Consider the following 55,117-nt stretch of genomic DNA (forward strand, 5'->3'; position numbering starts at 1 on the left):
TGTGCCCTCAGTGTGGAACGTGATGATGGCGACGCCGGTGGCGAACCTGCTCAGGGAGCCGCGGAACAGATGAGTGGGAGGCCTGTAAAGCCGGGAGTCGGGCTTGAATGCCGGTTGAAGAGTCATGAGTGCGTCCTGATGAATGGTGGGTTGTGGCGGATCCAGGCAAGGTCATGCTCGCGTCATTTCCTGCCTATCGCCGTTCAGTAACTGATGACTTTCGGCCGCGATACGGCCTTAAGTCCGTCGATGCCGAATTCGAGGCCGTACCCGGATCCCTTGATACCGCCGAAAGGTACGAGAGGGTGGGGAGCTGCGTGCTGGTTAATCCACACTGTCCCGGCTTCGAGCCGGTTCGCCACGGCTTTGGCTGCGTCGAGATCGGCGCTCCATACGGATGCTGCCAGCCCCTGCGGGAGTGCGTTGGCCAGTTCGATGGCGTGGTTGAGATCGGCGTACTTGATGACCGGGAGTACAGGGCCGAATTGCTCCTCCTTGACGAGGGACATGTCGTCCGTGACGTCTGCGACGATGGTCGGTTCGAAGAAGAGTGGACCAAGGTCGGGAGCCGGGTGGCCTCCGGCGGCGATCCGCGCCCCCCGTTCACGGGCGTCCCTCACCAAATTCGCGACGATGTCGAATTGGCGATGGTTCTGAAGTGGTCCCAGAACGTTATTTTCTTCAAGGCCTGGCCCCATGGGCGTTGTTGAGGCGATGGAGGCCAATCGTTCGACCACTTCGTCGTAGATACGCTCATGCACGTACAGCCGTTTGATGGCTGCGCATGTTTGACCGGTATTGACAAAGGCGCCCCAGAACAGGACTTCTGCGATTTGCTCAGGATCCACGTCGGGGAGAACGATGGCAGGGTCGTTGCCTCCGAGTTCAAGTGTCATACGTGCGAGATTTCCTGCCGATGCCTCCACGATCCGTCGGCCCGTGGCCGTCGAACCTGTGAACATAATTTTGGCTAGACCTGGATCGGTGGCCAGTTCAGCTCCGAGCTCCGGACCACCCGCGACGGCGGTCAGCACGTCGCGGGGCAGGAACCGGTTCATCACCGAAACCAACGCAGCAACGCTCAGGGGGGTGTACTCCGAGGGTTTAATTACGACAGCATTGCCAGCCTTCAAAGCCGGCGCTATCTGCCAGACCGCAATCATCACAGGCCAGTTCCAGGGGGTGATGGCAGCAACTACACCAAGCGCGTCGTACTTCAGGTATGCCGCCTTGCCTCCGTCCTCGAATAGGAGCTCATCCTTAAGTTCCAGCGCGGCTGTCGCGCGAAGCCAGGCTGTCGCTGCACCGATTTCAAATCGGGCGTTTGGGCCGTTGAGTGGCTTTCCGGTCTCCCGGGAGAGCAACACGGCAAGGCGTTCGCTTTCGGCTTCGATGGCGTCCGCTATTTTGAGGATGATCGCGTTCCGATGCCCTGCCCCCGCAGCTTCCCACGCCCGCTGGGCCAGTGCGGCTGCGGCGACGGCCTCGCGTGCGTCGCCCGATTTGGCGGGGGTAATCCAGGCAATCGTCTCACGGGTCGCAGCGTCGGGGATGGGAATGGATCCGGGGTGCTCTGTGGGGCTGACTCCCCTGATTTCGGCAAGTATGTCTGTTACAGGGACGACGGTTGTCATGACTTATTCCTTTCGCTGTTGGGGTTTATCGCGACTCTTCTTTGGAGACTGACTGAAGCTGGGATTTGAGGTTTTCTTGGTCGTAGAGGGCGATCGTCCAATCAATCAGGCCCATCGCGTCGAACTGAAGTATGTCGGATCCGAAAAAGCGGAGCGCTCCTGCGCCGCCGGTCGCTTCCCAGAACGCAACTCCAGTGCGGCCGTTGCTTTGCACTGTGACCGGTTCGAGATGTAAGTCAGGGATCGCGCTGAACAGGGCAGACAAGTGCACCCGGAGCTCGTCCCCGCCTATCGCTGTGTTGGTTACCGGATCGCTGTAGCGGCCGCCAACAGCAAAGAAGGAAAGGATAGCGTCGATGTCGTGGGCGTTCCAGGCAGCCAGGTAGGCCTCGACCGCCGCAGAGGCTCGATCGAATTTTGCTGTTTCGCCGACCAAAACGACGGCACCGCCGGTCGCGTAATTGGCCACGTCCTGTGCCACGGCTGTCCCTTGGGGTGAGGCAAGGGCCGCGCCCAGGGCATCGGCGTCGTCGAAGTCTGCCCTGAAGTACGCAAAGGTTTCGCTTGGCGCCCCGCCCGGGGAGTGCAGTTCGAGTGCGAATTCGGAGGAGAGCATCTCCGGCAGATCTCGGGTCAGCGGAAGGTGTGTGTTCTTGTAGTAGCTGCTGAATGCCGTTGGATCCTTTGGCGCACCGTAGAGCACAAATAGTGATTTCATGGTGGCCTCCGGCTAAGTCAGCGAATTTGCGAATTGAGCGGTCATGGCGGTGCGAGATTTCGCTCGGTGCACAGCTGATTCAGTAAAGCGTCGGGCGCTCTCGGGATCGAAGAAGAAATTGGGCAGGTCCCTTGGATCGTTGAATGCGCCGGAGAATCGATGACCGATCTCTTCCAACTCGGCTGCTGCCCCGAGCAGTTGCACTGCGTGCTCCGGCCACTGCCCCATGAGGGCGTTGGTGAACAAAGTCGGCCATTGGGCGTACGCCCAGAACTTTTCGAACGTTTGCTCCATCCACTCGGCGTCAAAGGTCCCGTCGCTGTTTTCCCTGATGGCGCGGTGGATGATGTCGGCAGCCTCGCTGGCGCTGTTCGCTCCTTGACCGGTGCAGGGATCATTGAGCACGACGACGTCTGCGATGCCCATTAACTGCCGCCCCGAGGTGAGGGTGAGCACTGGCCTGCGAACCATTGGAGGCACTCCGCCCGTCAGCCAGGCGTTTGCATCGGCAATACGGGCCTGGGCGTGGCGCTCCACTTCCCACGGAAAGAAGTCCCGGAAGATGCCCATGGCCGTGTCAAAGGCGGCCTCCGAGGAATCGATACCGGAGAAGCGATCCATGGGCCCCCCGGGGACGGCCTCCAGAACCCAGGTGTATGCCACCCCATTTGCCATCAGCATGGGGATTCCGAATGCTTCGCCTACGCCCGGGAGAATGTTATACAACACCCCATCAGGAGACGGGTGCTCGGCGTCGAGGACCGATAACATGAGGATCCTTCGCTGCGGGGCTCGATAGGTAAGCCGCGTCTCATCTACCTCGAACAACCGAGTAATGTCCCCCTTGCCTGCAGCGATGACAGTGAGGTCATGGTCGCTGGCAATGTCCTCGAGATCGTCCGCCCCGACAGCTCCGTAAACGACGGTGCCCCCGCGGTTCTCAAATTCCTGGAGCCATGTTGCGAACTTTAGCCGTTGATCAATAGCCTGGCCGTGGCGGGCAAACCGGCCGTCGAAGGCCACCACGGTTGCCCCGCTGCCATCACCGATGCGCACGAAGGTGTGGTCGATGAGCGGTTTTTGTCCCTCCCAGAAATTGAGTCCCAGTTCGCGTTCCCGATCCAGACCGCGGCTAAAAACTGAATTACTTGAGGGCAGTCTCGAACCGGCAAAATCCTCTGGACGCTTGTCCGAGTAGATCGTGACTTTGTCGCCGTCCTGCAGGAGAGCGAATCCCAGCTGCAGGCCCGAGTGTCCTGCTCCGATGATCCCGACATTGACCATGAGTAACCTCCTTGTTACATCGCCCGTGTGGCTCAAACAAGGTTCCCAAGGACGGCGTGGAGGCGTCTCCCGTAGAACTACGGAAGTTTCGAAATTGTTCGCGTTTGGCGTGCGAGGACTGCTGCGACCTGCGCCCTTGAACGCAAGCCAAATTTCCGCAAGACTCCTTCGACGTGGCTTTCAACTGTCCGCGGTGAGAGCACCAGTTCCGCTGCGATTTCCTTGTTTGACTTACCTTCACCAAGAAGCTCAGCCACCTCCGCCTCGCGAGACGTCAGTTTCGCATTTTTGCGAGGATCCGTGAACGTCGGATGCGTCCCGTCCAACGAGATACATAGGTAGTCAATAGCCTCATCAAGGGTCAATTCATTGCCTTGGATGAATTCCGGAGTTTCTTCACCGGCAGGGTTCAGTGGTTTGACCACGGCTTCAATACGCTCCCCAAAAGCTGAGAGCGCAACTCCTGCCTCTGCCCATAAACGTGCCAGGATGCCGTCGGCAACCCGGCGGTGCGATGGATCGGCAATGAGGTTCCTCGCCACGGCAGCCACCAGGGCGGTACCTAACCGGTCGCTCAGAATTTGTTTCTGGCGCAACCCGGCCATGGCCAGTTCTGCAGCTGTTTTTTGGTCGTGGTCCTGAAGGGCGGCCACACTACCGGCCCAGATCGCGTACGACTGCCCCCAGAGGTCTCCCACTTCCGCACTGCGTTGGAGCGCCCTGGTCATGAGATCCTTGGCGTGGGCGCTCTCGCCCAGCAGCGCTGCCACCAGGATGGCCTGGAACAAGGTCATGAGTTGGCCTTCCGGATCGTTCCGGCGGTCATGCCGTTCCAAGGCGTCGCTAAAATGGTCCTTTGCTCTCGTTAGGTCGCTTGCGAAAAGGGCAACAGTGCCTGACCACGTGGCCCACCACGCCCGTGCGCGCGAGTTCCCACCGCAGATGCTTGCGCATTCCTGCAGATGTTTTTGTGCACTTTCTCGGTCTCCTGACAGGGCATCGATCCACGCCGCGGTCCACAGCAAATCCGCCCGTATTTTGCTCTCGTTGACAAGCCGTTCCAGCGTGGTGTTCAACCAGCGGCGCCCCGTGGCGATGGCCCCGCCCATTGTCCAGAGATATCGGAGACCGGTTACGAGCATAGCCGCTTCGGGTACAGTAACCTGCTGCCGGATGCATTCGTCCCAAGCGTCGGAAAAGTCGCTGAACTGTACACGCAACCGCTTGACAACTGCGCTCTGTTCACCGGCCCAGAACTTTTCTTCCAGCTGTTGTGCTTCCTGGATGAAGTGGCGCCGGTGCCGTTCGCGGAAGACAGCACGCTCGGACCCGTTCAGGAGGACACGGGCGAACTCAGCGGTGGTCAAAGGCATCCTGAACCATACGTTGTCGTCGCGGGTGACACCGATGACGGCTTTGCCCACCAGCCCGTCCAGGGCCAGTTCCAAGGCCGGAGAGCAAACGTCGGGCCCCACGACAGCCCGGACAGCCTCGATGCCAGTTGGTGCCGAGAAGACGGACATAGCATCCCACACGGATCGTTCCACGTCCGTGCACATTTGCCGGCTCCAGGCGATGACTTCATGAAGGCCCCGGTGCCTGTCGGGAGCCGAAGGATCTCCTTGGGCCAATACGTCAAATAGACCTGTGGCCCTGAGATGGCTGAGTATATGCCTCGCCGTCATTGTTCGTGCCCGCGCGGCGGCTAGTTCAATACTGAGGGGCAGCCCGTCCAACCGCCGGCAAAGCAGGCCGATGGCCTCAGCTTCGTGGTTGTCCACTGCGAAGCCAGGCGCGCACGCCGAGGCGCGTTCAATGAAGAGCTTCGCGGCCGCGTATCGATGGACCGTAACGGAATCAACGATCGCGTCTTCCGGGGGCACCTCCAGTGGGCTCAATGAGAAGGTGAGTTCGCTGGTCATGGTTAGTGGCGCCCTGCTCGTCACGAGGATCCGTGTCCGCGGTGCACCTTCGAGGATTTCACGGATGATGGAGGTTAAGGGTCTGGCATCCTGTTCGCAATTGTCGAGAACGAGCAGGCAGTCCCGATCACGCAGTGCGCTGAGGAGGTCGGACCGTGCGCTACGTCCTTGCCCCCCAGGCAGGCTCAGCGCCGCGACGATTTTCTCCGCAGGATCCTGCGAGGATGGTTGAGAGTAGAGATCCACGAAGTAGATATCATCGGCGAACTGCCGTGCATACTCGCGGGCCGACTCCACGGCTAGCCTGGTTTTCCCTACCCCGCCGTATCCGACTATTGATACGAGTCGGCTTCGACGCCCGATAGCCTCGAGAACCGCTGCCACCTCGGCATCACGGCCAATGAAGCTCGTGGAACTGCTAGGTAGGTCTTTCGGAACGCTCCCAGCGTTCAGTCCTAGATAGTTACGCCGTGCTTCTGCGTTGTCTTCTACCATTTTGCAACCCCAGCCAGGTGTTCCGTCCCACTCCGGCTCGAGATCTTTGGAACCGGAACTTCTCTAATTTAAGACCTTGACCACCCAGTGGCTCGCACGGCGAAGAATCCTGCCCCGATGCTGGTTGGCCAACCGCAGCCATTCTTCTCCATATCAACCATAGGTGGTCCAGCGGCCGGGTGCCGGGCAACAAGAGTCGGCGACGCAGCTTTTCGGTCTTGAGACCGGTTAGTGTCCCCATGAGGCAGCGGTCGTCTCAGGTTTGGTCGATGCCTCCTTATGAAAAATAGTGCTTCCTGTTTCCTGCTGGGTCTGGTTGCGGATGGAGAGGTCGATGCCGGACCGGTCCTTGACGACGGCGGTGGCCAGGATGGAGATTAGGGTCATGCCGATGAGGTAGAAGGATACGGCCTCTGTCCCGCCGGTTGCCTGGACCAGCGCGGTGGCGATGGTGGGAGCGAAGGCGCCGCCGAGGATCGCCCCCAGAGCGTAGGAGATGGAGACGCCGGAGAAGCGTACTGAGGCGGGGAACATTTCGGAGTAGAGGGCTGCTTGTGGTCCGTAAGCCAGGCCCAGGCCCAAGGTGAAGATGGTCAGCGCGATGTAGAGCATGGCGAGGGAGCCGGTGTTGATCAACCAGAAGAGCGGGAGGCAGGTGATCAGCTGTGCTCCGAACCCGATGAAGTAGGTGTTTTTGCGCCCGATGCGGTCGGCGAGGTAGCCGGCCAGGTAGGTGAAGAGGAGCCAGACCGCCGAGCCGTACGCTACAGCGACAAGCACGTCGGTGCGTTCCAAGCCAACAGCCTTGCTGGTGGCGTAGCTGGGGATGAATCCTCCGGTGGCCATGTATCCGGCCGCGTTGTTGCCTGCGAAGATCAGCGCCGCGATGATAACCAGCAGTCCATGCCGTCGGAAAAGCTCGACGACAGGAACCTTGGGCTGCTTTTTGGCCGCCGCGATTTCCTGGAATACGGGAGATTCATCTACGGCACGGCGCACGAAGTAACCCACTGCGATGAGCACAACGCTGAGCAGGAAAGGCACCCGCCATCCCCATTCCAGGAAGGCGGCCCCGGGGGAGATCCATCCGGTCATGACGGCGGTGACACCCGAGGCCAGCAGCAGGCCCAGGGGGACGCCGAGTTGGGGAAAAGCGCCGGCTCGGCCGCGCCGGTCGCGGGGAGCGTGTTCGACGGCCATGAGCACCGCACCTCCCCATTCACCCCCGGCAGAGATGCCTTGGAGGATGCGCAGTAGGAGCAGCAGAACCGGCGCTGCTGCCCCGGCTGCGGCATAGGTGGGCAGCACGCCGATAAGGGTCGTCGCGGCACCCATCATGATTAGGGTCAGGACCAGCATGGCCCTGCGGCCGATTTTGTCGCCGTAGTGGCCTGCAAGGAAGGCCCCCAGTGGACGGAAGAGGAAGCTAACGCCAACTGAGGCGAAGGCCAGGAGCAGGCCGATGGATTCTCCGGCCGGCTCGAAGAACAGCTTCGCGAAGACAAGGCCGGCTGCGGTGGCGTAGATGAAGAAGTCGTACCATTCGACGGTCGTGCCGATGATCGTTGCGAAGGCAACGCGCCGCTGGTTTACGGTGCTGGTGTGATTCTGACTGCTGCTCATGGTTCTCCAGGGTGAGCGGGTTGCCCTGCCGCGTCGTTGCGACAGGGGTACTTCCAGAAAAAGCGCGGTGTGGTGCTCAGGCGGCCAGCTGGCCGGCCGACGCGGCGGCCGACTTGAGCGAGAAGCCTTCGCTCTCTGCCTGGGCGCGGGTGATTCTGGCGCCGGCAGTGAGAAGCTTGCGGGCCGCTATGTGGTCGGCCGGCATGTTCACTGATTCCACAGCGGCCATCACGCCGTCGCGGAAGCAGAGGATCGAGAACTTTGCTGCGTCCTGGTCTCCCAGAACCAGGGTGTCGTCACCGGTTCCGGCGATGCCGGCCATCTGCAGCCTGTACGGTCCCTGGGTGGACCAGAACCAGGGCAGAGCAGTGTAGGTGTCGGAGCCGCCCAGAATGGTGCGGGCGGCGTGGCGTCCGTGATCCGTGGCGTTTTGTACGGATTCGAGTCGGGTTTGTGCCCCGGTGTGGATGTTAGGGAAGTTGGCGCAGTCACCGACTGCCAGGACGCGTGGATCGGAAGTTCTCAAGGTAGCGTCCACAAGAATCCCGTTATTGGTTTCGAGGCCGCTTTCCGCTGCCAAGGCGTCGTTGGGAAGTACTCCGACGCCCACAACGACCAGGTCGGCCGGGTAGTGTTGTCCGGTGGTCGAGACCGCGGCCATAACGTGCCCCTCGGGGTCTGATTCAAACCGGTCGATGCCTTCGGAAAGCCGGAGATTGACGCCCAACGCGGTGTGGGCACCGATAAACCATTCACTCATCCCGGGTGTCAGGGCCCGGCCCATGGGCCTGGGGGCGAACTCAAGGACTGTGACGGAACAGCCGTGGGTGCGCGCGGCCACGGCGAATTCCAGACCGATGAAGCCGGCGCCGATGACAACGACGTTCCGGGCCTGGCTCAAGGCACTGTTCAGGTGTTCGGCGTCGGAGAGTGTCCGTAGGCCGTGAATTCCCTGTAGCGCAGCCCCCGGGCAGCCCAGTTCCCGGTTGCGCGCCCCGGTAGCGAAAACGAGGTGCTCGTAAGGCACTTCCTGCTGGTCGTTCAGAACGACGCGGCGGCTGGTGCGGTCAACTGCACTCACTGAGACTCCTGAAAGAAGGCGGATGCCTTTCTCCGTGAAGAATGCTTCCCCGCGAAGGGGAAGCGGCAGGGGCTCTTTGCCCGGGGTGAGGTAGTCCTTGGATAGCGGAGGGCGCTGATAAGGCACGCCTTGTTCGTCTGCGACGAGGGTGATCGGCCCGTCGAAGCCTTCGCTGCGCAGCGAGTCAGCGACTTGCAGACCAGCCTGGCCCGCTCCAATGATGACGACATTCATGATGGTTCCCTTCGTCTAGAGCTGGTCTGCCGGTACGTCGACGACGATTCCGGACAGCTCATCTCCGAGCGTGATCTGGCAGCCCAATCGTGACCGCTCAGTTCTTTCGGCGGTGGTGCAGTCGAGCATTTCTTCTTCGTCATCGCCCATCTCGGGCAGTGCTGCGGCGAACTGGGGGCGGACGTATACGTGGCACGTGGCACACATCGCTTGGCCGCCGCATTCGCCGACGATTCCGTCGACGCCATTGCTTACGGCGGCCCGCATCAGGGTGGTACCGGCGCTGACGTCCAGGGTGCGGGCGGTCCCGTCTGGTTGGGTGAAAGTTACAGAGGCCATGGGAAGCTCCTTTGAAGTTGAAGAGGTTTAGTTCCAGGTCACGGGCAGGCTGGTGAGGCCGCGGAACACCCACCCGGACCATGCCTCCGCGCGTCGGGTGTCCGTACGCAGGCCGGGGAACCTTTCGTAGGCTTTCGGGACGGCGATCTGGCCGATGGAAGTTTTCGCGGCCCAGTGGCCGGCACACAGGTGGACGCCGCTCCCGAAGGCCAGGTGTGGCTTCTTGGCGCGGTTGATGTCGAAAGCGTCGGCTGTGCTCCCGAACTGGCTTTCGTCACGGTTGGCCGAGCCAACGACAACGCCGATGCCGGCCCCGGCGGGAAGCGGCACTCCCTCGAGCACGGTTGCCTGGGTTGTTTCGCGGGGATACATGCCGATCGGTGAGACGAAGCGGACGGCTTCATCGAACACGGCAGCCCAGCCCGCCGGCTCAGCCAGCACTTGCTCGCGTTGATCCGGATGGTTGCTCAAAGCCCACACCATGTTGGTCACCATGTGCTGTGGCTCGTTCATGCCTCCGGAGATGGTCAGCTTGACGTTGGCGGCTACGTTAGCCGCAGGCAGGCCGCTGTTGGCCAAGGCAGAGATCATGGAGGCGTCAGGATTTTGCCTGTAGTACGGGATAAGCTCCGCCAACAGCGCGTCGCTTTCCTGGATCGCACTGTCGCAGCGTGCCCAGATCTCCGGGTCGTCCAGTACGTTGCCCATTCCGGCGATGAAGTCATGGGACCACCGGCGGACCTGTTCAACGGTGACGTCTTTCAAGCCCAACAAGTCGCTGAGGTTCTTCGAAGCCAGCGGAGCCGCATAATCCCGGTTCAAGTCCGCCAGATCCGGGCCCATGTCTTCCAACGCATCAAGGTAGGTGTCGGCGTTACGGGCAAAAACTGCCCCCCAAGCGTCCTTGATATTCTTAGGCCGCAGGACCGGGTTGATCGGCGCCCGGTCAGCGGCATGGTCCGGGTCGTCCTTGCGAAGCATGGGCTGCGCCCCGATGGCCCGGTTCATGGTGGCGCCCGAGACGTTGGCGCTGAAGACGGTCTGGTCCTGCTCAACTTCGTGGCAGCCCGCGTAGCCAGTCACCAGGAACTTATTCAGCCGGGGAACCCATGCGACCGGTGATTCCCGCCGGAGCCGCTCATAGGTGGGATACGGATCCACCATCATCGCGTCCACGTCTATCCAATCCGCCACGGGGACTCCACCGGGCAGGGCGTGAACGGAAGTGGCACCGATTGCTGTGGTGGGGCGTGGGTTGTCGCTGTCAGCGTGGTGGTACGGGCACTGTCCGGCTTCAGACATCGTCGTCATGGCTTTCTCCTACTGCATTGGTGTAACCAGTGTCACCGCCCGCCTTTTCCTAGTAAAGTGCGAATAATTGCACAACTTCATCGAAAAGATAGGAGAATGATGCCGAGGTTTACCTTGCGGCAGTTGGAACTGTTCGCCGTCCTTCCCGATCATGCGACCCTCGGATCGGCAGCGAAGGAACTCCACATCTCGGAATCCGCCCTCTCCCACGCCCTCACGGAGCTGGAGACAGCCGTCGGAGAGCAGCTTTGCGTCCGCCGCAAGGCGCGAGGTCTTCACGTGACCCCCACCGGAAGGCACTTCGCCGCCAGGGCCAGGGAAATCCTGAAAGCTGCCGACACCCTCGTAGCCGACCTTGCCGAGTTCAGTGGCGAACTCAAGGGCCCCTTGGCCCTGGGCTGCTACACGGGACTGGCCAGCAACGTACTTCCCGCCGTGCTGGAGGGCATGAACAGACTCCATCCTGGAGTGGAAATCAGCATCAGCGTCGGAGACCATTCCGACCTGCTCCCCGCGCTGGAAAAGGGAGCGCTGGACACCGCCATCGTCTACGACATCGGGTTACCACCGGGCCTTCAGCGACGGGTGATCTACGAAACAGAGGTCATGGCAGTCCTGGCCGAAACAGACCCCTTGGCAGGGGGCCAGGATGTGGACTTGGCCGACCTTGCAGCCCAACCACTCATAATGTTGGACACCGCCCCCAGTACCGGCTACACACAGCTGATGTTTGCCCAGCGCGGGCTGACGCCCCAGCTCAAAGCCGTAGTTCCGCAAATTGACTTGGTCAGGGCAATGGTCGGCCGCGGACTCGGCTACAGCCTTCTGATGTCCCGACCCAACCAGATTCCCATCTCCAGCGAAGGCATCAACATAGCGACCAGACGCCTTCGCCCCCGCGCAGGCCTCACCTCAGTCGTAGCCGTCTGGCCCTCAGACATCAAACTCACGGCACGGGCCCAAGCAGCCCTCGATTACGCCGTCGACGTACTCGAAGCAGTCGAGCCCCACTGACACCCGTTCCGATTCTCGGGTACGAGCCAGCTGGAAGTGCCAGTTGGCTGCCGGCTATCAAGAACGAATGGAACGGTCACCAGTAGCTCTGAGGTAGCTGACCTGCCCGAAAGCCGATAACCGTGATTCCGTCAAGCTGGGGGCGTCGCGTGTTCAGGTTCCCCGGGGACTGCGGATGAGCTGCGGGCCTTGTGGCTGGCTTAGTTGTTGGTTTGTTGGTGGCTGTGGGTGATGCGGTTCCGGCCTTGGGATTTTTCCTGCGGCCATGGCCTCGAGTTCGGTGTCTGTTCCTGCGTGGGCGGTGATCATGATGATCAGGGCAGGGCAGACCACGGAGAGTCCTCGGGCGAACCGCCGCCCACCTCACCAAACCTTTCAAACCCTCCGACCTCCGAAAACTTGTCGACCGGATGTGCCCGTAAAACGCTGCGGACAGGTCTAGCTCAAGGCACCGGCGAAGCGCCCTGGTACGGGCCCAGCGAGACTTCAACGCTGGCTCATGCTGAAGGCCAACTGAATGACAAACCTCATCGAACATTTCCGGGGCTCCGGACCGGTGGCTGAACGATAAGTACTGGAGTTTCTCAAAACGGAAAACCTGTGTTTGACTACTACACATCAACTTTTGGGGGAAAATTGAGAAAAATTCTGCTGCCAGCAGCAACCATCGGATCCATTATTTTGTCCACTTTGGTGAGCGTACCTGCGGCTCAAGCCGCCGACGACTTGGTTGCAAGTGGTATCCTTCGTGATTCTTCGGGAAATGCCGTGGAAGCTGGTCAAGAAGTTTCTCTTCTTGCTTGGCCCCGAGCTGAAACCCAAAAAAACGCCAAAACAGGCGAAAAGCTCAAACTCAATGTTGTTGCGACCTCAGTAACTGATGACAAGGGCAGGTTTAGCCTTACGGTCAATGATGATCGGGCCGTCAAGCTAGCGACATCGGAGAACGGACACGTGGACTTTTCCATATCTTCGTCTGCTCGAAATGGCGAATCGTATTGGTACAGCTTTGACAAGAAGTTAGCGTCGGAAGTTGGCGAGAGCGCTGAAGTTGCGCGTCAGAATCTCCAGTCACGCCAAAAGACGCGGTTCCTTGATTTGGCACCGTTGACCTCGGCCGGGAGCGCTGCTCCTGCTGTTCCAAGTGACGTCGCCTCGGAGAGTCTCGCTTTGAAGGCCGCCGCCAATTGCACGTCGGCGAAGGTGCAGACTTACGCCCCTCGATGGGTAACCGTCGGCGCGTCATTCGCCCTTGGCCCTAGTTACTACACCACTGCGAACTTCAAAATGACGGCTTCCGCCAGCAGCAGCATTGGGATTGGAGTGTCGCCTACTGGCTCCTTCGGAAGCTTCTCGGCGAGCGGGGAACGTACGGTGAGCGTCTCATCTGAGAATAACTACGGAACCGTTAACCAGGGGCACAAGAAGACCTATCAAACCCAATTTGTCTTCGCGAAGTATCACGTCCGTTGTCTCACCAACCCCACGACAGGGGTTTGGACCGACAAGTATGAGGTGCGTCCAGAGTCCCACTTCGGCGGGACACAGAAGGTAGACACATCCATAACACCTGCCAAAAATTACTGCAGCGAGATCGCAGCAGAGTCATCCATTACGCGCACAGATAACAACGCGATCACCTGGACAGGTGGTGCAGCAACCCAATCAGATATTGGGATTAACCTGTCGGCGAAGACGGGCTATTCAACCAGCGCGTCGCTCACTTACTCGTCACTGGACCGCCGCCAATACTGTGGATCTCACGCGGGGCCGGGTCAGGCGAATCCGGGGCACATCATGCTCGGTGACCTCGTCTAGCTGACCAGAATCATGCGATCCAGATTGACAGCGCCTGGCGCACTTATCGTCATGGCGTGCATTATTGGAGGTTGCGCCGCTCCTGAGTCGAACGGACCCGCCGTGTTGGGTGGTGGGGCCGGCGAGATCTGCACACCCAATCACGAAGACAAGACCATGCTCATCGGAGAGCTGCTCCAAGCCTCGGACGCCTCGACGGTAAGGCTGGATGCGGCATCCCTAAAGGATGAGGAGAACGTCCACGTCAAATACGTTTGGGTGATACCACTCAAAGATACGGGCCAGTCATACATCAGCATGGGCACGCTGGAGGATTCTCAGACTGCCAGGGAATTGTGGTCCATTAAACAACCACTCAAGGACTACCAAGTACCCGCGAAAAGTGCAGTCAACGTCGTCTTCGAAATAGACATAGTTGACCCTCGAAAGGAAGCCTCAACTGCGGGAATGACGGTCAAATACTCGGATGACTCCACCACTTTCGCGACCGAAGGAAAGATGGGATACACCTTTCCGACTTCCACTTGCCTGAGTAACCAATAGTGTTTCCGTGCATGCGGCCGGTGAGGGTTGGTCTAAGCATTCTCCTATTGGCATCAGTTCCAGCAAGTCAATACACAGGTGTTGATGTACCCGTATTCGCCCAGGTAGCTCTCGTCAATCAGTCCAGTGCTTCCGAATTCCTGGTGGATGGGCAGTTCTGTGGGGGAGTACTCGTTGCCCCACACGTAGTCGTAACTGTTGATCATTGCCTAGCCGATAGAGATGTTTCAACCGTCGACGTAGTAATCGGAGTATCCAACTTGTGCTCCAACAACGCCCAATCGGAGCGGCGTGGAATTGTTGAAGTGATATATCCGAAAGCGAGCCCACATCTCGCCTACCTGCTCCTAGACGATCTGGTTGAAACCGCCCCTGCGGAGGCCCAACCAGAAGCCTTAGACGAACGAAGGGGACTAGTCGTTGGGTGGGGTCGCCTGAGTGAGACGAAGGTAGGACCATGCCTGCAGAAGAAGATCCCAATGACAATTCTGTCGCCATCAGAGTGCGCATCAGAGTTGAGAGCCCTCGGTACTGAAACCATCAAGGGGAGCGAGTACACATGCGCCGCCCCGGCCGAGCCGAGTGGGAATAACTCTTGTTTCGGAGACAGCGGAGGTGCGCTCCTAATCCATACGTCAAACCAGTGGAGTGTGAAAGCACTTACTTTGGCCGGTGAGGACTGCCTTCCTACGAGTAAGACCATACACAGAAACCTTGTAATCCCGCAGAATCTCGCAGATCTTTCCTAACCTTCCGCCTCATAGCTGGCTAAAAAAGGGCTGATACCCGCTCAGCGGATACCCCCAGCCCACCAGAGTTCAGGCACCTTTCCTGAAAAACTCTGCCGCGGGAGACTTGAGAAAATGTTCGAATCGTCGATGTACGGGAGTTGTCCGTTGTCAGTGAATCTGGCAGCGCTGACATGGGAACTGCCAGTTCTACTGACTGCGATCCAGCGCTTTGATTGACACTGGATCTGGCAGTTCCGTAAATACGTAAAGCGTCCCAGGCGGTCACATGGTCTTGGCTCCCGGCGCAGAGGCGCTCCCAGCAAAGTCACGCTGCCATATCCATTGACAAGATCACGCAAACCCGTAGGCTGCCGTGTCTTCTGACACAAAACTGCCAACTCAACTGACAGCGGACAGGGAGTTCTCGCAGCTGCTTCTACTCCCGTGGCTAAAACGCCTGTGAGGATTGCGGTGGCTGGTCTGGGATTGGCTGGCAGAGTAAGTGCAGGCCGTTCCACCTTGCGGTCGTGACTCATTAAACGCTTGGCCCCGGCGCTGTCTGGGTGTCTTGTTATCGACATGTCCGTCTGCTGGGTGGGCGGCCGGCACCTGCCCGGCCCACCTCGGTGACTTGATCAGAAGATTGTCCGCCCTGAGCGGGGGCGTGGCTCGTCACAGTGCTGTTCCGAAGTGACCTCAACCCGGACTGGTACCGGCCCGTAACGGCCCTGACCATGTCCGCGAAATGAGGAAGGAGCCAGAACCGCTATGACTATCGTTGCGTATTCCCACCCGTTTGTCGTCGGTGTCGACACCCACGCCCGGAAGCACGTCTTCGCCATCATCGCCGTGCCAAGCGGCGAACGGATCGATAACCGGGACTTCCCGGCGACCGGCGCGGGGATTAGTCGCGCCATTGCTTGGGTCGCTCGTCGTACCGACGCAGATCTGGCCACTTTGTGGGTGATCGAAGGCGCGGCTTCTTATGGTGCCGTGCTGGCTGGGGCTGTCGCCGCTGCCGGTTACCAGGTCGCCGAAGCCGCGCGCGCATGGACGCCCTTCCGCGGCGTGGCGTTGGAAAGTCGGATCCGTTGGACGCGCACAGGATCGCTTCTGCCGTTCTTGCCATGGAAGAGGACAAGCTACGCCGGCCACGGTTGAACGAGGGTGTCCGGGCGGCTTTGCGGGTCCTGGTCTGTGCACGTCATTCGATGACAACCGACAGAACCAGGACGGTGAACGCGTTGACGGCATTGCTCCGGACCCACGATTTGGGTTTGGATGCGCGCAACTCGTTGACCGGAAGCCAGATCCTGGAAGTCGCCCACTGGCGGGTCCGTGACGAACCTCTCGCGGTGCTGGTAGCCCGCTCCGAAGCCGTCAGGCTCGGCAAGCGCATCGGTGATCTTGACGCGGAAATCAAAGCACACGGTGCCCGGATCACTGAACTGGTCGAGGTCAGCGAAGCCGCACCGCTGCTTCAGGAGACCGGCTTCGGGCCAGTCACAGCAGCCATTTGTCTCACCGCATGGTCTCACCAAGGCCGGGTACGTTCCGAAGCGGCTTTCGCCTCCCTTGCCGGGGTTAATCCCATTCCCGCTTCATCAGGAAGTACGGTCCGCCACCGGCTCAACCGGGGAGGCGACAGGACCCTGAACAAAGCCCTTCACATGATTGCTCTAACGAGGATGGCGTTCGATCCAGAAACCATCGCGTACATAGCAAAACGAAAGGAAGAAGGACGAACCAAGAAGGAAATCCGTCGGTGCGTCAAACGCTACCTCGCCCGACGTATTTACCGCACGCTCAATGCCAACAGCCCGCTGCCATCTCTGCGTTGACAACCATAGAAGAGTCTGTAACCGTGACTCCGTTAACCTGTGAGGGTGGTCAGTGCCGCTGATTGTTGAGCGCATGAAGGGCGGGTGCCTTTCCCTTAGGTGATCCCGAGCCGCGGGCCATGGGCGGTGAGGGCAGTTTTGTGGGGCATTGGGAACCTTAAGCTGATTGTATGAAATGCTAGATATTCTTGCGTAATAACCATTATCTTACGAAAAGACCCAAAGAGACGGCCGATTCAAATCACTCCTAACTGAGCGTAAGACCAAGCGTTGCTTGCCCTTATGGTGATTTTCTATTAGTAACGCTTGTTCATTGTTACTTTGGTCATACATCCCAGCGGAAGGAATGACAATGTCCACTAGCGAGACCGAACCGACCATCACAGCGGAAGATCTGAGGACACAACCGGCGTGGACGACGTTGAAGTCGGCGGCGATCAAGTTGCAACAGCTTCAGATCCAGGACGGCTCCATCCCGGAAGCTTCCAACCACGAAGAGGCCCGACGGAATGTTTCCATCATCATCGCCTCGATCGAGGTATTGCGGTCATTTCTCCTTCACGACGCCGAATACTTAGACCGTTTGGTTGATGACTTCCAAAAGTGGGATGCCAGCGGCTTTGGTACGCCGGACTTCCTGGATTCCTTGGTGGCTTTTCAACCGGAACGTGCGAGGGTTAACGGTTTGCCGCACCTGGTGGTGTTTCCCATGTACACCCAGAACGGCAGCACCAACCGCCTTGTCGAAGCCGTACTGATCGAGGTCATCTGGCCTGAGTTCATCGCGGAACTCGAGGCAGGACACTATTCCAATAAACTCTTCGTCCCGATCAGCTTCGTCGACTTCACCCCCGGTTACGACACGAACTCCGCCGTGCTGTTCCCCGAAAGCGTCTCAGTGCGCAGCACCCCGTCGTTCACTTGGGGCGGCATCTTCGCTGACCGCGAAGCTGCCCGGTTCCGCCAGGTTCTACGGGCAGCAGCGGACATCACCTCCCTTGAGCTTCCAGCTGACGCCGCCGAACTCTTGGAAGATCAGCACCTGACGGAGCGGGCCTTCGTTATGTGGGATCTGATCCACGACCGGACCCACATGCGTGGGGACCTGCCGTTTGATCCGTTCATGATCAAGCAGCGGATGCCCTTCTTCCTCTATTCCCTCGAAGAACTGCGCTGCGACCTGACCGCCTTCCGTGAATCCGTCATCATCGAAAAAGACGAAAACGCCTCCGAGGGTGCCCGCAAGCACGCCAAACTCGTCCAGTACGCTGTGCTTTTCGACCGGATCTTCCGGTTCGCGATCACCGGTCCCCGAGTCCGCAACTACGACGGCCTTGGCGGACAGTTGCTGTTCGCTTGGATGCACCAGCACCGGGTCCTGCACTGGACCGACGGCAAGCTCAGCATTGATTGGAAGGATGTCGCCAGCGTTGTCGTCGAACTCGGCATCCGCATCGAAGAACTCTATTGGCGCTCGATCGACCGCCCCAAGGCTGCCCACTGGCTGGCCGCCTACGACCTCATTTCCGAAACCGTCACACCTCATCCGGCATCGGTGTGGGCTAAGGGGCCGGATGCCCTCCCACTGGATGGACCGCCCCGGGGCCTGACCGATCAAGTCCTGGATGACGAGTTCCCGCTGTCCATGTTCTACGAAGCTCTGGAGAAGAAGATGCGTGACGTCATCGCCTCCACCGAAGGCATCACGGGCCATAGCTTCCTCCAGATCCAGGAGAAGATCAGCCAGTGAGCCAGTTCCTTGATGGCCGGACCATTGTCGTCGCCGGCTCCACCAGTGCAGCCGGCCTCGCCGTGGTCCGCACCCTCTCTGACGCCGGTGCCCGCGTCGCCGCGTAGACATCGTAGAAGACCGCGTACACGAGCTCGCCGCAGCTCATGACAATGTTACCGGCTACGTCTGCAACTTCTCCGACCTGCAGTCCGTTGAAGACCTCGCCAATTCCATCCGTGTCGACCTCGGCCCGGCCGAGGGTCTGATCCACCTGGTGGGAGGGTGGCGGGGGGGAGGAAGCATACCTGACCAGAGCGATACGACTGGGAATTCCTGAACACCAGCGTTCTGACCACACTCAGGAACACCAGCCGGGCGTTCTACAGCGACCTGCTGGCCGCGCCCGCTGGACGCCTCGCCATCGTCTCTGCGCAGTCCGCGTCTGCACCCACCGCCGACGGTGCCGCGTACGCTGCCGTGAAATCGGCGGCGGAGGCCTGGACGCTGGCCGTGGCCGACGGTTTCCGCAGGAAACTGCCCGGAGACGGGACCATCGAGACGAAACAGCGCGCAGCGGCGTTGATCTTTATCGTGAAGGCGCTCGTGGACGACCGGATGAGTGCCGCGCAACCCGGTCGAAAGTTCCCAGGGTTCACCGATGTCTCTGTTCTAGCCGAAGCTGTTGAACTGATCTTCGCAGTGGAAGCTGACAAGCTTAATGGGCTACGCCTTCCACTGAAGGCTGGCCAACCGTTGGTGGCCTTGTCGTGAGCGTTCACTTGGACAGCACAGAGCAGTTCACTGATGCCGGCAGGCTCCACAACCCGGACTACAGAGGTTTTGCCTCCGACAATTACGCCGGAGCCCACCCCGAAATCATCGACGCCGTTCAGGTCGCCAACGGGGGGCACGTCACCGCTTATAGCGAAGACATCTATACCCGACGGCTACAGCAGGTCATACGGGGCACTTCGGATCCGGCGTCACCGCGTACACGGTATTTAATGGAACGGGAGCGAACGTCCTGGCTCTTCAGGCCCTCCTGCCTAGGTGGGGCGCTGTGATCTGCGCGGCAACGGGCCCACATCAACACCGATGAGAACGGAGCCCCGGAACGGGTCGGCGGCATCAAACTGCTTTCCGTCCCCTCTCCGGACGGGAAACTCACTCAGGATCTGAACGACGCCCAGGCATGGGGATGGGGCGATGAGCACAGGGCCCCACCGCTGGTCGTCTCCATCACTCAGACCACAGAGCTGGGGACCTGCTACACCCCTGAGGAGATTACCAGGATCGCCGACCACGCCCATGCCCGGGGAATGAAGTTGCACTTAGACGGGGCCAGGCTGGCTAACGCTGCGGCATACCTTGGCTTGCCCCTGAAGGCGTTCACCACTGATTCAGAAGTGGACGTGCTCTCCTTCGGTGGCACCAAGAACGGTCTCCTGTTCGGCGAAGCTGTCCTCTGGATCGGATCAAAATCTGACCCGGGAATGAACTACTTGCGCAAATTGAATATGCAATTGCCCTCCAAGATGCGATTCGTCTCAGCCCAGCTCATCGCCCTCCTATCCGGAGACTCTGGCTGGACTCTGCAGGACACGCCAACGAGATGGCGCAGTTGCTGCGCTCCGGTATTCAAGACATCGACGGCATCACCTGCACTCAGCTGACCCAGTCCAATGCTGTCTTCGCCACCCTCCCGCCAGGGGCGGCGGACCTGGTACGGCAGTCCTTCCGTTTTTACGACTGGGGTCATAGCCGCGGTGAGGTGCGCGGGATGTGTTCCTGGGACACTACTGAGACCGATGTCGAGCAGTTGGTGGCAGCCGTGAGGCGCGCTGTCGATACCACCGCCGGATGAAGAGCTTCTAATTCCCGCAGAAACCGGCCAGGGAAGAGCCTTTTCAGTTCCCTGGCCGGCTTCCGCGTGCCGCAGTCAGAACTGTTGACGGCTTTTGCTCCCGCCAGGACATTCACATTTGGGTCTTCAACTTTGCAGCCGTCCCTCGACTGGTCTGAAATGATACGAAGGTCGGCGTACGGCAGGCTGGTATCTGGAAACAAGTGGGCGGACTCCTCGTTGGGTTTTCGTTGGGGGTGTTTCCTGAGAAGGGGAACCGAGCAGATGCCTTGAGGGTCGTGCTCCTAGGGGGAAAGCCTTTCGTTTCACGTCTTGTGCATCTCTTCAGACTCAGACGTGTTGTGATGTCTACCAGCCCACGAACTTTTCAACATCCTTATCGGTCACCCGGCCGGCGATCGCGTCACTGATGGAGCGGTCGATGATGTCGGCAGCCTGATCTATCTGCTCGTCTGTGATGACGAGGGGAGGGGTGATTTCCAGAACATTGCCGCCCACGTAGTGAACGATCGCCCCTAGTTGCCAGGCCCGGTAGACCGTTCGCTGGGCCAGGTCGTTGTCGGGTTCCAAGCTTGCTCTGTCCGCGACGAGTTCCACGCCTAGTACGAGGCCTTGGCCGCGGACCTCGCCGATACGGTGAGCTGACCGGCCGGCCTCGATCCCGTGTCCGTCTGCAATCCGTTGCAGCGCCGCGAAAAGGCGCGCTCCTGCAGTTCTGGCCCGGCCAGCGAAGTCCTCCTCAATCAGCGTCCGGATAACGGCCCGGCCAGCGGCAGCACAGATAGGGTTTCCAGCGGTGGTGAGAAGAGCCGAGGCAGGTGCAGTATCCATGATGGTTGCTGGTCCTACCGCGGCTGAGAGGGGTAGGCCTCCACCAAGTGCTTTCCCCAGAACCACGATCTCGGGTTCTATTCCGTCCAGAGCAAAAGCGTGGAGAGAGCCTGGGCGTGCCAGGCCAACTTTGACCTCGTCACAAATCAGGGGGACGGCAAAGCTCCCGCATAAAGCGTGCAGTTCGGAAAGAAACCCGGCCGGCGGGATGACAAGCCCGCCGTCAGAGAGGATGGGTTCAACGATGAGGCAAGCGATTCGACCCGTTGCAAGGTGGTGACGGGCCTGGTCCAAAATAGCGTCAACGGTGGAGGCTATATCACCCCCGTTCGCCGGACGGAGCGGGTTCGGGTAGGGCAGAAAAACGACGTTGTTGTCCCGCTGTTGGCCTGAAGCCACGTGAACGCCGGAAACCGCCATCGCCGTGCCGATGCCGCCATGGTAGCCGCCTTCAAAGGCCAGGACTGTGGGCCTGCCTGTGGCATGGCGGCATGCCCGGATGGCGACGTCGTTGGCGTCGGAGCCTGAATTGCCTAAATAGACTCGACGCTCCCCGGTGCCGGGCACCGCAGACAGGAGGTCCTCTGCCAGACCGACTGCCTGCGGATTGGCAGCTGACAATGCGCTGGCACCAGCGGCGTTTCTGACAGTTTCACTGACAGCAGCAACAATGGCCGGATGTCCGTGTCCTAGACCTGACGCGGTCCAGGAAGCGGACAGGTCCAGTAATTTGCGCCCGGATGGCTCGAAGAGAATTGATCCGTGACCGCGCTCAACTTCGGCCGGGAAGAAGCGAAGCCGTTCAATGGCTGCGATCGAACGGCCGTCCCGCTCGTACAGACTCGTCATTGTGAGAGGGTTTCCGTGCCTTGCGGCTCTGTCTTCCGGACCGGGTCAAGGTTCAGTTCCTTGGTCAGGGCGATGCCCACCTTGACTGCGGCCCGCGAGGCTGCGAATGCCACGATGAGCCCGATGCCGCACCAATACAGGCCCAGCAGCGGTGCCGCGTCCGGAGTGGCCGCGTCCTTAACGTTGAACCAAATGACAAGGGCGATAATGACAGCGCCAACGGCCGGGAGCGCGATACCCAGAAAGCGGCTGCGGCCACCGTGGATGACATCAAAACGGCGGTTTCCAGTGAACCAGATGGCGGAAACTTCGACCATGAAGTAGGCCACCATAAGGCACACCGCACCTGCGACTGCGAAAAGAAAGTACATGTCGATGGGCGGATTGTTGGTTCCCATGACCGGCCATCCCGTAAAGCTGCAGAGGAGGCCTGCTACCAGCGCCAGGATCACGACAAGGATCGTTGCGCGGCGGGGAACCTGGTTCTTCTCATCGAGTAAGCTCAGCGATGATGGACCGAATCCGTCCCGGGCGAAGGCGTAAATCATGCGTCCCGCTGTGGCGGACGTGGCGACGTGGCAACCGAAAGCGGCGCAGATACCGGTGAAGATGATGATCAGGCTGAACACCGTACCGATGTAGTCATGGCCGAGGTCACCGAGCGTGTTGCTGGACGTTTGCATACGGGCCAGTCCGGCGTCGTCGGTTCCGAATCCAATGGTTTGGGAGAACATGACGACGGCAAACAAGACACCGGTAATAAGTAGTGTTCCGCCGAGCGCACGGGGAATGTTCCGTTTGGGATTGTCCGTTTCTTCCCCGAGGGACGCGCACGCTTCGAAGCCTGCCCATGACAGGAAGGCGGCGACCACCCCAGCCATTATCTGGTCAACGTTCACCCCATCGAAGCTCAGGACAGAGAAATCCACCCCCGTGGTCGAGGCTCCGCCACGGGCGAAAATCACTACGACGAGGACGATCATGGCGACGATGCCGACGCCCTCGATGATGAGCAGGATTTTTGCGATCATGGCAGCTTCTCGGCCGGCCAGAACCAATGACAAAACAGAGCTGACGATCAGCAGCAGCGGCCAAGGGATCTGGAACGGGTCCGCACTGCCTCCTTGGAGCTGCACAAGCAGCGAGTTCACGAAAGCTGCCGTCAATGAAAGTGTCCCGATGGAGAAAGCCAGATACGCGCCCAGCATGGCAAAGCCTGCGAAGAATCCGGCGCGCGGCCCAACCGTCCCGCCCACCAACGCGTAGGCGGAACCGGCGTGGTTCAGATGCCTGGTTAGCCGAACGAAACCGTACGCGACCAGACCGACTGCAACCAGACCGATGACAAAGACCAGGGGAATCGATTTCCCAACGATGCCGATGAGGCCTTGGCCGTTTCCGGACATCGCCAGGGTTGGCCCGACTGTCGCCAGTGACAGTGCCAGGGCAGCCCACAGCGGAAGCTTGGGCTTTGTTTTAGTGGAAGCGTGATTCGAAGAGTCCCGCATTGTTTCTCCTGGAAGATTAGAAGTGGCCGTGACGCCCTCCCGCGTTAGGAGGGGAGAGGCGGCGTATTGTCCGGGCCTGGGTTGAGGGGCGGAAGGATCAGTCCTTCAAACGGGTTAGGCCGCATGTGGCGGTCATCCCTGTGGCTTGGACTGGCAGAGCATAGGGGTTTGTTCTGCCAGTCCAATGCACGTTGGGCCCAGCTCCGGTGAAAGTCGGTGCGTGGGTGTTATGCCTTGATGACCGCAGCGTCGTCGCTTCGTGTTAGGGCATGCGTGACACCAAGTGAAGCTGCAGCGGCGTAACCGCTGAGCATTGCATAGGCCACGTCACGGACGTGGGTATTGTCCGGGGCAAAACTGCTTGAATGGAGTCTTTCGTTTTGGTCGTCGGTACCAACGAACATCATCAGCGAGGGGTACTTCTCGCAGAAGTATGCGAAATCGTCTGAGCCCGCTGACCGGAGGGTGCCGTTGATTTCCAAGCCCATTCGTTGCAACAGGGGCCGGGTTGTGAGCGCGAGCGTCTGATCATTTTCCAGGACCGGCTCCCCATGAGTGATTTCAACGTGGGCGCTACACCCGTGGGCGGCAGCGACATTCTTGGAGATATCTTCCAACCTGCCCAGGATGTGTTTCCGGACTGGGACGCTCATGGCTCTGACGGTTCCTCGCGCTGTTGCCGTTCCGGGAACCACGTTGGGGGCGGATCCGGCGCTCAAAGTTGTCACGGAGAGCACGGCCGATTCCATGGGATCGGTGGTTCTGCTGATGATACTTTGAAGGGCCACCACAAGTTGGGCCAGAGTGAGCACCGGGTCGACGGTCAAGTGCGGGTAGGCGGCATGGCCGCCCTGGCCGTCAACGGTGATCTTGAACTCGTCAGAGGAGGCGTTGACCGCGCCCGTGGTACATGCGACCGTGCCCTTGGGAAGGAGCGGTTGCAGATGCGCCCCAATGGCCGCGATGACTTCTTCGTTGTCCAGGCTTTTGTCGGTGCAAATGTCCTTGGCGCCGGAGGGGTAGGTTTCTTCCCTCGGCTGGAGGATAAGAAGCAATGGTACCGTTCCTGCGGTATCCGCAACAGCCCGCGCCAGAGCCACCGCAGCGGCCATGTGGACGTCGTGGCCACAGGCGTGCATGACGTGTGGATGTTCCGATGACCAAGCCAGCCCCGTGGTCTCCTGTGTGGGCAATGCATCAAGTTCAGCACGAAGCGCCACAGCTGGTCCCGTGCCTCCGACACGCACCAAGGCCCCCGTTTGGGCGACGGGAACAACCGTGGCTTCAAGCGGCAGGGCGTTAAGGAGTCTTTGACAAGTCGGTCCCTCAGCCCCGGAAACATGTGGGAACCGATGAAGTTCTTCGCGCAGCCGATATGCTTCAACGAGTTCTTCGTCGAGACGGGCCTGAAGAACATCTAAAAGATCGTTCATGAACGGCCACCAGCAAGCTTATAGACCCGCGTTGCGTTCTCAGTCGCGATCATATTCACAACGCGAATTGCGTCGTCCTCGGACCAGTCACCTGCGTCCACCCATCGCTGGAGCACATTAGTCATGCCCTGTCGCCATAGCGCAGAGCCCAAGTAGTGCAGCTCAGCCGGGCCCCAGGCGTCAGATGAGAAGAGAAGCTTGGAAAAAGGCGTCAACTCAAGGGATTCAGCAAGGATTTGTTCGGACTGCACCCCCGTGTAGTTAACGCCGAGACCGACATCGAAGTAGACGTGCGGGAAAACTTGGGCCAAGTAACCCGCTTCCCGATGGTAGGGGTAACAATGCAGCAGCATGATGTCCACCGAGGCGGGCTCAATAAGCTTGATCCATGGTGTCAACAGCAGTGGGTTGCAGCGGTCCAGACGCAGATCGGGATCCCCGTACCCGGTGTGAAGTTGTATAGGCAGTCCCCGGTCGACGCCGGCCCAAAGGAAAAAGCGCAGTAGAACAGGGTCTTCGACTTTGAGCGGGCCACCATTTGCAAATGCTTCCAACCAATTCCGGGCCGCTTCGATTACGGCGACTTTGGCGGGCCTGGCGGGTTCGAAGTCAAAACCCCACCGGTAGGCGATGATGCTCTTGACTCCTACTGCGTGCGTGGTGGCGTTCGCTAAGGCCTGCACGTACCGCTCGGGGAAAGACTTCGCCGTCACACCGGATTCCACGATGGATTCCGCCACTGCCTCCAACCTGACGACTTCGCTGGCACGTTGCCCAGCGCTCTGGCCCATCTGTTCCGGGTTGAGGATTTCATCTCCTCTGTATCCGGTCTCCACGAGAAAGTGGCCGACGCCGGCACCCGACAGAAGGCGGCGATTGACTTCGTCCGTGCCCAAGGATGCCCGTGCTTTCATGTATTCGGCCGCGGCGGCGTGCCGGGGAAGGCCCAATACCGGCGCGCACCAGCGGCGGATGGCGAAGCCCACCTGCGAGTCGAACTGAGACATCCAGGCGGGAATGGCACGATCCGACTCGGTAATGAGGGTTTCGAAGACGCTTTGGGAAACGTCGTCCTTGAGAGCTCCGTGAACGTGGTGGTCCACCAGCGAGACGTCCTGGATAGAGCGGCTGAGGAGCGTTTCCTTTCTAGTAGACACTTGCAACCTTCCGTATCTTCTCCACGTCGTTAAGCGAAGCCGTCAGTTCCGCCTCGTGGCGCTTGACAGCGATGTGGGTTGAGAGGAGGTCCGGGTCAAACCAGGATGAGACGACGTGGTCCTGTTCCAGGCATACAAGGGCTTCCTCGAGCGAACCCGGAAGTTCTGGGACATCGGCCCGCTCCGCCTCGGTGGATTCTTCACTGAAGACCTCGGGAAGAGGGTAGTCACGGCCTCCCTTGATGCCGGTGAGTCCGGCACGGATGAGTACGCCTAGCGCCAACCAAGGATTCGCGGTAGCATCCGCTGCCCGGTATTCAAGGTTAAACTGGCGTTCTGGTGCTGAACCGCCCATCGAGCTGGTCGGGCAAATGCGTAGCAGCGCCTCACGGTTTCGTTCGGCAAGAAAGACTCCGCCTGCGCTCCATCGGTGAGGAGTCAGCCTATGGAAAGAAACGGGACTCGGTGCTGTCCAGGCGGTCAGCGCCCGGGCATGCCGCAGGACGCCGCTGCTGAACCTGGCGCCAATCTCAGAGAGGCGCCCGGGCCGGGTTTCATCAAAAAGCACAGGCCTTCCCTGATCATCGACAAGGCTGATGTGGATGTGCACGCCGGTCCCCGTACCGTCAGGATCCTGAAGAGGGGCGAAGGATGCCTGAAGGCCTCGGCGGATCGCAAGATCGCGAACCAACTCGCGAAGCAGGACTGCCCTGTCTGCCGCGATCAGGGCCTCGGACGGTTCGAGGGTGATTTCAAATTGGTCCGGACCATATTCGGGCAACCAGTTCTCCGGGGCCAATCCGCAGTCAGTCAGCAGTCGGATGAGATCCGACCCGAATGGTTCCGCGTCCCGATGACGCCGGAGCGAGAACGGATCTGATGTCGGCAGCCCATTAAGGACGAACTCATGTTCGAAACTCGCGACAACCCGCAAGCCAGTGGCAGCTGTGAATTCGCTCAGCGCCTTCCGTAGGAATGTACGCGGGCAGCACCCCCAGTCGCTCCCGTCCGGGTTTGTCAAATCGGCCAGAAACAGCTTCATCCCCGGCGTCTCACCATCGGCCGGGACAGTAATTTCGGAGAACTTGTCGGCCTTCAGACGCAGGTCCCCGGTTGAACCGAATGCGCTTTTGGGAGCGATGTCTCCGAAGGCGGTGATGCCCAAGTTGGCAGGAACCCACCCAAGGCCCGACCGAAGCACGGAATCGTACGACTCCGACGGAGTACCCCTGCCGCGCACTTTGCCTGAAAGGTCGCAGGTGGCGACGAAAATTTCTGGATATGTCATGAAGGCCTCCCGGCAATGTGGTCTACCAGTGGACGCAAGGTGTCTTGGATCACGTCACTCGTTCACAACCAGTAAAATTCATTACAACGAACCAGTCAAGAGAGAGTTTGTAATAAATTAGACAGATTGGGAAGATGGCTGCCGCTGAGGAGTAGCCCGGGTATAGCTTCGGGCGCGCATGACGCAGCGGCAGGAATGTGCTGGCGCGTCAAGGCGAAAGCTGGCTTTCACTGCCGTACGAGGTGCAGCGCTATTGCCAAAGGGCTCCACCGCTATGCGAGGGCGTTGAGGGAAGGACGTGGTGGTCCCAGAAGCAGGCTCAGGGCGCCCACACAGCGCCGGACGGTTTCTGGCGCTTTACGCGCTTGGTTCCCCAGGCTGCATGGCTTCGATACGTGTCAGACGTTCGCGTGCGGGCCTGCCAATGTGATCGGCCACGGCAGCAATGGTTTGCTCAACAACCGCCATTGCTGATACGAACGAGTCAAATGGGCTAGGCGCCTCAACGCGAGCGGTGAGCACCGCCTCTGCGACCTCCGCGGCCGGAGACAACCACGGGTCCGTGAACAAAATGACATGTGTCCCGCCTCGGCTGGCGATGTTGGCGAATTCAATGACGTCTCTGTCATAGCGCCGGAAATCGAAAACCACGAGGACATCCCGTCTCCCTAGATCCAACAGGGCGGACATCTTCTCGTGTCCACTGCCCGGCACCAGCCTCACATCGGGTCGCATCAGGACAAGGTGGGTGTTCAGATAGGTGGCCAATACGCTGCTGAATCTGCCGCCGATGAGGTGTACGTTCAGCCGCCTGTCGGCGAGGAGTTTGACGGCTGTCCTCATCTCGGATTCCGGGAGAGCCTGAAAGGTGTTGACCAATCCGTCCACAAGAACAGCCGTCGAATCGGACCCAACACGTGCCCTCCCATCATTGGAATCCGGTTCGCTCAGGCGCCTTAGTGGGGAGCCCATCTCCTCATGGACTTCCCGGACAAGAGCCTTCTGAAAAGCCGCATAACCTTCAAACCCCAAAGCGGAGGTAAATCGCAACACGGTGGGTGCGCTCACCTTGGCCCGTGCGGCCAGGTCAGCCACAGTTTCGAGCCCAGCGGCCGGGTACGTCGCCAGGAGAGCCCTGGCCACTTTGGTCTCGCTGGGGCTGAACCTACCAAGCTCAGACCGAGTGAGCTCCGCAACGGTAGCTCCCAATAACTTGCCAGTTCTTGAGTCTGAGTGGGTCGCAGCGCTGCGAGCTTGATTCTGCGTCAAGGAAACCTCCGCTGCATCCGTTCGCCCTCAGGGAATCGCCCAGCTCCGATGTGGGAGCTATTTCTGATAAGAAGCTGAAACAAATCTTACATCGCCCCCGATAGCGCCTTGAGAATGACAAGACGTTACACCCTTCCGCTGGACAAACGACGGAGCAATACCTTTCCTTATCGGACCCTCGACTAGCCAAACTGAGGCGGCACTGCCGTCCTTCAACGCGTCCGCCAGCCCATTTAGCGATCACCTGACGGTGTTTTGCAGTATGCGACCGTTGCGGAGAGCAATAAGATTTTCACGAATAAGCTGCGCGGCCCCCCGCGGCCTTGCCGTCTATATGCGGCGGGACGACCAAGTTCTTTGCTGTCCCCAGCGGTGAGTCCTGAGGTAATGGCTCATTTTGGGTGACATCAATCACAGCCACTCGGAGACGTCCGTTCTCCAGCGCGTCAACGAGTGCGGTCTCGTTAACTGTCAGCCCACGCCCGACGTTAATAAACACAGAGCCGGGCTTCATTTGGTCGAAGACCTTGTCATCAAATAGGCCAACCGTGTCAGCGCCCTCGGGCACCAGCGAAATTAGGACATCCGTAGTCAGTGCGGCTTCTTCGTCACGTAAACGTTCTGGTCGTCAACGAAAGCGAACTCTCCCAACTCCTGGGCGACACAAATCACCGGCAGAGTAGGGCGTGCACGGATCCTTATCGCCCCGGATTCATTCAAAGGGTCCGCAACCGCCGACACTGTTGTACGGAGTCTTGCCCGTGGATGGTCAACCGTGCGCCCTGAGGACCACATCCAGCTCGCTCCCATGGCCGATGGCGGCGAGCGTACCGTGGATGCCTTGGCGACCGTTTTCCACCGATCCGAACGCCGCACTGTCAAGATCACCGGCCCCGATGATTGACCTTGTGAAACTGAGTGGCTGTCCTCCGACCCTCTTAAAGGCAGTACCGGGGTTATCGAACTGTCGGCCACCAGCGGTCTCACTCTCATGCAGTCTCCCGCAGCTAGGGATGCGTACAGCAGGGGCTTCGGACAGGCCATTGCCGCTGCCCTGGACGCTGGTGTCACCTGGCTAATCCCTAGGCGTTGGTGGAAGCGCCTGCACTGATGGGGGAGAGGGAATGCCTCATAAACTTGGGTGCCGGATCCTTGACTCTGTGGAAAACCGATCGGACCGGGTAATAGCGGCGCTGGAATGGCCAACAGCGTAGACGCCAACCACCCCGACCCTTGCCGAAAGACGGGGTGGTCATTTTGACCGACGTCTGGAACCCTCTGAACGGGGCCAGCGGATCCGCGGCCGTGTTTGGACCGCAAAAAGGTGCCCAGTCGAGCGATATCGAGGACATGGACGCTACGTTGTAACGGTTCGCGTCCGTTTTTGAAGTGGACCCGCAAAGCCGCGGAGCAGGAGCGGGAGGTGGAACCGGGTACGGCTGATGGGATGGGGAGGGACTTACTGTCAGGGTCGGACCATGTTGCAGAACTTTTTCAGCTACCGACGCGCCTAAAGGACACGGATATTCTGATTTCCGGAAAGGACCGATTCGATAAACAATCCGACTTCGTCAAAGTTGTCGGAAGACCCCGCGTCTGGCAGACTCGGCACGTTTTCCTGACTTTGTCGACCGGAAGCACAGAAAGCAGCCATGAACGATCCGGAACGCTATCTGGTCCGGGCTGGCGCACGGCTAGCTTCACGCTTCGAAAGAAAACCCGAGTACTCCGTCGTGGAGCCATAGACGACAACGATTGGGCAACCCTTGGAATAGGTCGCTGCTGCGTTGTCGCGGCTAGCTGCGGCGAATCACTTGTGAATGTCCGCCCACGCCCCTTCGACGGCGAATTACAAGTGAACTGTCGCTGGGCGACACTACGACAACAAGTCACGGAAAGTGAGACTTTGACCCTTCAGCAATGAATTTCTCGCAGCGGTGGACCGCTGCACCTCTGCGGCAGGCCGCGCGCCGATCTTACTGGTCGACGTGGATGAGGTGATGTGCCGGTGGGAGAACCACTTTGTGGCGTCCCAACGGAGCATGTTCCCTCAATTGGTCATCGCAGATGCAGGACAACGAGAGCGTTTCAACCTATTCGATGGGCTCAGTCTCAGGCTACTGCCGCTGTAGTGGATGAACCGGGTTATTCGCAGACTGGAAACCGGTGGAGGGTGCGATCGAAGCCGTGAACGACATGCGGAGGTCCGGCATCGACGTAGCCCTTTGTACGAGTCCGTGGCTCAGTAATCCGACTTGCGCGTCCGATAAATTCCGTTGGATTCAAAGGCGCCTTGGCCCAGAAATGGCGGAGACTACGATAATTACCAAGGGATAAAACCAGAATCCGCGGTGATACTCTCATAGGTGATAAACCTCAAATCACGGGAAGCAATCAGCCAGAATGGGAACTAATCCGGTTCACGTATCAATACAACAGAAGTCTATCCGGCTTGCGGATCCACGAATGGTTAGACTGGCGACCAGTAATCATCAGGCTCTACGACTCAAGTGGCAAAAAATGGCAGTAAAAGCCAGCATCTTCGAATAAGACGGACAGGAACGCCAGTTTCATCAGTGCTTGGAGTCCCGAAGCTCAGCTATTCTGGCCATGCTAGTGCGGCTTTGTCGCGGCCAAGGGGCTGGCCAGCAGCCGACTTTGCCTTGGTGCGACGGACGCTGCTTTGCGTCGGCTGAGCCTTGACCGGGATATGCTTCTCATGGCCTCAAGTTTCTGCCGTTCAAATGGTCCCATTTAGGAACTCATTTGTCTGTCAGTGACCTTAGGTCCACCTTGGCCAGCGACAGTATCAGTGGCGGCCAGCGGAAACGAAAGGAGGTGATTGGGTGTTATCACGAAAACAGGCAACAGCCATGCCCGGCGCCTCTTGGTCGAGGCAGTCTGGCACCATCGGCGGCCCTATAACAACGACAGCCGTGAGATACGTGCCCGTGAGTAAGCAGCCGACGCAAAGCAGCGTCCGTGGTCACCAAGGCAACCACGGCCTGCATCACAAATGGGACCAGCTCGAAGCCCGTCACAAAGGCCGGGTCATCGCCAACGTCGCCCGAGACCTGGCCGGCTGGTGCTGACCAGCAGACCCTTCCTTGCGGCGGAAACCAACCCGTACATATCAGTCTGACAGCACCAAAGTTCAGTCTGCCAGCGCCAAAGTCGATCAAAACGCGCCAGCCACCATCTCAAGCCCCGAACGGACACGAACGCGCGGTCCACGACAATCAGCGGCGGAAGGCGTACCCCTGTCCTCTTGACAAAAGCCCTACCTATCAGGCGCGCGTCCGCCGGGATGTTCAGCGGAGACGGTAGGGCTCAAGCAAGACGTACGGGCGAACCGTGACTTGGCAGCAGAGACTAGGCCGGCGAACCCGTTTGACAGAGCAGTGTATTCGTTGGCTACCACGATGCCGTGGGCGCCGTTGTTGATTGCAAGTTCTTGCTCTTGTTCTGACCATGCCGGCAGAATCCAACTCTTTCCTGCGGCCTTACATGCATCGGCAATACGGCGAATATCGGCGAAATCGTCTTCGGTCCGCTCGTAACAACCCCTCCCTCGGCGAATAGCCAAATCGCTGGGACCCGGGAAAACGCCATCAACCACAGGAAGCGCAACAATCTGCTCGATTTCGAGAAGAGCAGATTCATCCTCGATCATCGGGTAGCACTTTATGCTACGGTCCTGATCGGCAATCCACTCCGGTGTCAGGGATCCGTAACCCAGCGCGCGCTCCGCCGCCAGGCTACGATCACCCAGGGGAGGGAACTTTGCATATCCGCAAACTTCTCGAGCATGGGCCGTTCCTTGAATGTGGGGAATAATGACGCCGTTAGCGCCAAAGTCCAAGGCTCGCTGGATGCTGGCTCGTTCTGGTGCGCGAACCTTGACTAATACCTCCTTTCCATATGAATGGACGAGCGGGATCACCGCGTTTAGTGTGCTTTCGTCGATGGCACCATGTTCGGCGTCTATCACGAAGAAGCTGACGTCTTCTTTGGCGGCTATCTCAATGGCGGCAAAGCTACCCGAGGCAATCCAGGCGCCTAATCGGGGAAGAGCGTTCATTAGAGCTCCCGCAAGTCATATACGTCCGGGCGACGATTTGCCAACGATGGAACCCGCCGTCGAACCTCATCCTGGATGCCAAAGTCGATGTCTGCTACGGCAATAGTCCCCGGTTTGTCCGGAGCCGTTGCTAAGACTGTGCCCCACGGGTCAACGATCATACTCCGGCCGTAGCTCCGTCCATTTGGCTCGTAGGCTCCGATTTGTCCTGCGGCAATCATAAAGATCTGGTTCTCCACGGCTCGGGCGCGCACAAGCAGTTCCCAGTGGTCAGCTCCGGTTGTGAATGTAAATGCGGCGGGTAGGGCAACAATTCGCGCTCCCTTCATGGCGTAGAGACGAAAGAGTTCAGGAAACCGCAGGTCATAACAAATCGCTGTTCCTACACCTACCCCATCTACTTCCGAAAAGCTGATGCGGGATCCAGCCTGTACGTCATCAGATTCGCGATAGCTAAAACCATCGGCAAGCTCGACGTCAAACATGTGCATCTTGCTGAAAGTAGACACGCGCCGGCCAGTCGGGTCGAACAGCTGTGAAGTATTGGCGGTTAAATCGCTGCCGGCTACTCGCTCGTGAAGGCTGCCGCCGACCACCCACATGCGGTGCTCTGCGGCCTTCTCAGCGATACGCTGGCTGAAGAAGTCACTGCGAAGATCCCGCGAGACCTCGCGCACCCTGTCAGCAGTTCCCATGTAGTCGATTCCTTCAGGAAGCACAGCTAAGCGCGCTCCATGTTCGGCGGCCAAGTCAAGGACGGCTTCGACTTCCTCCAGATTGGCTTGAATGTTTGATCCTGACGATGTCTGGCAGGCCGCGACCCTTAATTCATCTGGGATGCTCATTTGGTTCTCCGGTGACTAGAAGAGGACTGCCGACCATCTGTATGGGTTGCAGCGAGGGCACCTGTTAACACGCCAAGTGGTGTGCCCGCCAGGAACTGGCGGATAAAATCTGCTTCTTGGGCCTCTGCTGCCTCCCAGCGAGGGAGCTGCTCTGCCGCAACAACAGGGTCAATCACAAGTACGCCGTCATCGTCGCCAACAACGATGTCACCACGAGCCACGCTTACGCCGGCGACCTTAATCGTTCTACCCAAGGACCCGGAACCATCGTCAACGTACGTCGTGCATACCGACCGGCCACGAGAAAAGACCGGTAAGCCGGATGCCGCCACCTCCTCCGAGTCTGCCACCGGCCCATCTATGACTATCCCGCCCGCACCTCGTTCTGCAAGCAATGTAGCGATAATTCCGCCAACTGGTGCTCGCCATCCCCCACCTTCGCACGCTATGACGATCACGTCGCCGGGTTCCACTGCATCCACCGCCAAGTGTACGTACGAGGCGTCGGGCACTCTGATGCGAACAGGAAGGCATCGCCCTGTCATTGCAGTGCCTGCCACCAAAGGCCTCAACGGCCCCAGACTACGGGCCGACGGATGGTGGCCGATGGTGGCTGGGCTGAGCGCCGCGAGCCGCAGCATGAGGTCGCCTTCAGGTGACGCAACACTCATGTGCGTTCCATGCGAGCTAGAAATGAACGAAGACGCGGGTTTGTACTCTCCTTCATGATGTACTCTGGACCACCTTGCTCGACGACGACCCCGCCGTCCATGAATACAATCCGATCGGCGACATCAACGGCGAAGCCGATTTCGTGAGTTACGACGATCATGGTTTGACCTCTGGATGAGATGTCACGCATCACGGCCAGTACATCACCGACGAGCTCGGGATCCAATGCCGAAGTAGGCTCGTCGAACAGCATTACTTGAGGCTGCATAGCCAGCGCACGTGCGATGGCAACGCGCTGTTGCTGTCCACCGGAAAGTTGGCTCGGATAGAAACTGGACTTCTCACTCAGACCAACAAGTTCGAGCGTCTCCGTTGCGCGAATACGTGCTTCACCGCGGGGAACTCTGTTAACTTCGACCGGAGCGAACATGATGTTTTGCAGGGCAGTCATGTGGGGGAATAGATTGAACTGTTGGAAAACCATGCCAAACTTCCGACGTTGCGCCGTGATGTCCTTGGCGTGACGGTGCCGGAGCCGTCCGCGGTTTACCTCAAAACCGATGATCTCATCATTGAGGGAGATTTCCCCTCCATCAATCGACTCGAGCTGGTTCAGGGTCCGAAGCAGGGTAGACTTTCCACTTCCTGATGGTCCGAGAATGACGACGACTTCACCAGCATGTATGTCCAGGTTGATGCCTTTGAGTACCTCGATGACACCAAACTTCTTCTGAAGTGAACTAATACGTAGCAGCGGATCAGCTGTTCTCATCTCCGGGTTCCCCTTCCATAGAATCGCTCGATTCGCTTTTGGAAGTAGTCGAGCACTGTTGTGATCGCGAGATACCAGATGCAGGCGACCACTAGAAGCGGAATCACCTTGAAGTTCTGGTTATATATCGATTGCACTGAATAAAGGAGATCGCTCATTGCGATTACAGAGACGAGCGAGGTTCCCTTTAGCATGCTAATTACTTGGTTTCCCGTCGGTGGGACAATAGCCCTCATCGCCTGCGGAAGGACAATCCTTGTGAACGTTTTGAATCTTCCAACTCCGAGCGATTGTGCAGCCTCGGACTGTCCATGAGGGACGGAGAGCAGACCACCGCGTACAATCTCGCACATGTAAGCCGCTTCATTGAGGGCTAAGCCGAGGAGCGAGGCGACAAAGGGGGTGATGGCCTCGTTGGTATCGAGGACGAACAATGGACTAGATGAAAAAGGCAGGTCAATCCGGATTTCTGGAAGAAAGATTGCAAGATTGAACCAGAAAATCAGCTGAACAAGCACCGGTGTTCCGCGGAAGAACCACACAAACGCATCTGCAGGGATTCTGAGCAGCACACTTGGCGACATACGCATGACGGCTAGCGCCACGCCGCCCACGATTCCAAGAGCCATGGCAATTACGGTCAGTTGAAGGGTCATCAACAATCCGCTAACTACTGTTGGGAACGCTAGGTAGCGGAGGACGGAATCCCATTCAAAAACCTCGTTCGACGCTAGTCCGATGAGAACCGCCGCGAAGAGAGCGAAGAATATGCCGGACACGACCCATAACACGATGTTGGGTCGTCGTGTGGCCAGTCTTGCATCCGTCGCAAGTATCTCCTGGTCCGTACTATCGCCTTTGCTTCGTTGCAGTGGATTAGTTGTCATGATCAGGTTGTCTTTCACTTATCCATATTTAGGAGGCTTTTACTTGGCAACCGCTGCGAGGTCGAGCCCTACCTTTTCCACTTCGTTCTCGGCCAATCCCCATTTGGCCATGATCTCGCCTAGCTTGCCCGTTGCCTGCAGCTCTTCGAATGCTTTGAGAACGACTTCTGTCAGCTTGGAGTCTTTTGCGAAGAAGGAACCCTGCCGCAGGTTTTCAAAGCCGTTGGCTTCACCTTCACCGGCAAGTTCAAAAGCCCCCCCACTCTTCTCCTTGTAGTAAACCAGGCTGGCGCGTGACGAGAAGTATCCATCGGCACGTCCAGATTGCACAGCCAGAATTGCTGCGTTGGCGTCTTCGAAGGAACGTACTTCGATCGGCTTAGGGCATGCTGCACTCGCCTTCTTGACCACTGATTCTGCCGAGCCGCCTGCGAGAACAGCAACAGTATGCCCACAAGCAGTACTGAGTCCTGCAATCCCCGCGGGATTGCCCTTTGGTACCAGGAACACCACAAACTCTTGAATCCAGTCCACGAATGTGAAGTTTTCCCGTGTGGTGGCATTGTCGGCATAAGGGCCCAATCCGAAGTCGTAGCGACCACTTTGTATTCCAGTAACCGCTCCACTGAACGCGGGGACGATTTCAGTCTTTACGGTCACGCCAAGAATGCCCGAGAGCACCTCGGCGACCTCGATGGAAGCTCCCTTTACGGTCTTGCCGTCTTCTTCTTCGATGACATACGGGGCAAACGGGATCATGACTGCATCAAGGGTCTTGCTGGAGCGGACTTCTTCGGGGAGGGCGTCATGTAGCTGCTGATTCAATTGTCCACCCGACGAACTGGATTGATCGCTTCCGCTCGGGTCAGTAGCTGTCGATCCGCAGCCGCTGAGCAGCAGAGCCAGCAGGCCAAGACTTGCTCCAAGCGGCAGAAAGGGGCGTGACTTCATGTGGGCTCCTGCGTAGGGGTGGGGTAAGTGATGTAGGTAACTAGCTTGAGCTACATATAACAGCAGTTACATCATTATCCGCAAGAGAGAATATGAACTTTTTGTTACATGACTACAAGCCCGTTCTCTGGCCCACCCTCGCGGTGGATTGTGGCAAACGGCCGCCACTTTGAGGATATTCGGGATCTATGTTCCGTTGGAGGAGAACTCGTTAGCCCCTGTTGGAACAGTCTCTTGGAGGTGCTTTCCGGTTTCGAAGTCAGCCATCCGATCGGGATGCCTTGCTGCCGTGTTCTATGGCTTGGTTCCTGAACCTCAGTTGGCAGGGCTGTCGGACGGCGGTGAAGAATTTCACCCGCGATGCCTACAGATCCCGGTGGCAAGCCGGGACGCGCGGCTGCCTCCCTGACACCTATGAAAACCAGACCACACCAGTCGGCAACTGTGTAGGTGCCGTGCGCGCCGTCGGTGAACCAACCGGGTTCGTTGAGGGTCCGGATGATGTCCCGGGATTGTTCGAAGAAGATCCCTCCCATGTCGCGGCTCAGTCGGCGGCCGGGAACGCCCGTCCCGCAGCAAAGTAGCCGGCACGGCTAACCATCGTTTAATAGGCGAATCTCTCGCCTAGTGACGCCTCGTCCGGAACGTCGATAACGGATATTCCGTCAAGCTGGAGAGTGGGTGAGCTTTGGAGTGTGCTGTCAGAACTTGCCGCGGCAACCGGGTCCGACAGGCCATCAGCGTTGCCAAGTGCCGGTGACGCGGCTGCGCCAACCGTCCCATTTGGGCCCGAACACTGTGTTTCCATGCAGGGTGCCCGGCGGGAGGGGATGGCATCGATCGCTTTCGCCAACGTCAGGGAAATGGGCGGACGAAGCGACCGCGGATACTATCCACGGCGTCAGTGTAGGCGCGCGGGGCGTCATCGTTCCTGGCTGCCTTGAAAAAAGAACCCCAACCTGATCCGAGGACCAGATCAGGTGGGGTTCTGCGTTTGATTAGGCTGCTTCACTCAGAGGCTGCGGCTCGACGCGCCAACTGCGCACCGGCAGGCTAGGTACGCGACGCCATGATGCGCGGCATTTGTCGCACTCGATGATCACATCGTGTTCCCGGAATCCGGGCGTGTTGTCATGTTCTTCAACGATCAGCCCCCGGCCGCAAGGGCAGAGGTGTTCATACCTCTCGATCGTCCCGGGACCCGCTCCCCACCCGGAAGTGTCTTCTTTGCTGCTGGTGATGCGCTCTGTGCGGAGGCTCATGTCCCCGCGCAGCTCCGGTTTCGCGATGCGGGACCACTCAACGATCGCTTCCAGCGCTGAGTCGAAGGCTTCGGGCACGGCTGAAAGCTCCCGGAGGATGTCCAGCAGATCCTGTGCAGTGACAGCGATGCGGTGGTAGCTGCCCTCGACGCCGGCGGAGTAGTCGCCGGCCAGATCGCCCACAACATCATCGCGGCCTGCCTGTTGCATCAGCCACTCGTGGAACGGGTAAACCTCCGTCGACGGCTCCGGCTTCTCCCAGCGGCCAAGAACAAGCTGGCCGGCCGCATGCTGCTCAAGGGCCGTCCTCAGGTGCCTGAGTCCCGCGGGCCGGTGATGGTGGCCTTTGGGTTGGCGTTCTTCAATGACGATGCGCCTGACGTAGGCATGCTCTTGTTCAGACACACCTACCAGGAGGTTTAGGCCGCCGTCTTCGACCATAGGAAGTCCCAGCGCAGCTGCCGCCCAGATGATGCGGCCGTTGGAGACGGAGTGGCAATGCGGCTTCAGGAATTTCTCCGCCGTGTGTTTCAGTGAGTAGCTGCTCACCGAGGGGGTTTCGCCCGCACTGATTGGGGTGAACATCCGCAGGAATTCGATGATCAGGGCCAGCTCGACATAGTCGCTGGTCTGGTCGAAGCTCCACTGAGTATCGGCATAGAAGCCGGCCTCGCCGAGTACCCATTCACCGCCGTCTGCACCAATCAGCGGGTGGTTTTTGAGGGTGTTGATCAGCCGCCTGGCGCTGATTCGCTCTCCCAGGAGGCCCTGGGCCAGCGGCGATTCGATCTGGCGCAACGCGGTGGTGTAGTTCGAGCCGGTCAGCTCTTTCCAGGCTCGCGCGTCCTGCTGGACCTTACGGTCACGGTCGTTGTTGTTGGAGTTCATCTCGATCTCATATCCGGGCATACACCCCGCGTCTGCAAGCCCTAGAGAGAGGTGTCTCGGGTGTTGCGATTCTGGATCTGTAGCAGTTGTCTTCGTTGTCGTCGCCACGCGGGGGGCCGGACTCAGAGGGTGGCGGACCAGACCGCCACTAATCATCTTACCATCCAAACCTGTGAGTTTGCTGTGCGTCTACTGAGGGCTCAAAAAAGAAAGACGCCTGCGTGGACTGGGCAGGGCTTCTTCGTGGGCGAATGAGGAGTTTAGTTGTCCCCTGGTGGTTATCCACAGATCTGCCGGCAAATTCGAGCAGCGCAGTTATCCACAATATGCCACAGTCGTGTAGGAAAATCTGTGGATAAGATGTGGAAAGAGTGTTGATAACTTTCAACATGAGATTATTGGCCTGTTGAAAACCAAGTAATCGTCCAGAACTACAGTGTTGATGTTTCCTACACGAGAAACACGGGTGGGTGTTCTGGTTGCACATGTGTACGGACCTGCGTGTAAGCTGAATCGGGTGGTTGAACCGAATGCTGGCAGGAGGTGACGTGGTGGAAGCTTGGACGGATCTTGCCAAGAAGGACGCTCAAGAGCGCTTGGATCAAGTTGAACGTAGACGAGCCGCATACCGCAGCAAGCTGGCAGAGCTGGATTCGGAGGCTGCTGAGCTCAGTAGCTTTCTGTCGGTGGTCGAGAAAATGGGCAACGAACAGTACTGGAAGTCGCTTCTCGAGGCAACCTCAGTAGAGGACATGGCATCCTCCGAGGGTAGGCTTCACGCCCTTCAAGCTGATCTACGCAACGTTGGCCGGATGCTGTCCAAGGACGCCTCACCCGAGCCAATGCTTACCCAGCGCTTCAGCGACGAGTTGCCGGATCTACCGCCGGCCTTGGGCGTCAGCCGGCAGCCCGACAAGACCAATACTTCCTATCGAATCGCCGCCCTCATGATGCTCAACCATGAGTCAATGACATACGAGGACGTATGGCGGGAATTCCGGCGAAGGGGTTGGGTGGATCCTACCTGGACCAAGCCGCAAGCCGCCATACGACAGGCCATGCGACGCACGGTTCAGTATGGGTGGACGTCAAGAATCGGCTCTAACGTATATCGATACGATTTCTCGACTGCAGATGCGAGAGAGAAAGGCCAGGGGCCTACGGTTGATCATGACGACACCGCCCCCACAGCTGATCTCGCAGTTAGCGAGGGGGAGAGCCGATGAGTACTCGGCGGAAGTCAGGCTGCCAGGATCTTCAAGCCTGCCACCACAGCATTCATTGGCTAGGATCGCGCACCACCGGGCCGCAGATGCCCCGATCATCCCAAGTCAATAATCAGCAGGCCGTTTTCGTGATGATCGGGGGTTCACTTGGCCGAGGATGATTGGTCTCATACTGACAAGGAGTGGCGTGAGACGTTTGAAATCGCCAAGGGCTTGGGGTGGTCATGCGAGAAGACCAACAACCACAACATCCGGTACCTGAAGTGCCCTGACTTTGTCTGCCAAATTCTTGTCTATTCCACTGGCGGTGGGAGTACAGAGAATGTCGCTCGTGGCGCACGCAAGAAGGTGCGGGCATGTCCTCACCGCAGCATTGAGTCGCCTTTGGCCGCCGTGAGCGAGCTGCTGGTCAACGCCGACAGGTTGCTTACCGCCGCTGAAGCCTTGGTGACTCAGGGGCAAGAGAACCTCCGGATGGAAGAGGCGCTGGAACTGGCCGACTTCGCCGATGCCTTGATTGATGAAGCCGAATGTGAACTGGCAAAGGTGTCGGCGCAAGATGAAAGTGGTGAGATGTCGTCATCCGTCGAGCGAAAGCTGGCGGAGGCGATGGACAAGCATGATCGCGGCCAAAAAGTGAAGACGGAGGCTGCCGCCGTCTTCGACGGTGCCGCCGAGCGGCTAAAGGCCGCTGAGCGGATCGTCGAAAATGTACTACGTCCCGAAGAACTCGATCTTCCTCCGGAGAAACTGGTTCGTTCTGTAGATTCAGGGCTGAGGCGAGCAGATCTCGATTTGCGCAAGTTGCCGCAGGCCAACCCCACCGTCGCTGCGATGTCGGAGCGCGTCGCACAACTGAAAACCAAATGCGACACAGTGCGCCTCCAACTGCCCGCGTAACGAGTTTGCATCTCTAAGAAGCTGTGAGTTGGCAGTTGTCAACTGACTGTGCGATAGTCAGGAAACAAGAACAAAGGGGACGGAACATGGAAGTAGCGCTGCGCCTCAAAAATCTAGATCTAACCAACGAAGCAGTTCTCGAGAAGATCGGGGATAGCTTTCAAGACGTCATGTGGTCGACTACCGCAGGTCTAACCACGGCCACCGTATACGTTGATCGCGAAGATGCGGCCAATCAAGTATTGGCATACGTCCGTAGGTTCGAAGCGAACTTTTCGGGTGTCAAAACCTTGGGCGTGCATCGAGATTTAGTCGGGGCATCGGACATCGCTCTGCGTACAGGTCTAAGTCGCGAAGGCGTTCGTAAGTGGGCTGCTGCACGCAACTTTCCGGCGCCATTCGACGTCGTCGGATCAAAGGATTCAAATCTCTGGATTTGGTCCGAAGTAGTTCGGTGGCTGATGGACGAACGCGGACTCAACATGGATGAAGATTTGCCTGACGTTGAGTTGATGACTCAAATCGATAATTGCATCATGCGCAATCCAGACCACACGACTATGCGTTGGCATCAACTTGCTCCAAAGCCCGTGCTGGCTCAAAGGCCACTTTTCCAAAACGTACAACCGGCTGTCCGTATTTCTGCGGGCGGCCACCCCCAGGAGGTCGGCAGAGAATTCTACGACCTCGTGGCGGTGGCCGCCCCAGCGTACGTGCACTAAAACGGAGTGAAAATTTGTCTCTACTGAATATTCTTCACGAGGTCACTGATCAATCTGTTTCTCCTGAAGACGTCGCTTCCGTGGTGGCCGTCACCGAACCGATAGAAATTCGTCTTGACGAAGTTCATGCGGGCCCTGTTGTTTCTGCACGCACGGAAATGCAGGTTTCCTTGGGTAAAGGTGAACCTGGTTATGCATACCTCGACGACGAAGAGGTGCTACTAGTTCGACTTGAGCACAACCTCAGCTGCTTCGAGTCGTCTAATCCGACTGCGGCGACGGAAATTAGCGCCCACCACATTGCCGCATTTAAGGTTGTTGGGGAGATCGATGTTACTCCCGCGGTTCTGGCTGCTTGGATTGAAACGAACGTATACTTCATCGCATATCCATATGTGCGGCAGTTCTTTACTCAAATAACATCATCCCTTGGGCTACCCCCGGTAGTCTTGGGCTATATCAAGCGCGCAGATTGGCCGTTCGCCGACCAGGATGTCGATGACCAGGTGACCAAACCTCTTGACGGGTCGCAGAGTCTTGAATCAGACAAGTCTCCGTTGTGACGGGCTCTGACCAGCAAGACTTGCGAAGTACCAGCGGAGGACGGTACCTCGCTTCGTTGCGTTGTACACGAGTTTATCGACGTCCGGCTCCCGTGGTGTGTCAGCCGTATGTTGGGGGCACAGGATTTTCTGAGGTGTCCCTAATAACACCGCCACTTTGATAGACACCATGGAGGAGTCACCTGGTGAAGACCTCGCGGTGGCTAAGTTCAGCGGGCAAATGGGTTCGAACCCGGGATGTATCCGAGTCGGTGAAGGGTTTGTCGCACGCGGTGCCAACAAACGTATTCAAGGACTCATCGAAGCAAACGGCCGGTCAGAAGCCGTCGCGCCGTCATCCGTGCGCAGAGCGCAGCCCCACGTCACCAGCGAAATCTCCGCGAGGCCATCTGACGACAAAATCCGCGGGATTATGGGGCGTTTCGGCAGATCCCAGCAATCCTGTCGTGAGGCAAAAATCGCAGGTCAGCACAGCATTAGGGGAGATGCAGCAGGCGTTTCCCGCATCCTCCCGATGTGCACCAACCGCACTCAGAGTCATTACTAGTGGCGTCTCTGCAGATTGAAGGTGGGCGTATTCCTCGCTATGAAGAGGGTCGTTCAGTTACTTCGGTGGCCATGGCCCGTCGAGGAGCTGCCTCGCTTCATCGGCGATTAGCTGACCGATATCGTTTCGGCTGATGTTCCAAGACGGCACCCATTCTTCCCACTCGCTCATTAGGCCTACGAAGGGCCGGAGCGAGTCGGGATATCCAAGTTCGTTCCACCCCTCCCACCAGATGATGCGAGCCGCGTACTCAGGTCTCAGGTCCCCGTCTACCAGCGCCTGGCAGAGCCATCGGACCAAGTTCCAGCGTTCTGGCGTGGTCTTTGCGGGTGTCGGCGGTGCAATGTTCAATTCGTTCACGACTGCGTTGAACAGATCATGTGCCTCGCCTTCCTCCCGTCGCGTAAGACCGGCAAGGAGTGGCAGCGATGGAGAATCTACGCCATCCAACAGTGCGCTGAGAGCCGTTGCAATCAAAACGTCCGCGCCCACAATTTCCTCGTAGAGCGATTCCCGGATGGCAAGCACGCGGAGATCGTTTGTATGCGTCATAGGACGAGTGTCGCAGAGTGCGTGACCGCGTCGACGTTAAAGCGCGGTTCGGGCTTTGGTTCGTCGGTTGACGTAGAAACCAGTCAAAAACTTGAATCAATGATTCATCAGATGCATCATCACGGCAAAACCGCAGGTCAGGGTCGCTTCTAACGACGTCATCCACGCGCAGAACATCACACCAGTCCATCAGGAAGATCTCCGGGCGAGACCAACTGGCCGCCGAAATTCCGCGTAACCACGGGGTGAATCAGCAACTCCCGGCAGGATTAGGGGATGGGGCGAATTGATTCATCTGATGAGATACGCAGAGTACTACTTTACATAACGTGCATTATCGGCTTTCAAACAACGGGAGTGGAAGTAGCTGCGAGAACTCCCGCCCATCAACGATTCCGACGTTTCGCAGGTCGCGCCCACTTACGGCTGCGGGTTTCGTGCATGAGATGCATGCCCCACAGCGCCCTGCGTGGTTGTTCGAATGTTCCAGAAGCGCGAACTGTAGATGACCGGGAGGACCTGCAACCTGGTCATCGCAGGGACCAGAAGAGTTACGCGAGTCGGAGCATCCAAAGAATACTTGCCGACGTGGGCAGTTGTTCTTGTCGGATACCTCTTGTCGTCCTGGTGGATTTGGACATCATGATTGATCGGGACGCGGTTGCTTGGGCCCCGACTCGGACCGCTGTTCGATTTCACCAACCGGTGACCGGCTGGCTTGCCATAAGCCTCGGTCTTCTCTAGTTACTTGGAGAACGTCGCGATGTTATAATATAATACAAAGTAGCAAATAAGATTCGGTTTCTATGGAGAAGCGCGCAGTGAGCGAACACACCCTTACCGTCGACGGTGCCGTCCTCTCGTATGATGACCGAGGATCGGGTCCCGTTGTCATCGTCGCTCATGGCCTGACCATGAGCCGCGCCGCGGATCGAAAACAGGGGCTGGCCGCCTTCGAGGAACTTATCAAGGACGGCTTCCGCGTGATCTCGTACGACGCGCGCGGTCATGGCGAGTCGACCGGACGCTCCGAGCCTGCTGATTACCTATGGAGCAGGCTCGCCGACGACCTGCTCGCCCTTGCCGACGTCGTCTCCCCCACTGCGCCGGTGCATGCTGTCGGGACCTCCATGGGCACGGGTACGATCCTGCATGCTCTCATACGCCGACCGCAGCGGTTCCGGTCGGTCGCGCTTACCGCGCCCCCGACGGCATGGGGAACCCGACCTGCTCAGCAGGAGATGTACAAGGGTTTAGCGGTCGCGGCCGAGACTCTACCCCGCGATGAGTTCGCAGCCCTGAACTCCGCTGCTCCTGCGCCCCCGATCTTCGCCGAGATCTGGGAACCTCGCGAGCCGAGCATTGACATGGCATTGTTCCCCTCGGTGATGCGTGGTGCCGGCCGCAGCGATCTGCCCGCTGAGGAGGAAGTCACTGGGATCACGGTGCCGGTCCTGCTGTTGGCCTGGGCTACCGACCCGGCCCACCCTGTTTCCACAACCGAGAAACTGCACACACTCCTCACCGTATCTGAGGCCGTTGTTGCCGAGGACGTGGCGTCCATCAGGATGTGGCCGTCCCGCGTGGCCAACTTCTTCACAAAGCATTCCTGACGGACCGATCCCCTGCCCTGACTGATAAGGGTCCAGCTATAAAAATGCTTGAGGGTAGGCATGAAACGGTTATTAATCCCAGTGGCATCGCGAACCGTGATGGACGACTAGCAGATGCTGATCGTCAGAATGGCGACGGCCCCCGTAGACCCACAGGTTACTCGCCAGGGCTGACCTGAGTGTTGGGGCCAGCTGAGCGAATAGTGGCCACCAGTTGACAGTAGCCCGTGACGGTCGCGGCAATGGCGACCGGTGCCCCGCTATCCCGGGCTGGGGCTTGGGCAGGCTCGGGCAAATGTGGACTGAGTTGTGCCGGATGGTCAAGGACCACACCATCCGAGAGGACTGGTAAGACCAGGGCTATGATCCTTGTCGCGATGCGTGGGCATTCGACAGCGGCTGCGCGCTCAAGGAGTCTCTGTTAACGATGACCGGTTGTCCGGAGGCCTACGTAACGGGACATTGACGTAGTTTGCGGGAGCCGATGAGCCACGTTAAGGAATGCTTGACGTTTGTGGTTGAAATCGGGGGCCGTCCGCTCAGAGGTACAAATGCGCAACCAGGGCGCTGACGCCAGGAGCGAAAGTCGGCCTCGACCTGTTTGTCAGGTCGAGGCCGACTGCAGTGCTTTGGGCAGGCTTTCTGCCACACGACGCTTTCGGGCGTAGCAGGAGTCGCGCTACTAAAATATGTGCTGGTGTGCCTCGTCATCCGTACTATACGGTCCCCCGACCCATTCGTCCGTTGGCCCGATCAATGCGAACACATGAGGGGAGGTACGAGTGCCATCAGGCAACTCATAGGTCGCTGTACCAAGGAAAACTCCATCATCGACTTTTCGGAGCTCATCGTAGAGGGTCATCCCCGAATACACAGCGTTGTAGTCGAGCACGAAACAAGGTTTTCCGTCGATGATGGAGTCTTCGATGCGAGTAGTCATTCGGAGGTTACGTTCGACACGACCACCCGGATAGCGCCAGCGGTTGTAGCCTTCGCCGAGATTGTCATCAAGCGGGCGGAAGGCTTTACCGAGCCAATATCCGACTGGCGACGCCTCGTCGAACATGAGCGAGCCCCTTCCCTGGGGGTCGGGGATGAAGCCCGCGTAGTGGCCGTTCATCTCGTCCAGCGTAGGTGAGGGCAACTTGCCCCAAAGTTCAAGAGCCTGCGGTTGGGTAAGCGAGAGGAGTCCCTCCAAGGTTCCTTTTCCGGTACCGATCGGCATCTCGTTCAGCCTGGACTGATCCGTTTGAGTGGGCAGGCCCGCTGACGCAGTGTCTTCTGCGAGCTTATCGATCAGGGTCATTTCAATTTCCTTACTTTTGTCATTGCGATGTACTACGTCGGGTGAAGCTAGTTCCAGTGCAAATGCAGTACCTTTCAGGCCCTGCTCAAGACCTCAGCCTCGTACCGCCCAGACGCCGTTGCGATGGCGGCCAAGAAGCCACCTCTCTGCGCCGGCAAGGCTCCGGTCGACGCGCCTGTCGGGATCATGGCGGAGACCGCTTCGGACGGCCTCCCGATGGCTACGTGAATCATCTTTTTAACTGGTGAGACCCCTGCGACCGCCCTGCCGCCAAGCGGCTCCATTTGTGACCTCCGACGGGCCGTGCGGAACCGATGGTGGCGTATCTAAGACAACAGTGGGCACGTCGGTGAAGCGCGTGGCCGCTGGGCCCAAGCCCAGATGGCCCCTCCGGGCAGCTTCCGAGCACACTCCAAACGCCGGTCGGCCCTCTGCTCCCGGCCATCTTTGGGATGTCGCACTCATCGAGAATCCTCCATTGGACTCAGATCTTATTTGCTGCTGTTACGAATCAAATAATATCCTGTAGAGACCAAGATAGCGCAGGCTAGTCGTAAGTCAAGTGCCCTCGACGGTACCCAAGGGGTCCGGCGGGCATGCGCCGATGAAGGCCTTCGAATCCTCGCAGCGGAAGATCTTATAATATAAGATCTTCGGAACAATGATGTTTTAGGAGGTTTTCGGATGGAACGTCGGAATGTCGAGTTCGACAGTGATCAAGGAAAGGTCCGCGGGTGGTGGTACGCCGGATGCGGCAGGGGCGCCAGGCCGGTCATCGTGATGGCTCACGGCTTTTCCGGGGTCAAGGAACAGTACATGGACCGCTACGCCGAGGCTTTTGCTTCCGCGGGGCTTTCCGTTCTGGTTTTCGACCAACCCCATTTTGGTGCTAGCGACGGGCTGCCACGATACGAAGTTGATCCGGAACGACAGATTCGCGCATATCGGGATGCCGTAACGTTTGCCGTCCTTCAGCCAGACGTAGATCCCGGCCGTGTCGGGGTGTGGGGAACCAGTTTCAGTGGCGGCCATGCACTGCATGTGGCCGCTACTGATCGTCGCGTGAGGTGTGTGGTTGCTCAGACTCCGACCACGGATGGGCAGCAGGCGGCTCTTCGTCGAACTCCTGCACATTTGATGCCTGGTCTCTTGAAAAAGCTGGCCGAGGATCGCGCGGCTCGTTCCAGGGGCGAAAGCCCGGCAATGGTTCCGGTGACGTCTGATCGTGCAGAAGTCTCCTGCGCACTTGCTGGAGCGGAAGCTCACCGCTTCTTCGCCGAAACGGCAGACACTGCTCCATCGTGGTCCAACCAGGTGACACTGCGCAGCACTGAATATTCCCGCTCCTACGTTCCGTCGGCACTTATTGATCGCATCTCACCAACGCCCCTTTTGATGATCGTCGCCGACCAGGATCAGGTAACTCCCGTCGATCTGCAGCTGGAAGCCTATGGCCGGGCCCGTGAACCCAAAGAACTCAGGATGATACAAGGAGGGCACTTCACCCCCTACGTGACCCACTTCGCTGAGACATCGGCGGCCGCTGCCGACTGGTTCTCAAGCCACCTGGGACTTGGTTGATCACAAAGCAGCTGAGCATCGACCCGTTGAAGGGCAAGCACACTGCGAACATGGATGCCGCAAACCTGCAAGGTAAACGGCGCGATGGTACCGCTCCCCAATTCCCGAGGTAAAGCCGCTGCGGCCCGTGACATCGATGACTCGTGGACGTACCCCGATATCGCAATGGCCCGTGGAGACCCCGGAACTCGGAGGGGCCTTCACGGGCCGCGAGACGGAAGACTCAGTACGAAGCGGGCGCGAACGGCCGGCGAGGGGCGGCACACCGGGCAAATCTGCGCTGTTGGCTGGTGGAGGGCAGTCCCATATTGCGTTACTTCGCTCCCCCACGCCAGAAGACCGCTTCAAGGATGCAGCTCCGCAGCTTTTCCGGGCCCAGGCCCAGACAGGGATCATCCCTGCCTCGTGAGGCGCACAACTGTCGCCACTCTGGTCTGCTACAGATACCAACTACAGCTAGTAAAGTTCCGGTTTCTCTTGACAAGGAATTCGTCTGCTGTACCTTGGATTCTGGATCTTATTTGATTCTCCGTATCAAAGTATAAGATTCCTTTTCCAATGGAGGACACAATGACAACCATGACGCCCCAGCTCGACGCGAAGACGCGTCAGCTGAAGCTTCAATCGCTCCGATCAGCGCTGATCGGCAACGGCTTAGAATATTTCGACTGGACTGCCTACGCGGTCTTCTCTCCTTTCATCGCGGGTGCCTTGTTCGCCTCGTCCGACCCGACTTCGAGCCTCTTGCTCACCCTTGCCGTATTCGCGGTCTCGTTCATAATCCGCCCCATCGGAGGTTGGATCTTCGGCCGCATGGCCGACAAGCGTGGTCGCAAGGACGCCCTTGTGGCGTCGATGATTCTGATGGGCGTCGGAAGCCTGCTACTGGCACTCATCCCCCCTTACGCTTCAATTGGCATCACGGCTTCGGTGCTCCTACTCGTCGTCCGCCTCATACAGGGTCTCGCCTACGGTGGCGAGTCTTCTGCTGCATACGTTTACGTCAGTGAGCTCGCACCGGCATCCCGGAGAGGGCTTTGGTCAAGTACCATCTTCATGACCGTCACCCTTGGAGCGATCGCCGGAAGCGTGTTCGGATTCGGGTTGACGGCGCTTCTTCCCGTCGACGCGATGGCAGCCTGGGGTTGGCGTGTACCGTTCATTGTTGGCGCGTTACTGTCCATTTACGCACTCTGGCTGCGCCGGCGCTCGGTTGAAACCGAAGTAGGCTCCACCTTAAGCGCAGCTGAGGACTCTACTGCGGGTGACCCCGCGAGTGAGGCCTTGGCGGGAAGCGCCAAACGCGTCCTTGTTCTGCGTCTGCTCCGTCTCTTCTTCATCCTCGGAGCTACCAACGTAGCTTTCTACACCTGGCTCAGCTTCGCATCGACATATGCAATCAGTACATTGGGCATGGACAAGCAAGGGGCCTTCGCGGCCAGCCTCGGCGCGCAGGTTCTTTCGGTGGCACTCTTCCCATTCTTTGGCTGGCTTTCCGACCGCGTAGGCCGCAAACCCGTTGCCATCTTCGCGACAGCCGGATTCGCCGCGATAACGTTCCCCTTATCAGCTTTCCTGAACGTCAACCCATGGACGCTGTTCACGGCGCAGTTGATCGCCCTTGTGTTCTGGACAGCCGTTGGATCGGTGTGGCCCGCAGTTCTCGCCGAAGGCGTGACCCCCAGGGAACGGGCTGTCGGCCTCGGCATCACCACATCCCTGGCAGCGGGAATCTTTGGAGGCACGGCTCCGTACCTCAACACCTGGCTGACCTCCATGGGTTCAGGCTGGATGTTCTCAACCTACGTGGTGGTGATCATGGTGATTGCAACAGGCTTGCTGTTCACAATGCGAGAAACCCGGGGCATTGATCTGGCCACCATGGAACGCCCCGCTTCTGATTCGTCGGACCTTCGCCAGGAAAAGACTGTCGTGTGAACCACTCAGCGACCGCTTCGTCCGGACACTTTCAATGCGGCGTGCGAGCTGGATTGTGATCAGCTGATCGACAAGCTCCAATATCTGGGAAGTCCCAGCTGCCGGACAATTGCGGCCTCCCAAGTGACCTCTCCTAGCATCAGGGCCCATGGAGCTAACGCATCTGAAGCCGGCGCTGTTGCATCCGTTAACGGTGCGGACCGCAACGGATTTGCTCCGCGATGTTGCGACCCGCTTTAGCCCAACTTCCATAGGACTCGGCACGGTGGCCGTCAGCGTACTGCTGGCGGCCACTGTCATTCTCTGCCCGTACATGACCTTCTGCTAGGTTCAGGAGTTGTACCCCCTGGGAACGCGCTCCGTGTCGATGTCCTGAATGTATCTGCCTGCTTGGGGCTCAGTTTCAGCGACGAGCATGTACGTGCAGTGTCTGCTGGGCGGGCGGACGCCTTACCGGATGGGGCGGCGTGCTTCTTGGCGAGTTATGAATTCGTCAGCAGCTCGACCGCTACCAGGCGTCCGCCGAAGGCTCCTTGAGCCCGGAACCCTGTCCTCGTAGGCAACGAATCTGTTTCTTCTACATTTTGGCCATACTCCGTGCCGACACGGCAGGTGCTCTCCACCCATTTTGATCTATTGGGAGCAGCGACCCACCAATAATCAAATAAGATTGTTGCCGGATCCAAGAATCGGTAGCTAACCGCGAACGGTTGAGCGAGGCCGTGCGATGTGCGGGACTGCGCATCGTCCAGTGCATTACCGGATTCCGACAGGAGAATGGAGAGACATGGACAGGGTTGCCGAAGCATCCAGCAAGTCGCAGGGCGCTTACCGCCTGATTCTCGGGATGATCACCGAAGGCAGCCTCCCGGCTGGTGCACGAATCAACGTAGCTCAGCTTTCAGGCGAGCTCGATATGAGTGCCGTGCCTATTCGTGAGGCGCTAAAGCTCCTGGAAGCCGAGGGGCTCGTTGAGGTCTTGCACAATCAGGGCGCCCGGGTAGCTGCTTTCGACCCCGTGGAGTACAAGGAAGCGAGCGAACTGCACGCGGTCCTAGAGGCCTACGCAGCCCGCATCTCCCAGCCAACCCTTCCGAGTGGAACCATCGACGCTCTTCGACAGGCGAACCATGATTTGCGCGAAGCATTTCAGGACTTCGAACCTCATGCGTTCAGTGAGGCGTCTATCCGCTTTCACTCTCTTCTCTACGCGGGTTGCACAAACTCTGCCCTCATTGAGCTCCTAACGAAAGGCAGGCTGCGAATCGCTGCCATGCGATCAGCGCAGCTCGCGTTTACCCCGCGGCGAATGGAGATCTTGCTCCGGGAACACGACGAAATTATCGACATGCTTGAGTCGGGCGCGGATGGTGGGCAGCTGGAGGAAGCGCTTCGGGCGCATCAGATACTAAACTTGGAAGACACCCTCAGCAGGCGCGTGCAGTTAGCGAATCCTTTGTCCTAGCGTTCGCTTAGGAGCGAGGCCAGGCCGACTCGGCCCGCTTACCGAAAAAGTTTCCTCGTTAGTTGAGGACACGAATTTCGCTCGGTGCAACGCCGAAGTGGCGTTTGAAGGACCGGGAAAAGTGGCTCGGGTCACTGAACTGCCAGCGACGGGCAACCGAGCTGATACTGGATCCGCCGAGAATGTCATCGCGAGCAGCCACAAGTCGCTGGACACGAATTAATTCGGAGACGCTGAGCGGTGATTCTTCGAACGCCCGGTGAAGAGTTCTCAGGGAAACGCCCAAGGCTGCAGCGATTGGGGCGGGAGCCAGACCCGGATTTCGCAGATTCGCTTCGATGTAGCTTTGGGCTGCTCCCATGATGGCCTCTGGAGACGTAGCGCTAGGAGACGGCGACGCTTGGAGCGCTGCCGCTACGAGCTCCAGAGTGGCGTTGCGGACCGCGGGTATGGCACCGAGCGGGATGTCATCGATCCCTTGCGAGACGGATTCCAGATAGTGGGCGAGGAGCTTGATCGTGGGGGCCCGGTGATCCAGCACCCGGCCAGTCTGGAGTCGCCCACGGACGCCTACTTCAGCCAAGGTCGTCTTGGGCATGATCAGGGATCGCTTCTTGAGCCGTCCCCCCACTGCAAATGCAGCATCCGACTCAGAATCCCACACCACGACAGAGCCGGGAGTGAGGGAACATTGTTGTCCCGCCTGTTCAACAATTTCCTGACCGGAGATAGTCATCAACAGGACCAGGTAGGCATCGCTGCTCGCAGCAATCTCTTCCGGCCCTCTATGCCCCGAGGATGCATCGCATTCGCAATCAACGAGGAACAGGTCGCCAATGGCTCGCCGGCGAACCGACGCTGAGAATGTGGGCCCGTCCCACATCAGTTCATCGAGGGACCAATTGAGATGATTCTCGCTCAGCATCCGCCCCCATGATTCCTCGGCTACAGCTCGGGCATCTGTGGCGAAGCTCCATTCGCTGGGGTCACGATCCATCCTGGCACTCCTTTGTCCGCCTCATAATGCCATTGAAGACATGTGTGGCATGCAAAAACAATGTCGGCGTCCAAGGATGGCACGCAGATGCCAATCGTGGGCACGCTTCGTCATGGCATGCCGATGTGCCGCGAACTTAGTGTTGACCCCACTCAACGACGAGAGGAGAGCAGCCACATGGCAGCTACAGCAAAGCTCTATGGAGAAGACCGGCGCACCGATGTCGAGTTCGACTCAGATGGCGTCACCCTCCGCGGATGGCATTTCCGCCCTGACCGTTCAGACAGCACGGGCCCAGTGATAGTGATGTGCCACGGCTTCGCCGCCGTGAAGGAAATGTGGCTTGACCGCTACGCAGAAGCTTTTGCGAAGGCGGGCTTCCATGTCCTGTGCTATGACAACCGGAACCTTGGCGCTTCCGACGGCGAGTTGCGCGGCGAAATCAACCCCGCGCGTCAGATCGACGACTTTCGCAACGCGATCACTTTCGCCGAAACCCTTCCCGGTGTTGACCGGGAAAGAATCGGAATCTGGGGTTCCAGCTACTCAGGCGCGCATGTCCTCGTAGTCGCGGCCCAGGACCGCCGCGTGAAGGCCGTCTCAAGCCAGGTCCCCGTCATAGACGGCGAAGCCAACTTCCGTCAGCTTGTCCGTTCCGACTTCATCGATGGTGCCCGCCGGGGCTTTGAAGAAGATCGCCGCGCCCGTGCACGCGGAGAGGAACCCGGGATGATCGACGTCGTAAACGCCGATCCGATGGCACCAAGCGCCCTGCCCACCCCCGACTCCTGGGAATGGTTCAACAGCACTCACGAGCTACGTGCACCGTCCTTTGTCAACCAATGCACCCTGCGCAGCGTCGAACGGTTCTCCGAGTATCAGGTTGGCTCATACCTGCGCCTCATATCGCCCACACCACTGCTGATGTGTGTTGCACAGAATGACGTACTGACACCGACAAGGCTGGCATTGGAGGGCTACGGAGAAGCACTGGAGCCCAAGCGCCTTGCCGTCCTTCCAGGAGGCCACTTTGACGCCTACGTGGACGGGTTCGACGTCTCATCCTCCGTCCAGCTCGATTTCTTCCGAGAGCATCTCTTGAACGCAAAGGTGTTGCCGTGAGCGCAAGGAAACCGCAGAGCAAGACCTTCAATATCGCCTTCCTGTCCTCGGCATCGAAGGGCCAGCACTGAGCTGCTTGCCCACCCAAGGGACTCATCATGGCCCGGCCCTCCGGACCCGGGCCGAAATCACGGCCTGGCGGATTCAGTTCCGCCTCAAGCTCTGACGGTCGCGGATCGAAAAGCTGCCGACTGCAAGATCCAGTGCGAGATAACTAAATCGCAGGGGTCTGGGACGCCGACCTAAGGCACCACTGAACCCACCGGTTTCGCGCGAATTTTGACTCGATCTACATTCACTGCGCGCTGGTGCGCACCCCGGCTGCGGACCCGCCGCAGCCAATCCATCTACCGAAAAAAGGAAACCAGAGATATGACTAACAACAAGGTAGCCATCGTTACCGGCGCCAGCTCAGGAAACGGCCGGGCCATCGCCAAGAGATTGGCACAGGACGGGTTTACTGTCGTCTGCTCAGATCTCCATCCGGACGCCCGCCCCGGTGGGTACGAGGACGACGCGGATACGCCAACTCACGAAGCTATCGTCCGTAGTGGCGGACAAGCCACTTTCATCGCGGCGAACGCAACCAGTATGACCGAAATGACCAGTCTTGTCGGTGGTGCGGTGGACCAATACGGTCGTCTCGACGTCATGGTGAACAACGCTGGAATCTTCACCGGCCTCGCCACCATCGTTGATGAAAAGGAGGAAGACTTCGATAAGACCATTGCGGTCAATCTGAAAGGCGTCTGGATCGGCTCAAAGCTGGCCATCACCCAGTTCCTTAAGCAGGACGTCGTCGGTGACACCAGAGGAACGATTGTGAATATTGCTTCCATCGGCGGCCTTATAGGCCTGGCCCAGGAACCGGGCTACTGCGCCTCCAAGGGAGGCGTCGTCAATCTCACGCGCCAGCTCGCAGTGGACTTCGCAGCCGAACAGATCCGCGTCAATGCGGTCTGCCCCGGTTTCCTCGCCACCGCCATGGTCCGCCCGTTCCTGGACGATCCGGACCTTAACACCGGCCTGCACGCCCAATCGCCGTGGCCTAACCTCGGGACAGCAAACGACGTGGCACAGGCCGTGTCATTTCTCTCTAGCGAAGAATCCCGCTGGATGACAGGGTCATCCCTCACTGTTGACGGCGGCTTCACCGCCCGCTGACGGCAAAGGGCCTGCGGCGGCGCGTCCTCTCAGCCAGGCGCCGCCGCTTCACCGTTTCTGTTCGATTGAGCGGAACGGGCCCCGCCAAGCCCAAATACCGAACATTGATACTCCCCCGCCGATCATGGAGCGCTGGCCTGTCTTCCGGCCCCGCTCACGGGCAGACCCGGTAACGCGGTAGATGCATATGCAGCCGGATAGATAAAACTAAATAACCCGCATCTCGAAGGTCCCGGGTATGAAACCGGAGTTCCCGCACTACCAGTTCCGCGGAGGCATCGACTCCCCCATCTAGCTGTGAAGGCAGCATGAGTCGGCTCCGACAAATGCAACACTGATCGTGGACTGCTACTCCTTGAAGCTTGTCGATAGCAACTTCAAGAAATAGCCGCTTATCGTATTCTCTAACTGAACGCCGTCCCGCGCGTAAACGTGTATGGAGGACGGCACTAGTGTCGCGTGTCTGAAGTAGTTAAGCGGTTGGCTTTGGCGAGGATTTGTTCTGGGGTTTTGGTCCAGATGAAGGGGTGGGACCGGTCGTTCC

46 protein-coding genes and 5 pseudogenes (1 of these 51 running past the window's edge) are annotated in these 55,117 nt (G+C 58.8%); 23 read left to right on the forward strand and 28 right to left on the reverse strand.

Annotated elements, in window-relative coordinates:
• The 10 genes and pseudogenes from ACIQTZ_RS12335 to ACIQTZ_RS12380 form a co-directional block, all read right to left on the reverse strand.
• Positions 1–126, reverse strand: the 5' portion of a protein-coding gene (locus ACIQTZ_RS12335) for a flavin reductase family protein (protein WP_402980993.1). The gene continues 411 nt to the left of window position 1, outside the view; the window shows 126 of its 537 coding nt (coding positions 1–126); its start codon is at positions 124–126; its stop codon lies beyond the left edge, outside the window.
• A gap of 77 nt (positions 127–203) precedes the next feature.
• Entirely contained in the window at positions 204–1,634 is a 1,431-nt protein-coding gene (locus ACIQTZ_RS12340; protein WP_402980996.1) for an aldehyde dehydrogenase family protein, read from the reverse strand.
• Between the two features lie 25 nt (positions 1,635–1,659).
• A complete protein-coding gene (locus ACIQTZ_RS12345) occupies positions 1,660–2,352 on the reverse strand; it encodes an EthD family reductase (RefSeq protein ID WP_402980999.1) in 693 nt (230 codons plus the stop codon).
• A 12-nt stretch (positions 2,353–2,364) separates the two neighbouring features.
• Positions 2,365–3,636 (reverse strand): styrene monooxygenase/indole monooxygenase family protein, encoded by a 1,272-nt coding sequence (locus ACIQTZ_RS12350; protein WP_402981002.1) that lies wholly within the window; start codon positions 3,634–3,636, stop codon positions 2,365–2,367.
• Between the two features lie 77 nt (positions 3,637–3,713).
• Entirely contained in the window at positions 3,714–5,558 is a 1,845-nt protein-coding gene (locus ACIQTZ_RS12355; RefSeq protein WP_402981132.1) for a LuxR C-terminal-related transcriptional regulator, read from the reverse strand.
• 21 nt (positions 5,559–5,579) lie between these two features.
• Positions 5,580–6,053, reverse strand: a pseudogene (locus tag ACIQTZ_RS12360) (AAA family ATPase); the annotation flags it as partial.
• A gap of 228 nt (positions 6,054–6,281) precedes the next feature.
• Entirely contained in the window at positions 6,282–7,676 is a 1,395-nt protein-coding gene (locus ACIQTZ_RS12365) for an MFS transporter (protein WP_402981004.1), read from the reverse strand.
• Between the two features lie 76 nt (positions 7,677–7,752).
• Positions 7,753–8,991: an NAD(P)/FAD-dependent oxidoreductase gene (locus tag ACIQTZ_RS12370; RefSeq protein ID WP_402981007.1), complete on the reverse strand. Its 1,239-nt coding sequence runs from the start codon at positions 8,989–8,991 to the stop codon at positions 7,753–7,755.
• Positions 8,992–9,006: 15 nt separating this feature from the next.
• Positions 9,007–9,330 carry a 2Fe-2S iron-sulfur cluster-binding protein gene (locus ACIQTZ_RS12375; protein WP_402981009.1) on the reverse strand — a complete coding sequence of 108 codons (324 nt, stop codon included), beginning with the start codon at positions 9,328–9,330 and terminating at the stop codon, positions 9,007–9,009.
• Between the two features lie 27 nt (positions 9,331–9,357).
• Positions 9,358–10,641 (reverse strand): cytochrome P450, encoded by a 1,284-nt coding sequence (locus ACIQTZ_RS12380; RefSeq protein WP_402981012.1) that lies wholly within the window; start codon positions 10,639–10,641, stop codon positions 9,358–9,360.
• A gap of 96 nt (positions 10,642–10,737) precedes the next feature.
• Between ACIQTZ_RS12380 and ACIQTZ_RS12385 the strand changes: the two genes are divergently transcribed.
• From ACIQTZ_RS12385 to ACIQTZ_RS12395, 3 genes are all read left to right on the forward strand, one after another.
• Complete coding sequence (locus ACIQTZ_RS12385; protein WP_402981015.1) at positions 10,738–11,655, forward strand: LysR substrate-binding domain-containing protein; 918 nt, start codon at positions 10,738–10,740, stop codon at positions 11,653–11,655.
• Between the two features lie 600 nt (positions 11,656–12,255).
• A complete protein-coding gene (locus ACIQTZ_RS12390; protein ID WP_402981018.1) occupies positions 12,256–13,473 on the forward strand; it encodes a hypothetical protein in 1,218 nt (405 codons plus the stop codon).
• 156 nt (positions 13,474–13,629) lie between these two features.
• The gene (locus ACIQTZ_RS12395; RefSeq protein ID WP_402981021.1) at positions 13,630–14,016 is read left to right on the forward strand and encodes a hypothetical protein; all 387 of its coding nucleotides are present in this window, start codon (positions 13,630–13,632) and stop codon (positions 14,014–14,016) included.
• 53 nt (positions 14,017–14,069) lie between these two features.
• On the opposite strand, the gene ACIQTZ_RS12400 is transcribed toward ACIQTZ_RS12395, so the two are convergent.
• Positions 14,070–14,222 carry a hypothetical protein gene (locus ACIQTZ_RS12400; RefSeq protein ID WP_402981144.1) on the reverse strand — a complete coding sequence of 51 codons (153 nt, stop codon included), beginning with the start codon at positions 14,220–14,222 and terminating at the stop codon, positions 14,070–14,072.
• Here ACIQTZ_RS12400 and ACIQTZ_RS12405 point away from each other — a divergent pair.
• From ACIQTZ_RS12405 to ACIQTZ_RS12430, 6 genes and pseudogenes are all read left to right on the forward strand, one after another.
• The gene (locus tag ACIQTZ_RS12405; protein WP_402981135.1) at positions 14,160–14,765 is read left to right on the forward strand and encodes a trypsin-like serine protease; all 606 of its coding nucleotides are present in this window, start codon (positions 14,160–14,162) and stop codon (positions 14,763–14,765) included. The two genes, ACIQTZ_RS12400 and ACIQTZ_RS12405, sit on opposite strands and share 63 nt — an antisense overlap.
• Positions 14,766–15,515: 750 nt before the next feature.
• Positions 15,516–15,949: pseudogene (locus ACIQTZ_RS12410) on the forward strand (transposase); the annotation flags it as partial.
• Positions 15,950–15,958: 9 nt separating this feature from the next.
• Positions 15,959–16,588: a transposase gene (locus ACIQTZ_RS12415; RefSeq protein WP_402981138.1), complete on the forward strand. Its 630-nt coding sequence runs from the start codon at positions 15,959–15,961 to the stop codon at positions 16,586–16,588.
• A 346-nt stretch (positions 16,589–16,934) separates the two neighbouring features.
• Positions 16,935–18,338, forward strand: a complete 1,404-nt coding sequence (locus ACIQTZ_RS12420; RefSeq protein WP_402981024.1) for a DUF6421 family protein — start codon at positions 16,935–16,937, stop codon at positions 18,336–18,338.
• A 459-nt stretch (positions 18,339–18,797) separates the two neighbouring features.
• On the forward strand, positions 18,798–19,091 hold the full coding sequence (locus ACIQTZ_RS12425; RefSeq protein WP_402981027.1) for a hypothetical protein: 294 nt from the start codon (positions 18,798–18,800) through the stop codon (positions 19,089–19,091).
• An 8-nt stretch (positions 19,092–19,099) separates the two neighbouring features.
• A pseudogene (locus ACIQTZ_RS12430) lies at positions 19,100–20,184 on the forward strand (threonine aldolase family protein).
• 348 nt (positions 20,185–20,532) lie between these two features.
• On the opposite strand, the gene ACIQTZ_RS12435 reads toward ACIQTZ_RS12430, so the two are convergent.
• From ACIQTZ_RS12435 to ACIQTZ_RS12465, 7 genes are all read right to left on the reverse strand, one after another.
• Positions 20,533–21,864, reverse strand: a complete 1,332-nt coding sequence (locus ACIQTZ_RS12435) for an aspartate aminotransferase family protein (RefSeq protein ID WP_402981029.1) — start codon at positions 21,862–21,864, stop codon at positions 20,533–20,535.
• Positions 21,861–23,372: an APC family permease gene (locus ACIQTZ_RS12440; protein ID WP_402981032.1), complete on the reverse strand. Its 1,512-nt coding sequence runs from the start codon at positions 23,370–23,372 to the stop codon at positions 21,861–21,863. The genes ACIQTZ_RS12435 and ACIQTZ_RS12440 overlap by 4 nt, the downstream gene beginning before the upstream one ends.
• Before the next feature lie 227 nt (positions 23,373–23,599).
• Positions 23,600–24,805, reverse strand: a complete 1,206-nt coding sequence (locus ACIQTZ_RS12445; protein WP_402981035.1) for a M20 family metallopeptidase — start codon at positions 24,803–24,805, stop codon at positions 23,600–23,602.
• Positions 24,802–25,908: an amidohydrolase family protein gene (locus ACIQTZ_RS12450; protein ID WP_402981038.1), complete on the reverse strand. Its 1,107-nt coding sequence runs from the start codon at positions 25,906–25,908 to the stop codon at positions 24,802–24,804. Before ACIQTZ_RS12450 ends, ACIQTZ_RS12445 begins: the two co-directional genes overlap by 4 nt.
• A gap of 43 nt (positions 25,909–25,951) precedes the next feature.
• Entirely contained in the window at positions 25,952–27,250 is a 1,299-nt protein-coding gene (locus ACIQTZ_RS12455; RefSeq protein ID WP_402981041.1) for a glutamine synthetase family protein, read from the reverse strand.
• 357 nt (positions 27,251–27,607) lie between these two features.
• Positions 27,608–28,519, reverse strand: coding sequence for a MurR/RpiR family transcriptional regulator (locus ACIQTZ_RS12460; RefSeq protein ID WP_402981044.1), 912 nt, complete (start codon positions 28,517–28,519; stop codon positions 27,608–27,610).
• Between the two features lie 292 nt (positions 28,520–28,811).
• Positions 28,812–29,114, reverse strand: coding sequence for an NAD(P)-dependent oxidoreductase (locus tag ACIQTZ_RS12465; RefSeq protein ID WP_402981141.1), 303 nt, complete (start codon positions 29,112–29,114; stop codon positions 28,812–28,814).
• Positions 29,115–29,219: 105 nt separating this feature from the next.
• On the opposite strand from ACIQTZ_RS12465, the pseudogene ACIQTZ_RS12470 reads away from it, so the two are divergent.
• The 4 genes and pseudogenes from ACIQTZ_RS12470 to ACIQTZ_RS12485 all read left to right on the forward strand — a co-directional run bounded on the left by ACIQTZ_RS12470 (position 29,220) and on the right by ACIQTZ_RS12485 (position 31,611).
• Positions 29,220–29,630 (forward strand): annotated as a pseudogene (locus tag ACIQTZ_RS12470) (glycerate kinase).
• A pseudogene (locus ACIQTZ_RS12475) lies at positions 29,614–29,733 on the forward strand (hypothetical protein); the annotation flags it as partial. The pseudogenes ACIQTZ_RS12470 and ACIQTZ_RS12475, both read left to right, overlap by 17 nt.
• A gap of 34 nt (positions 29,734–29,767) precedes the next feature.
• Positions 29,768–29,887 carry a glycerate kinase gene (locus ACIQTZ_RS12480; RefSeq protein ID WP_402981047.1) on the forward strand — a complete coding sequence of 40 codons (120 nt, stop codon included), beginning with the start codon at positions 29,768–29,770 and terminating at the stop codon, positions 29,885–29,887.
• 1,583 nt (positions 29,888–31,470) lie between these two features.
• Positions 31,471–31,611 carry a hypothetical protein gene (locus ACIQTZ_RS12485; protein ID WP_402981050.1) on the forward strand — a complete coding sequence of 47 codons (141 nt, stop codon included), beginning with the start codon at positions 31,471–31,473 and terminating at the stop codon, positions 31,609–31,611.
• 188 nt (positions 31,612–31,799) lie between these two features.
• Here the strand turns inward: ACIQTZ_RS12485 and ACIQTZ_RS12490 are convergent, their stop codons facing one another.
• The 7 genes from ACIQTZ_RS12490 to ACIQTZ_RS12520 all read right to left on the reverse strand — a co-directional run bounded on the left by ACIQTZ_RS12490 (position 31,800) and on the right by ACIQTZ_RS12520 (position 38,877).
• Positions 31,800–32,600: an HpcH/HpaI aldolase/citrate lyase family protein gene (locus ACIQTZ_RS12490; protein ID WP_402981053.1), complete on the reverse strand. Its 801-nt coding sequence runs from the start codon at positions 32,598–32,600 to the stop codon at positions 31,800–31,802.
• The gene (locus tag ACIQTZ_RS12495) at positions 32,600–33,445 is read right to left on the reverse strand and encodes a carbon-nitrogen hydrolase family protein (protein ID WP_402981056.1); all 846 of its coding nucleotides are present in this window, start codon (positions 33,443–33,445) and stop codon (positions 32,600–32,602) included. The genes ACIQTZ_RS12490 and ACIQTZ_RS12495 overlap by 1 nt, the downstream gene beginning before the upstream one ends.
• On the reverse strand, positions 33,442–34,116 hold the full coding sequence (locus ACIQTZ_RS12500) for an RraA family protein (protein WP_402981059.1): 675 nt from the start codon (positions 34,114–34,116) through the stop codon (positions 33,442–33,444). The genes ACIQTZ_RS12495 and ACIQTZ_RS12500 overlap by 4 nt, the downstream gene beginning before the upstream one ends.
• Positions 34,113–34,889: an amino acid ABC transporter ATP-binding protein gene (locus ACIQTZ_RS12505; protein WP_402981062.1), complete on the reverse strand. Its 777-nt coding sequence runs from the start codon at positions 34,887–34,889 to the stop codon at positions 34,113–34,115. Before ACIQTZ_RS12505 ends, ACIQTZ_RS12500 begins: the two co-directional genes overlap by 4 nt.
• Positions 34,886–35,794 carry an amino acid ABC transporter permease gene (locus tag ACIQTZ_RS12510; RefSeq protein WP_402981065.1) on the reverse strand — a complete coding sequence of 303 codons (909 nt, stop codon included), beginning with the start codon at positions 35,792–35,794 and terminating at the stop codon, positions 34,886–34,888. Before ACIQTZ_RS12510 ends, ACIQTZ_RS12505 begins: the two co-directional genes overlap by 4 nt.
• Before the next feature lie 21 nt (positions 35,795–35,815).
• Complete coding sequence (locus ACIQTZ_RS12515; protein WP_402981068.1) at positions 35,816–36,727, reverse strand: transporter substrate-binding domain-containing protein; 912 nt, start codon at positions 36,725–36,727, stop codon at positions 35,816–35,818.
• A gap of 998 nt (positions 36,728–37,725) precedes the next feature.
• The gene (locus tag ACIQTZ_RS12520) at positions 37,726–38,877 is read right to left on the reverse strand and encodes a hypothetical protein (protein ID WP_402981071.1); all 1,152 of its coding nucleotides are present in this window, start codon (positions 38,875–38,877) and stop codon (positions 37,726–37,728) included.
• Between the two features lie 548 nt (positions 38,878–39,425).
• On the opposite strand from ACIQTZ_RS12520, the gene ACIQTZ_RS12525 reads away from it, so the two are divergent.
• From ACIQTZ_RS12525 to ACIQTZ_RS12540, 4 genes are all read left to right on the forward strand, one after another.
• Positions 39,426–40,103: a hypothetical protein gene (locus ACIQTZ_RS12525; RefSeq protein WP_402981074.1), complete on the forward strand. Its 678-nt coding sequence runs from the start codon at positions 39,426–39,428 to the stop codon at positions 40,101–40,103.
• Between the two features lie 147 nt (positions 40,104–40,250).
• Positions 40,251–41,003 (forward strand): hypothetical protein, encoded by a 753-nt coding sequence (locus ACIQTZ_RS12530; protein ID WP_402981076.1) that lies wholly within the window; start codon positions 40,251–40,253, stop codon positions 41,001–41,003.
• Positions 41,004–41,089: 86 nt separating this feature from the next.
• A complete protein-coding gene (locus tag ACIQTZ_RS12535) occupies positions 41,090–41,725 on the forward strand; it encodes a helix-turn-helix transcriptional regulator (protein WP_402981079.1) in 636 nt (211 codons plus the stop codon).
• Positions 41,726–41,739: 14 nt separating this feature from the next.
• Positions 41,740–42,288: a hypothetical protein gene (locus ACIQTZ_RS12540; RefSeq protein WP_402981082.1), complete on the forward strand. Its 549-nt coding sequence runs from the start codon at positions 41,740–41,742 to the stop codon at positions 42,286–42,288.
• A gap of 604 nt (positions 42,289–42,892) precedes the next feature.
• Here ACIQTZ_RS12540 and ACIQTZ_RS12545 read toward each other — a convergent pair.
• On the reverse strand, positions 42,893–43,387 hold the full coding sequence (locus ACIQTZ_RS12545; RefSeq protein ID WP_402981085.1) for a hypothetical protein: 495 nt from the start codon (positions 43,385–43,387) through the stop codon (positions 42,893–42,895).
• 821 nt (positions 43,388–44,208) lie between these two features.
• Between ACIQTZ_RS12545 and ACIQTZ_RS12550 the strand changes: the two genes are divergently transcribed.
• Positions 44,209–45,000, forward strand: a complete 792-nt coding sequence (locus ACIQTZ_RS12550; protein WP_402981088.1) for an alpha/beta fold hydrolase — start codon at positions 44,209–44,211, stop codon at positions 44,998–45,000.
• A 682-nt stretch (positions 45,001–45,682) separates the two neighbouring features.
• Here the strand turns inward: ACIQTZ_RS12550 and ACIQTZ_RS12555 are convergent.
• Positions 45,683–46,306, reverse strand: a complete 624-nt coding sequence (locus ACIQTZ_RS12555; RefSeq protein ID WP_402981091.1) for a hypothetical protein — start codon at positions 46,304–46,306, stop codon at positions 45,683–45,685.
• 684 nt (positions 46,307–46,990) lie between these two features.
• On the opposite strand from ACIQTZ_RS12555, the gene ACIQTZ_RS12560 reads away from it, so the two are divergent.
• The 3 genes from ACIQTZ_RS12560 (at position 46,991) to ACIQTZ_RS12570 (ending at position 51,290) form a co-directional block, all read left to right on the forward strand.
• Positions 46,991–47,887, forward strand: a complete 897-nt coding sequence (locus ACIQTZ_RS12560) for an alpha/beta hydrolase (protein ID WP_402981094.1) — start codon at positions 46,991–46,993, stop codon at positions 47,885–47,887.
• A 570-nt stretch (positions 47,888–48,457) separates the two neighbouring features.
• Positions 48,458–49,825: an MFS transporter gene (locus tag ACIQTZ_RS12565; RefSeq protein WP_402981097.1), complete on the forward strand. Its 1,368-nt coding sequence runs from the start codon at positions 48,458–48,460 to the stop codon at positions 49,823–49,825.
• 787 nt (positions 49,826–50,612) lie between these two features.
• A complete protein-coding gene (locus ACIQTZ_RS12570) occupies positions 50,613–51,290 on the forward strand; it encodes a GntR family transcriptional regulator (RefSeq protein WP_402981100.1) in 678 nt (225 codons plus the stop codon).
• Between the two features lie 58 nt (positions 51,291–51,348).
• On the opposite strand, the gene ACIQTZ_RS12575 is transcribed toward ACIQTZ_RS12570, so the two are convergent.
• The gene (locus ACIQTZ_RS12575) at positions 51,349–52,287 is read right to left on the reverse strand and encodes a helix-turn-helix domain-containing protein (protein ID WP_402981103.1); all 939 of its coding nucleotides are present in this window, start codon (positions 52,285–52,287) and stop codon (positions 51,349–51,351) included.
• Between the two features lie 177 nt (positions 52,288–52,464).
• On the opposite strand from ACIQTZ_RS12575, the gene ACIQTZ_RS12580 reads away from it, so the two are divergent.
• Both ACIQTZ_RS12580 and ACIQTZ_RS12585 read left to right on the forward strand, forming a co-directional pair.
• Complete coding sequence (locus ACIQTZ_RS12580; protein ID WP_402981106.1) at positions 52,465–53,409, forward strand: alpha/beta hydrolase; 945 nt, start codon at positions 52,465–52,467, stop codon at positions 53,407–53,409.
• A gap of 372 nt (positions 53,410–53,781) precedes the next feature.
• On the forward strand, positions 53,782–54,573 hold the full coding sequence (locus ACIQTZ_RS12585) for an SDR family NAD(P)-dependent oxidoreductase (protein WP_402981109.1): 792 nt from the start codon (positions 53,782–53,784) through the stop codon (positions 54,571–54,573).
• Positions 54,574–55,117: the final 544 nt, after the last annotated feature.

This window comes from Paenarthrobacter sp. NPDC090520 (genome assembly GCF_044769205.1).
Taxonomy (GTDB): domain Bacteria; phylum Actinomycetota; class Actinomycetes; order Actinomycetales; family Micrococcaceae; genus Arthrobacter.

Coding starts and splice junctions, on each gene's coding strand:
- ACIQTZ_RS12340 (WP_402980996.1), bottom strand. CDS start 1,634: ATGACAACCGTCGTCCCTGTAACAGACATACTTGCCGAAATCAGGGGA.
- ACIQTZ_RS12345 (WP_402980999.1), bottom strand. CDS start 2,352: ATGAAATCACTATTTGTGCTCTACGGTGCGCCAAAGGATCCAACGGCA.
- ACIQTZ_RS12350 (WP_402981002.1), bottom strand. CDS start 3,636: ATGGTCAATGTCGGGATCATCGGAGCAGGACACTCGGGCCTGCAGCTG.
- ACIQTZ_RS12355 (WP_402981132.1), bottom strand. CDS start 5,558: ATGACCAGCGAACTCACCTTCTCATTGAGCCCACTGGAGGTGCCCCCG.
- ACIQTZ_RS12365 (WP_402981004.1), bottom strand. CDS start 7,676: ATGAGCAGCAGTCAGAATCACACCAGCACCGTAAACCAGCGGCGCGTT.
- ACIQTZ_RS12370 (WP_402981007.1), bottom strand. CDS start 8,991: ATGAATGTCGTCATCATTGGAGCGGGCCAGGCTGGTCTGCAAGTCGCT.
- ACIQTZ_RS12375 (WP_402981009.1), bottom strand. CDS start 9,330: ATGGCCTCTGTAACTTTCACCCAACCAGACGGGACCGCCCGCACCCTG.
- ACIQTZ_RS12380 (WP_402981012.1), bottom strand. CDS start 10,641: ATGACGACGATGTCTGAAGCCGGACAGTGCCCGTACCACCACGCTGAC.
- ACIQTZ_RS12385 (WP_402981015.1), top strand. CDS start 10,738: ATGATGCCGAGGTTTACCTTGCGGCAGTTGGAACTGTTCGCCGTCCTT.
- ACIQTZ_RS12395 (WP_402981021.1), top strand. CDS start 13,630: ATGCTCATCGGAGAGCTGCTCCAAGCCTCGGACGCCTCGACGGTAAGG.
- ACIQTZ_RS12400 (WP_402981144.1), bottom strand. CDS start 14,222: ATGATCAACAGTTACGACTACGTGTGGGGCAACGAGTACTCCCCCACA.
- ACIQTZ_RS12415 (WP_402981138.1), top strand. CDS start 15,959: ATGACAACCGACAGAACCAGGACGGTGAACGCGTTGACGGCATTGCTC.
- ACIQTZ_RS12420 (WP_402981024.1), top strand. CDS start 16,935: ATGACAATGTCCACTAGCGAGACCGAACCGACCATCACAGCGGAAGAT.
- ACIQTZ_RS12435 (WP_402981029.1), bottom strand. CDS start 21,864: ATGACGAGTCTGTACGAGCGGGACGGCCGTTCGATCGCAGCCATTGAA.
- ACIQTZ_RS12440 (WP_402981032.1), bottom strand. CDS start 23,372: ATGCGGGACTCTTCGAATCACGCTTCCACTAAAACAAAGCCCAAGCTT.
- ACIQTZ_RS12445 (WP_402981035.1), bottom strand. CDS start 24,805: ATGAACGATCTTTTAGATGTTCTTCAGGCCCGTCTCGACGAAGAACTC.
- ACIQTZ_RS12455 (WP_402981041.1), bottom strand. CDS start 27,250: ATGACATATCCAGAAATTTTCGTCGCCACCTGCGACCTTTCAGGCAAA.
- ACIQTZ_RS12490 (WP_402981053.1), bottom strand. CDS start 32,600: ATGAACGCTCTTCCCCGATTAGGCGCCTGGATTGCCTCGGGTAGCTTT.
- ACIQTZ_RS12495 (WP_402981056.1), bottom strand. CDS start 33,445: ATGAGCATCCCAGATGAATTAAGGGTCGCGGCCTGCCAGACATCGTCA.
- ACIQTZ_RS12500 (WP_402981059.1), bottom strand. CDS start 34,116: ATGAGTGTTGCGTCACCTGAAGGCGACCTCATGCTGCGGCTCGCGGCG.
- ACIQTZ_RS12505 (WP_402981062.1), bottom strand. CDS start 34,889: ATGAGAACAGCTGATCCGCTGCTACGTATTAGTTCACTTCAGAAGAAG.
- ACIQTZ_RS12515 (WP_402981068.1), bottom strand. CDS start 36,727: ATGAAGTCACGCCCCTTTCTGCCGCTTGGAGCAAGTCTTGGCCTGCTG.
- ACIQTZ_RS12520 (WP_402981071.1), bottom strand. CDS start 38,877: ATGAACTCCAACAACAACGACCGTGACCGTAAGGTCCAGCAGGACGCG.
- ACIQTZ_RS12535 (WP_402981079.1), top strand. CDS start 41,090: ATGGAAGTAGCGCTGCGCCTCAAAAATCTAGATCTAACCAACGAAGCA.
- ACIQTZ_RS12545 (WP_402981085.1), bottom strand. CDS start 43,387: ATGACGCATACAAACGATCTCCGCGTGCTTGCCATCCGGGAATCGCTC.
- ACIQTZ_RS12555 (WP_402981091.1), bottom strand. CDS start 46,306: ATGACCCTGATCGATAAGCTCGCAGAAGACACTGCGTCAGCGGGCCTG.
- ACIQTZ_RS12560 (WP_402981094.1), top strand. CDS start 46,991: ATGGAACGTCGGAATGTCGAGTTCGACAGTGATCAAGGAAAGGTCCGC.
- ACIQTZ_RS12565 (WP_402981097.1), top strand. CDS start 48,458: ATGACAACCATGACGCCCCAGCTCGACGCGAAGACGCGTCAGCTGAAG.
- ACIQTZ_RS12570 (WP_402981100.1), top strand. CDS start 50,613: ATGGACAGGGTTGCCGAAGCATCCAGCAAGTCGCAGGGCGCTTACCGC.
- ACIQTZ_RS12575 (WP_402981103.1), bottom strand. CDS start 52,287: ATGGATCGTGACCCCAGCGAATGGAGCTTCGCCACAGATGCCCGAGCT.
- ACIQTZ_RS12580 (WP_402981106.1), top strand. CDS start 52,465: ATGGCAGCTACAGCAAAGCTCTATGGAGAAGACCGGCGCACCGATGTC.
- ACIQTZ_RS12585 (WP_402981109.1), top strand. CDS start 53,782: ATGACTAACAACAAGGTAGCCATCGTTACCGGCGCCAGCTCAGGAAAC.